Below are 57,671 nucleotides of genomic sequence, written 5' to 3'. Positions count from 1 at the left end.
TTGATCTGAAAGGAGGCATTGGCCGGGCAGATCTCGGTGACGCCCTTGATCTTGGATTCCCGCACGCCGTTGGTCATGGAGAGCGAATTGAAGAATGCCTCGAGCGACATTTCCTCCGAGCATTCCACGAAGAGGTGCTCGTCACCTCCGAACGTATAGCGCATGGGCATCAGGCAACCTCCTTGGATGCGCAAAAGGCCGAGAAGTCCGTCTCCAGCCACGGCTCGAGAAAGCGGGTGTGAACGTCGCCGGACGCGACCGACGGGTCGGCTGCCAACGCCTGGTGCAACGGGATCGTCGTCGGCAGGCCGCGAATGGTGAAATTGTCGAGCGCATCGGCGAGCCGCCCTATGCAGGCCTCGCGGGTCTCACCCCAGACGATCAGCTTGCCGAGCAGCGAGTCATAGAAGGGCGGCACCGTGTAGCCCTCATAGAGCATGGTGTCGAAGCGCACGCCCTCGCCTTCGGGGACATCGAGCTTCTCGATCGTTCCCGGCCCGGGCAGGAAGCCGCGCGCGGGATCTTCCGCATTGATGCGGCATTCGATGGCATGGCCGTGGACCATCACGTCCTCCTGCCGGATCGACAGTTTCGCGCCACCTGCAATGCGGATCATCTCCTGCACGAGGTCGATACCGGTGATCATTTCCGTGACCGGGTGCTCAACCTGGATGCGGGTATTCACTTCGATGAAGTAGAATTCGCCGCTCTCGTCATCGTAGAGATATTCGACCGTCCCGGCGCCACGGTAATTGACCCCCTTGGCAAGCCGTACAGCACTCGCGCAGAGTTCCTGCCGCGCCTTTTCCGGCAGCCGGAACGAAGGCGCCTCTTCCCACACCTTCTGGCGCCGGCGCTGCAGTGAGCATTCTCGCTCGAAGCAATGGATCGCGTTCTCACCATCACCAAGGATCTGCACCTCGACATGACGCGCGCGGGTAATGACCTTCTCGACATAGAGCCCACCATCGCCGAAAGCGGCCAGTGCCTCGGCGGAAGCCTGGGGGAAATGGCGTTCGAAATCTTCCATCGTGTCGGCGATGCGGATGCCACGGCCGCCGCCGCCGGCGGCGGCCTTGATCATGACGGGAAAGCCGATCTTCTCGACCACGTCCCGCGCGGCATCGATCGACTCGACGCGGCCGTTCGAACCCGGGACGGTCGGCACGCCCGCCGCGATGGCGACCTTGCGCGCCTCGACTTTATCGCCGAGCAGGCTGATCGCCTGCGCCGTGGGGCCGACGAAGATCAGGCCGGCATCCTCGACAGCCTGGGCAAAACCCGCATTCTCGGAGAGGAAGCCGTAGCCCGGATGGACCGCATCGACGCCGGTTTCCTGGGCCGCTTTCAGCACGGCCGCGATATTGAGATAGGATTTCGCCGCAGACGGTGGCCCGATCTCGATCGACTGGTCGGCCAGCTTCACCGCCAGCATGTCGCGGTCGGCCATCGAATGAACCTGTACGGTGCGGATGCCGAGCGCCTTCGCCGCGCGGATGATACGGACGGCAATCTCGCCCCGGTTGGCGATGAGGAGCGACTTTATGGTCATCCCTCGACCTCGGCGATCACCTGGCCGGCCATGATCGGCTCGTTGTCGTCAGCGATGAAGGCAATATTCTTGCCGTCGACACCGGCATGAATCTCGTGGAAGGTCTTCATCACCTCGATGAGGCCGATCACGTCAGCGGCGGAGACACTGTCGCCATCGGCCTTGAACGATGCGGCATCCGGTGATGGCTTGCGGTAGAATGTGCCGGGAAGAGGCGATTTGATTTCGAGCTTGCTCATCAAGGTCTCCGGTGCTTAGCGGACGATTTCGGAAATAGGTGAAATGCGGATGCCTTCGGCGATAAGCGCCTCGCGCATGTTGCGGACGATATCCAACGCACCCAGCGTATCGGAATGGAAGCAGATCGTCTCGAAGGGAACTTCGATGTCCTTGCCGGTGATGGCGGTTACTCTGCCCTCCTTGCAGGCCCGGACGACCTTGCGGGCGATCGCCACCGGATCGGGCCGGCCGGCGTCGCGGGTAAAGACGATCGAGCCGCTCTCGTCGTAGTCTCGATCGGCGTAGAACTCGCGGGCAACCGGGTGACCCGCTTCCTTAGCGGCTCGCTCGGTCGCCGACCCGGCCATGCAGAAGATGTAGGCGTTGGGCGCGACGGTGCGCATGTAATGAACGAAGAGCTGCGCGAGCTCGGGATTGACTGCCATTTCCATGTAGAGTGCACCATGCGGCTTCACATGCTGGAGCTTGGCGCCGTGGCGGCGGGCGAATTCGCGGAGCGCGCCGACCTGATAGACCATGTCGTTGACAAGCTCGCGCGCCGTGCCGTTGATCTTGCGCCGCCCGAAACCCTGCAGGTCCTGATACCCGGGATGAGCCCCGACGCCGACGCCGTGTTCGACCGCGAGACGCACCGTCTGATCCATCAGGTTGGGGTCACCGGCATGGAAGCCGGTGGCGATGTTGGCGGAACTGATAAGCCCCATCAGCGTAGCGTCTTCGGTGTCTCCGACCCGCCAGCGGCCGAAGGCCTCGCCCATGTCACAATTGATGTCGACGACCTCGAGTGTCACTATTCTTCCCTGATTTGCTTGCTTTTTGTGCAATGCACAAAGTGCCGTTCTTTTTGTCAAAAAGACTGTAGGAAAAATTCTTTCATTTGAAAAATTCTATTTTCAAAATAGTTATATCGTATTTTTCTATGGCGATGCGGAAACCGCGATCTCCAGAAAGGCATTTGTTTTCAATATATTTCTGTTAGATATGGCGCGATTAGCTTCGACGAAAGCAAGTTTAAACTTACTATTTCTGATTTTCAGATGGACTGCATCGATAAATCAGATGGGAGATGAGCATGTCATTGAGCTTGAGGCAGATCCGCTACTTCATAGCCACCGCCGAGGCGGGGCAAATCTCCCAGGCAGCGGTTAACCTGGCGATCTCGCAGTCGGCCGTGACAACTGCAATCAAGGATCTCGAGGACATAGTCGGCGCGCCGCTTTTCGAGCGGACACCGCATGGGGTGGAACTCACTCCGGCCGGGCGCCGCTTTCTGTCCCAAGCCTATGAAATCCTTCAGAAAGTTACAGAGGCTACGCAACTCTACCACGTTACCAGTGCGGTCAAGGGCACACTCAGCATTGCCACGACCTACACTGTCATGGGCTATTTCCTCCCCTTCCATATCGAGCGGCTGCGGCGGCAGTTTCCGGGCATCGGTTTCCAGCTGTTCGAGCTGCCGCGTGAAAGCGTCGAGGAAGGCATGCTGTCCAACCGCTATGACATCGCTGTCATGCTGACGTCGAACATCCTAAATCTGGAACTCACGACGGAGAAGCTGCTGAGTTCGCAACGGCGGCTCTGGGTGCCGGCACGCCACAAGCTGCTTTCCGCCGGCTCCATCGGATTCAGGGAAGTCGCGGAGGAGGACTATATTATGCTCACCCTGGACGAGGCATCGCATACGTCGATGAAATACTGGAGCCAGACGCCGTATCTGCCGAGGATCACCCTCCGGACCTCATCCGTCGAGGCGGTACGCTCGCTCGTCGCCAATGGCCAGGGCGTCGCGATCCTGTCTGATATGGTGCACCGGCCATGGTCGCTAGAGGGCCGGCGAATCGAGACGATTGTGCTGCATGATTCCGTGCCATCGATGGATGTCGGCCTCGCCTGGCGGCGGAACGTCGAATTCACGCCTGCGATGCAGGCGTTCAGATCTTATTTCCGCCGCGCATTTCACATCCCTGAATAGGCGCAGGTTTACGCGGCAGCCCGTGCCGCTGCCACCGAGGGCGAGGCGATCTCTATTCCGCTGGCCGTCAACGCTTCTCTTATTGCGATGAGGAGTTCCACGGAACCCGGCGTGTCGGAATGCACGCAGACGGACTCCAAGCCAACCACAATGTCATCACCGCCCACCGGGCGGACCTTGCCCTCGAGGCAGGCGCGGACCACCCGTTCAGCGGCCTTCTGCGGATTGTAGCCGTCCGGCTTACGCGTGAAAACGATCTTGCCGGTCGTGTCATACTCTCGGTCGGCGTAAAATTCACGGACGACAGGCTGACCGACTTGCGACGCGATCTTGTAGGTTTCCGATGCGCCCATGCAGTAGATGAAGGTGTCAGGGGCGACGCGGCGCATGGTGTTCACGAACAAGAGGGACGCGGCTTCATCGGCAGCGAGCGCCATATAGAGCGCACCATGCGGCTTCACATGCTGTAGCGGCTTGCCGTGTAGCCGGGCAAACTCCCGCAATGCGCCCATCTGGTAGACGATATCGTTCAGCATTTCCGTGGCGCTGGCATCGATCTTGCGGCGGCCAAAGCCCTGCAGATCCTGGAAACCAGGATGAGCGCCGATCGCGACATTGCGCTCTATCGCCCGCCTGACCGAAAGATCCATGAGGTTTGGGTCGCCGGCGTGGAAACCGGTGGCGATGTTTGCAGAGCTGATAAGCTTCATTAACTGCTCGTCGTCGGTCGAACCGAGTTGCCAACGGCCGAAGCCCTCACCCATGTCGCAGCTTATATCGATCGTTTTCCGGCTCATACCTGTGCTTCCCTTGTCGCGGCTGGAGAGCACAAGGATACGGACTGACGTCGCCGTTTGATAATCGAATTGCAGAATACTGAAATTCGGGATTTGCGATAATGAGCGGCTCCAATGTCCTCCGGCCGCCTCAATGCGGCTCGTCATATTCAATTCCGCCCAGGATACCGGAGCCCGAGCGGCACACGTCGATAAACACTCTTGCGTCGCGGCTCAAACCCGAACTCCGGTTCCAGGCCAAACCGATATCCATGCTCGGAATGGCGTCGGAGATCGACGCCGCTGCGAGCCGCACACCATCAAGCGACCACGGCCGATAGACCATGTCGGACAGGATGGTCACGCCGAAGCCCACGGCAACCACATTGCGGATGGCTTCCATCGAGGTCGTGCGGAACACGACATTCGGCTCCAAACCTGCCGCCTTGAAATAGGACATAGTGGTCTCTTCCGCATCGTCGACGGCAAGCATGATGTATGGTTCGGCCTGGATGTCGCGCAGCGAGATGCTCTTACGGTCGAGCAGCCTGTGATTTGCCGGCAGCCAAAGGCGTCTTTTGGACTGAACCAGCAACTCCGTCTCGATGTCTTTGCCGCGCTCGAGCGGGGAAAGCAGGCATACGGCCAAATCAACTTCCCCCGACAGGATTCGCCGCTCGATCTCCGGGCGGTCGAACTCGACGAGATTGACCTTGATTGCCGGAAAGATCCTGCGGAATCGCAAGAGCAGAGGCGTGACGAAATAGCCTGCGACGGTGTGGGTGCATGCAAGCGTTAACTCGCCGGCCATGTCGCGCTGCACCTGCTGGGGCGCCAGCATCGCATCGACCGCGGCTGCGAGCACGTTCTGGGCATGCTGGAGGAAAATCGCGCCTTCATAGGTGAGCGTCACACCCTTCGGGCTACGATTGAACAGCTTTACGCCTATGTCGGTTTCAAGCCTCTTGATGGCTTCCGTGACCGCGGGCTGCGACGTGAACAACGCCGCGGCCGCCTTCGACACTTGTCCTGTTTCGGCGACAGCAACGAAGAAGCGAAAGTGACGAAGGGAAACTCGCATCTATGAACTCTATCGGCCGCACGTTTACGACGCCTCACCAGACGGTCGCGTCAAAGGTTAGATTATGGCCCTCTCCCACACACCGGTCGAGACTAAAGTTTGTCTGCGCGTGCGCGGGCAAGCTGTCCTGAATGATATTCCAAATGAGGCGGTAGCAGCGATCGGACCGCGTGACATATAGGAAAAGCAAATAGCAACATGATGGGAAATCCGATTAGGAATGACGCCGCCAATCGAATAGCCTCTCCTCGAATGTCAATTCGACGAATGGCTCTCTGCGTAACTGTGCCACACCGTCTTGGGAGAAGAGATCCAAATGCCCTTCATTCGTGTTGATTGGTTTCCAGGCCGAACCCTGGAACAGAAGCGCGAGTTGGCTGAGGTGCTGACCCGGGAATTCGCACGTATTGCCAAATGCAAGCCCGAAACAATCAATTTCATTTTCACCGATGTTAATCGGGAAGACTGGGGTCGGAACGGAAGGTTGTTCTGCGATTCCTATGAATACGAAAACGACCCTGAGCTCGCGCGAAGCGAAGACGGGCTTCAACACGGTTGACAGCTAGGGGCGTGGAACGGCGCAATTCTGAGGGGTCTCGGTTTGCGGCTCTACGTATCCCTTCGCAAATACGGGCACGCCGTGCCTCCACCCCTCTCCCGCGAGGGAGAGGGGTATCACGTGGCCGTCGACCGAGCTGCGCGACCTTGTCTATCAGGCCACATTCTCGATAAGTCGAACTCAGGCAGCGAAGAGGAAATCCTGCTCCCCGAAATTCAGGTCGAACGTCTGGTCGTATACATCCACGCTGCCGAGCGGGAAATTATCGTTGGCCGAGAACACGGGTCCAAGATCCAGCGATCCGCTGTCGACGACAATATCGTAGCTGCCACTCAGCTTGAGAACGTCAAACTGGTAGCCGAAATTGAAGCCGAGGTCGGTATCGTTGTCCAGCGTCGCATTGGGCGCGAGCTCCAATGTATAGCCAATCTGCCCATCATGATTGGAGTCACGGGTGGAGGCATCGGTCAGCGTGATATCGCTGTTGAAGTCGAAGGCTTGGGACGACCCATCCTCGAATGTGATGACACCCGTCAGGCTGCTTACGGTGAGTGCGAAGTTCTGCAGGAAGTTCAAGCCGGCGGCCAGGTCAAGGTCGAGCAGATCGATGCTGCCGTCCGCGACCTCGATATCGAACCCGATGCTGAGCGGATTTGGTATCCCCAGAAGCGTGAAGACAAGATCGTCAACGTCCAGGCCAAGCTCCAGGAAGTTGTTGCTGGCGCCCGAAGACGTGATGACATTCGTCGCGGACACGCTGCTCGTCGTATCGACGTTCGGCCATTCGAAGCTCAGCGAAAAACCCGCCGGCAAAGGAACCTGCGCGCTGAGATCGGAACTGTCCAGATCGAGAATGTTCTGATCGACATCCCAGGGGCCGACCGTGGTGCTGAAGATGTCCCAGCTTCCGAGGTCGCCGAAATCGAGACCGGCGCTGGCGTTCATCAGGAAGCTGAAAATGAAGTCGAGGGCATAGCTGCCTTCCGGCCCCTCCGTCGCAAAGGACGCCGCTCCGAGCGTTGCATCAGCGGTAAGAAAGAGCACGTCCGTCGTCTTGTTGTAGCTTGTCTCCACTGTGATGTCGTAGGGCACGGAAGCGTCGATCTCGCCGCCTTCGAAGTTGAGCGTGGACTGGAAACCCGCCTTGAGATGGCCGTCCGTGGCACCGTAGACGAAGCCGCCGCCGGAGGTATTCCAGCTCGTGTCGATGCCGAGGAAGCGGTCGTCCGTGAAGGTGAACTGGTTGCCGGTGTTCCACATGCTCTGGTCGGTTGCCTGGAAAGCGGCATCGACATTCGTGACGGTATGTTCAAGGACGATCGGAACGCTCACGGAGGCGACTTCCTCGTCACCGTTTGACGTCTCCTGGGACACGGCTGTGATGCCGAGATCGAAGTTGACGTCCGTATCCGCCGGCAGCGTCAAGATGAATTGGTGAACGAGTTGGTCAGGCTGATCCCCGGGATTCACCAAGGCCTCGGAAACAATGACGCCGGCCGGCAGGCCGGATAGAACGATGCGATCGACGAACTCGGAAGAATCCAGGTCGGTCTGCGTGGCGGTGACGGTCAGCCTGATTTCGTTGACCGCGTCTCCGGCCGCGATCTCATAGCTCAGGAGCGGCGTGTCGGCGACCGCCGCGATCGCAACGTTCACATTGGCGAAATCGGTGCCGCCATGGTTGTCGGTGATGCAATAGGTGAAGCTGTCCGTGCCGTCATAATCCGTGTTTGGCGTGTAGAGGACCGCATCCCCAGCCAGGAGATCGGCATCGTCGCCATCCACGATCTGTACCGTGCCGCGCTGGTTGCCTTCGACATGGGTGATCGTCAGCGTGTTGCCATCCGCGTCCGTATCGTTGGCGAGCACCTGGAACAGCACCCCCTGCGGAACGTGGGACGGAGAGGTGAGGCCGCTTTGCCCGTCCTCGAAAATGCTGAAGGTATCGTCGCGCGCGTCCGGTGCGGCCGGCGCGATGAAGGTCAGCTTCTGGCCGCCGCTTGTCGTCCGTGCGCCGAACACCACGTTAGCTATGTCGTCGAGCGTAAGATTGTGGGCGCTGTTGTCGAGCGTAAACGTGACCGGGTCGATGACGTTCCCGTGTCCTTTTCCAATGCCAGGCAGGGCGAATTCGAGCCCCACATCAAATCCACTCTTCACAGCCCCGTGCATGTTCGCACCATGGCCAAGGTCGATGACCTTGTTCGCCTGCGCCTGAAAGCCGGTGATCAGATCGCCCCCGCCGCTGAAGTGGAGACCGGCGAGCTTGGCCTCGTCGGCCAGTTGGAAAAACAACCCGCGCAGGTCGGCCGGGCGTCCTTGGTCATCCGCGACATCGACGGTGAATGTCAGCGTACCATCTGGGTTCTCAACGACCAGGAGATCAATTCCCGCTTTTCCTGAAGATCCCGGTATGGTGAATGCAATGCTCCTTACGCAGTCCATGGCGCATCTCCTTAAGATTATCAAATCGGATGGATATATTTCATGAACCCCGGGCGGGACACGGCGGCGATTCTGTCGAATACCGGCAACGCTGAGGCAGATCGACTATAGAGAAGTATGCGGGCGTTACGCAAGTGAAATGTGGTGTAATGTTGGCAATTATCCGGCAATTTTTCGGCAATACCTAGATTCAGGTGGATTAAATACGCATACATATTAAATATTGCGTAAAATTTTCATTTTAATCATCGCTAATACTAGTATTGGCATCACAAGAGTATAAAGAATAAATTTTTCAATTTAGGCTAGAGCGTAATGTATGGAAATATCCAGATTGATTGCATTATTACCTTGTTCCAAAGCCTCCGATCTCTTGGCGCTCATGTTGTAGCAATCTCCAACTAAGTGGCGGACGCTGGCTCGGCAGTCTGCAATCTCGACTCTCTGGGCGGGTTCAGCGTGCGTGGCAGGATGCGCTGTCTCCAACTAATACCAGACCTTCCTAATGCAGGCTCACGGGTTTCCCTTTTTGGGCAAATCATGATTGACCATTGCAAACCGAAGCGTTTGCATTGGCCACGTCCGACTCTCCCGGTCGTGAGTATCTCCAACGAAGTCTCCATGCAGGAACTCCCTTTCGTCATCCATGGAATGCCGATCACAGATCACAGAGGCCAAGACAACGTGGGGGCAGAACACCGTTTACATTGCCGACATCCCGTGATGCCACAAGTCACAGGTTTATGGCACTTTGTCTTGCGGGCACGTAATGGGCCGGAACCTGATTTCGGGCAACGTGTAGCTTTGCGAGATGAGTCGAGCGACGCCCGCCTCAAGACCGTCGTGTCGGACGTCCGTTTGTGACAAGAGCGTCACTGCACCATAAAGCGTGAACTGAATGGCACACTCGCGACACCGACGGCCTTTGGGGAAAACCCGATCGCTCCAGGTAGAGCCGTCAAATCAGGAATTGCTGTCTTCAATGCTTCGCAAACCATCTTGCAGGTGCTTGTGGGTGAGAATGATGAAAGCACCACGGTCCTAATGTCCACGAACTGCCTCAGTGCCGTTACCGACTCAACCAGTTTTTCCACGCACTCCGCCTTCCATTTGTCGATCGACGCGCCCAAAGGCGGCCAATCGGCTTCTCGCTCCCAGACAAAGCCGGCGGGAAGGCCATCCTGGGCAAGCAACCGTTCGGCTCTAAACAGGCCGACATCGTAACTGATATTGGAATTCCCGTGGAAAATCTGGTGGTTGAGAATCAGGCGGCTGCGCAGCTTCCCACCAAGAAAAAAGAAGAGATAGTCGTTCAGGGATTTGGCCACCCCAAACATGCTTTCACCGCCCGCCGCGGCCGTGATGTCATTCTGGACAAAAACGGGAAGCCCGAGTTCGACTTCCAAGTATCGCTGGAGCGCCGCAGCCTCAAGTGCTTTGCCACCTTCAACGAACTTCAGTGCGTCCAAGTCGTCGGGAATAGCCAAGCCCACACCTGCGATACGGCTCCTGAGCATGATCGGCGTTGCGTCAAGAGCCTCGCGAACGGCGTTAGCCAGGACACTGGAAAGATCAGACCCCGCAGCAACAGGAAGTGGGAAAGACGCTCGGTGGCGAAGCGAACCGACGAAATCGATCAAAACGACGTCGATGAATTTCGAGCCCAGGCTAATGCCAACAGAACATGCACCCTCGGGGTTGAGGGAAAGCGGAATAGCCGGTGGGCCTACGCGGCCACGCTGGGCTTCTCCGCGCGCGATCAAGCCTTCTTGCTCCAATGATCTCACGATAACGGAGATCGTCTGTGCCGAGAGGCCAGTCTTTTCTCCAATCTCCATGCGTGAGGTTCCCTCGTTTTGAAGCAGGAGGGAAAGCACCAGCCGTTCATTGTGGCTGCGCACACTGAGCGAGTTCAGGCCGCTCGCGCGGTCCGCGATCCGAAGGGGATTCGGCGGGGCAAATCTCATATCAGGCAACGGGGGCCTCGATTCGTATGGTCGTCATCTGTCTCATCCGTGTTCCCGCGTCCAACCAATCGCCTCGACTTCCTGGGCGAGCGCAATCCCAAGCGACCTGTGCGCCTCGGCACCCAGATGGAAGCCATCCGCTGGATCGCAGCTCGCAACGGTGCCTGCGTCGAAAAAATGCACCTCAAGAGAATCCGCAATGATCTCGAATTCAAGTGCGAGCTTGTGCGATTTCTCTGAGGCACCGGCAAAGATCGAATGCCATTCCCGGATGTCGTCCAAAATGGGTGGCGGCGCGACGATCATGATCTCCGGCACCGCGCCGCGCGGTCCCGACGCAAGTTCCTTGATGTCGTAGACGAGGCAGCCGATCCCCATCGCGACCTCGGACGGAGGCTGATTAAATCTTGCCTTGAGATCATTGGTCCCAAGCATGATGATCACCAGATCGAGCGGCGCGTGGCTCTGCAAGCAGGGCTTCAGGTATCGTCGGCCATTCTTGTGCTCGCCCTCTATCGGGTCGTCGCGGACTGTCGTGCGGCCGCTCAGGCCTTCTTCGACGACGTACCATCCGCTCCCGAGCTGTTGTCGAAGCACGCCTGACCATCGTGCGTCAGGGCCAAAGCGGTCAAGTGGACCGCTGCCGGGCACTTGCCCGTATGTGTTTGAATCTCCAAAGCAAAGTACGGTTCGCATGCCTCCACCCATTCTTGCCCCCGCCGTGGGCATCGCGAGGTTTCTCCATTCTTTACACGCTGGAAATGGAGAACGCTATCGGAATACGCAGACACTCTGAATATTCATTCAACATGAATAACTGTTGACAAGGACGTAATGCATGTGTTGTTTTGAGCCTCGGAGGAAATCCAAAGCAGATTCTTGATTTTCTGGAGGTGGCGGCTGCGAGTGGCAGCTCGCAGCCGCCCGCGGGGGAGGCTTGTCCTCCGTCCGATCTGCTGACCGCAACGAGCAAAGGAGGATTCGCTCATGGTCTCTACTCTCAGGAAAACCGCGTTGGTATTTGCCCTAGCTGTGTCGACAGTTCTGTCGGCGACGTCGGCGTTTGCCGAGGACGTGAAGCTGATGGACGGTATCACGCCACGTGAAGGTGACACCGAAATCGTCGCCGCCGACAAATACAAGAAGGAAGCGCCTTGGGTGATTGGCATGAGTCACTTCGGTGTCAACGCCAACACCTGGACCGTGCAGATGGCGCATGACGCTGAAGCTGCCGCCAAGCTCGATAAGCGCATTTCGAAGTTCATTCTTCTCGATGCGAATATCGACCAGGCTAAGCAGGTTTCCGACATCGAAGACCTCATTGCGCAGAAGGTCGATGCAATCATCGTGACGCCTCTTACCGCGACGTCAGCGGATGCAGGTATCAAGAAGGCAGTGGCGGCCGGTATCCCGGTGATCGTCCATACCGGCCGAACCGAAACGCAGGACTTCACGCTCGACATTCAGGGCGGCGCCGAGCATTTCGGCAAGGTCATGGGTGACTGGCTCGTCAAGGAACTCGGCGGCAAAGGTAATATCTGGGTTCTTCGCGGCCTTCCAGGACATCCCGAAGACATCAACCGCTACAATGGCCTGTTGCAGGCGCTGAAGGGTACCGAAATCAAGATCATCGCCGAGGATGCAGGTTCCTGGCAATACGATAATGGCAAGAAGGTGTGCGAGACGTTTTATCTCAACAATCCGCAGGTCGACGGCATCTGGTCGTCCGGCGCGGACATGACCCGCGCCTGCGTCGACGTGTTCAAGCAATTTGGTGCGGCCATTCCGCCGATCAGCGGCGAGGGCAACAACGGCTTCTTCGGGCAGTGGATCAACGACGGTTTCAAGTCGATCTCGCCTGAATATGGTCCGGAACAGGGCGCGGCCGCTGTGAGGGCTGCCATCGCTCTGCTCGAGGGCAAGGAAATGCACAAGCGCTATGTCTACAATCCTCCGGGTTGGGACCTTGAGAAGGTGAAGAAGTACTATCGCGCGGACCTTTCGGCGAACGCATGGTTCCCCACCAGCCTCACCGAGGAAGACCTGCAGAAGTACTACGGCAACAAGTGATGGAACGGGCTGCGGCGTCCGCGCCGCAGCCCTTCAATGCCGGATACACAGGGAGGCGCGATAATGGACACATTGGTGACGATGCAGGGCATCTTCAAAAGCTATGGCAACAGTCGCGCCCTGGAGAACGTGTCGCTGGAACTCAAGCGCGGGTCCGTTCACGCGCTGATGGGTGAGAACGGCGCTGGCAAATCCAGCCTCATGAAAATTCTCGCCGGGGTCGTACATCCAGACGCTGGATCGATCACCAAGAACGGTGTCCCGCTCATTGTCCGCAATCCTCGCCAGGCTCTTGAAAATGGGATTTCCACCGTCTTCCAGGAACTGTCCGTCCTGCCGAACCTCACGATCGCGGAAAACATCTTCCTCGGCAAGGAACCCCTGACCAACACGCGCTCTATCGACCGTCGAAAGATGGAGGCGGAAGCTGCCGCCATACTTCGTTCGCTCGATCTTGATCTCGATCCCCGTACGTTGATCTCGGAACTTTCAATCGCGGAAAGACAGTTCGTCGAAATAGCCCGTGGCATCTCGGCGAACGCCGATATTGTTATTCTTGATGAGCCCACGGCCGCATTGAACGCAGCCGACGTCGAAAAGCTGAACAGGCATATCCAGCGGCTGAAATCGCAAGGCAAAGCCATCGTCTACATCTCGCACCGGATGGAGGAGGTGTTCCAGGTGTGCGACACCGTCACGGTCCTCAAGGATGGCCGCAACGTCGATACACGGCCTATGGCGGATGTCACGCCCAAGGGTCTTGTCGCGATGATGGTCGGCCGCCAGATCGAAGACCTGTATCCAGCGCGCGCCGCAGGGACAGGCGATGCCGTGTTGGCGATCGACGGGCTTCGTCTGACCCCGGACTCCAAGCCTATCTCGTTATCTCTGCGACGCGGCGAGATACTCGGTCTGGCCGGCCTCGAGGGGCAGGGCCAGCGAGAGATTCTCCGCAGCGTGATCGGCGAATTCACCCCTCATGAAGGCAGAATCGGCGTGAAGGGAACCCCCTTCAATCTCCCCCTGTCGCGCGCGGCCGGGGTCCGGCGGATGCAGGCGCTGGGCGTCGGTTATATTCCCGAAGATCGAAAAGACGAAGGGCTGCTTTTGTCCCTGCCGATCAAGCGAAACATCACCATCGGCCTGCATGCAGGCCTGAACATGCTTTCCTTCGCGCCCGGCTATCAAAAGATCGTCGAAGCTACGATGGGAAAGCTCAACGTGAAGGCGGCAAGTTCCTCCGCGTCAGTGTCGTCGCTCTCCGGGGGCAACCAGCAGAAGGTTCTGCTTGGGCGATATCTCGCCAAGGAAGCCGACATTCTCCTCATCGAAGAGCCGACCCGCGGCGTCGATATCGGAGCCAAGGTGGAAATCTACAAGCTTCTACGTGAATTCGCCAGCAACGGCGGCGCTGCGATCGTGCTGTCACGCGAGACCATCGAACTGATTGGTCTGTGCGACCGGATCATCGTTGTCCATGCCGGCACCGCCGCGAGTGAGATGGCTGCGCAAGACGCCACCGAACATAAGATTCTCGATGCAGCACTCGTTGCGTGACGCAGATACCAGCAGGCAAAAGATGACATACGGGTTTTGGAACATACTTATAGGGCGGAATTCAAGGCAGGGGCTTTGGTCCGTTCCGTTGCTCCTGGCCGTGCTCGGCTGCCTTTGGCTCTCATTCCAGACGAGGGACTTCTTCAGCGCAGGGAATCTTCTCAATCTTCTCTCCCAGTCTCTGCCGCTGATCATTGCGAGCATCGGCCAGATGATCGTCGTTCTGCTGGGGGGACTCGACCTCTCGGTCGGCTCCGTGATCAGCCTGACCACGGTCATTTTGGCGGCTGACGCTCCTTCGTACGTGGTTATCCCCGGCGTGTTCATAGTCGCTTTGGTGATTGGCTCTGCGAACGGGATCGCGGTGACGCGTCTTAACGTCAATCCGATCATTGCTACGCTGTCGATGCAAATGCTTGTCGAGGGCCTTGCCCGACTGATCCGCCCAGTGGCGGGCGGACAGATACCTTGGCTGGTGACGCATGCTGTCGATGGCGTCGTGTTCGGCATTCCGACCGCAATCGTCTGGATAGTGGTCGTAGTTCTTGTCGGATGGAAACTGCTTTACGGGTCCAGGCTCGGGTTCCACCTGTTCGCCGTGGGCGGCGGCGTGGCGGCTGGCCGCGAGGATGCCGCGCATACTTTCGGCATCGCCGACAAGCGCACCATTCTGACCGCCTATGTACTTTGTTCGGTGTTTGCGGCGCTGGCCGGCGTGTTCCTCGCTGGTCGGATCGTGTCGGGCGACCCGAACCTCGGCCCTCCCTTCGCATTGGACTCGATCACCGCGGTCGCGCTCGGTGGCACTCAGCTGGCGGGCGGCGTCGGCAGCCTCCACGGCACCGTGATTAGCGCTTTCGCCATGGCTCTGCTCGCCAATGGCATGAACCTGATGAACGTGTCGGCCTTCATGCAGACGGGCATCAAGGGAGCCATCCTGCTCCTGGTCGTCGCGATGCAAACCCGCAAGAAGATGGGGCTCTGAGATGGCGATTGCATCCAATATCGCACGTAGATTGACCCGAGTGCCCCCGGCCTATTTCGTCTTCCTGGCGTTGTTCCTCGTCATCTGGGCGACGCGTCCTCAGATGGTCAGTGTCAATGTCCTGAGTATCTTCATCCGGCAGGTTGCGCCCCTTGGCATCCTGGTTCTGGGTCAGTTGCTGGTCATGCGCGTCCGTTCGATCGATCTGTCCGGCGCGGGCGTCATTCTGCTCGTCAATTACGTCATTTCCTCGGGCATGTTCCGTGGTGCCCCGGTATGGGAGTTCGCGCTCATTTCAATCGCGATGGGCCTCGTGATCGGTTTGTTCAATGGGCTGATGGTCGGCAAGCGGAAGTCGTCCGCCGTCATCGTCACGCTGGCGGTCAACATCATCCTAATCGGCGTCGTTCAGTTCCTGGCAAGCGGAAAGCCGCCCGGAGATGTGCCAAAAATCTTCGCCGACCTCTATAACAGTCGATTGTTCACCATCCCGATGCCGATCGTGATCTGGGTCATTCTCGCGGCGATCATGGCGCTGTTCCTGTCACAGTCGGTCTATGGCCGATATGTCGATGCCGTCGGTGAAAACCCTCAGGCGGCGCACTTTTCCGGCGTCCCAACGGAGCGTGTCGTCATTGTCGCCCACACGATTGCTGGTTTGATGGCGGCATTGGCCGCACTGGTCCAGACAGCTTCCATAGCGGTCGGAAGCATCAGGTTTGGCCTCGACTTCCCACTCAACGCGGTGGCCGCAACCATTCTCGGAGGCGTCATCTTCGGCCGCGGCGAGGGAGGCGTACTTGGACCACTCTTCGGCGTGCTGTCGTTCGCACTGCTTTTCGTGGTGATGACGATCTTTGGCGTGCAAGAGCCGGGCAAACTCATGGCTCAGGGAGCAATCATCATGCTCGCCGCAATCTTTTATGGCCTTCGCACATCGAAGGCCTGAACCCAAACTTCAACAGATCAGGAGGACTTTCAGTGGCTGATAAGAAACGCATCATGTGTTTTGGGGACTCGCTCACGTGGGGGTGGATTCCCACCGAAGATGGTGCGCCTACCTTGCGCTATCCGTTCGAGCAGCGTTGGGCCGGAGCTATGCTCAGCAATCTTGGATCCGAATACGAGGTAGTTGAAGAAGGTCTGAGCGCGCGCACCACGGATCTCGACGACCCTGTCGACCCGCGGCTTAACGGGAGCGCCTATCTGCCGTCCGCGCTGGCAAGCCATCTTCCGCTCGACCTTATCATCATCATGCTCGGCACCAACGACACCAAGTCCTATTTCCGGCGGACGCCCTACGAGATCGCAAACGGCATGTCGAAGCTGGTCGGCCAGGTCATGACATCGGCGGGCGGCGTCGGAACGCCCTATCCCGCACCCAAGGTCCTGGTTATCGCGCCACCGCCCTTGGCTCCGATGCCGCACTTCTGGTTCCAGGGCATGTTCGCCGGTGGCCACGAGAAAACCAAGGAACTCGGCAAATACTACGAGTCCCTGACGTCGTTCCTGAAAATCGATTTTCTGAACGCGGGCGAATTCATAACGACCGATGGCGTGGACGGCATCCATTTCACAGCCGAGAACAATGTTGAACTCGGCAAGGCCATTGCGGCTAAGGTGAGGTTGATCTTCGATCTGGATGACATCAACGCTGCAGCTTGAGACTTGTTGGGACCTATGAAGTCAACGCCTTTTTTGGCGTTGGCTTGAATCGCTTCCTGACCGCTTTTGGCGAAATCCTGCCGTCATACTGATCGTGGAACAACAGCGTCGGAAGTTCGGTTCCCATCAAGACCTTAATCTGAAATGACGTGACCGCTGGTTCAGATCTCATTCAAAGACCATGACTGGCGCCCAACGTGGATATAATTTCCACGTTGGGCCGCCGCGATGAAGCCTATATTTGGCGGTCATTGGTGTATCGCCCGAACCAACTATCCCGTCTATCACCCGACGTGGAGTATTCCGCAAGAGCGCTAGTCGATGCCCCTCTCATAGACTGAGTGCTCAGGCCTCGCCCGTCGTTGGCCGAGGCAGCGTGGCGGGCAGAGGCAGCGGCTTCAGCGCCACCATCATGCGGCGACGGATCTGCCACCTCGTACGATGTTGCGTCCGTAGCTGCGTTGATGAAGGCCGAGTGCGTCGAGATGTCGATTGGTTCCCCCGCGTATTCGAGCGAACTGAAGGAGATTCGCCGACAAGCGCGACACCGAAAGCTTCGTCCGGTCGCTGTCCTGGCAGCCCGTGTTCGACCATCCACCACCATAAACGCCAGACATGTCTGCATGCGAATTTCAAGCTGTCGCGCCGGTCCCTGGTAAGGGTCCAATTACAGAACTAGCGTTTCCCCGATTTTCAGCGCCTTCAGGGACAGCTGACACCGTTCCGGACATAGTGCCGTACGGGCGTTGCCGGACGCAGAAGGGCGCGCGTCTCAATAAGCTCCCGGCCAAAAGCTGAAGCGAGAGGCTGAACTGCGGGTATGTGGTAGGCAATCGGAGGCATGTCCCCTTTCGATGCTACATGAAAAGCTCCCCATAGCTCAGGTAAGGTAGCACCTACCGAATATCCGCCCCGCAAGGCGCCGCAAAGGCCGTTGCAGCGGTACCTTGGCTCCAGAGGTTCCGCATTTGCGGTGGAGAGGACAAATCGAATGAACGATATCAAATTCACGTCGGGACTGTCGGCCGTGGCGGGGGCCCGGGTCGCATTTCGCGGCACGCCTTTCGTGGAGCGCACGGCTCCCCTGAACCAGCAAGCGCTCTGGATGCGCTGGGACAGGAACATGGTCGTCGACGCCTATACCGACATGGTCGAGGAACTGGCCGCCATCCGCACGCGGGTTGCCATGGGCGACATGTCGCCTTTGTCGAAATATGTCATTGCCGGCCCCGATGCCGAAATGCTGATGGACAAGCTCATCCCGCGCGACATCACCAAGTTGAAGGTCGGCCAGATCTATTATGCGCCGTGGTGCAATGAAAATGGCCATGTCGTGGGCGACGGCCTTGTCTTTCGCATGGATGAAACCACGTTCCGCGTGTCGGCCGATCCCGGTTTCACCTGGTGGAAGCAGCATGCCAGCGGTCTCGACGTTGAGGTAACCGACATCACCGAGGCCTACGGGATCCTGACTTTGCAGGGCCCGCGTTCACGCGAAGTCCTTCAGGCTGTCACCGAAGCGCCTTTCGAGGAGTTGCCTTTCTCTCGCCTCGCCATGGTCACCATTGCCGGCCGGCAGGTCGAAATCCTGCGCCAGGGTTTTACCGGCGAACATGGTTATGAGCTCTGGGTCAAGGCCGATGACGGTGTCGCCGTCTGGGACGCGGTGCAGGACGCTGGCATGCCCTACGGCATTCTCCCTGCCGGGGCGTGGGCGCTCGACATTGCGCGGCTCGAAGCCGGTCTGCTGATTGTCGGCTACGATTATACCAGCGCAGGACCCGATGATGGCGGCGCCGGCATCCAGGCGGACGGAAAATACCGCGCTTCGCCCTTCGATCTCGGCCTCGGCCGGTTGATCGATTTCCGCAAGAGCGATTTCGTCGGCAAGGCGGCACTCGAGCGCATGCAAAGCGCGGGCGATCACCGACAACTCGTCGGCCTCGACATCGATTGGTCCCAGGCGGCTGGCGGCGCCGGTCTCGAAGGTGGCTCGCCGGGCAATCTCCGCCGGGTACAATGGTATCCGGTGCCGGTGTTCCACGGCGCTGCAGAAGTCGGTCATGCCAGCAGCGTCGCCTGGTCGCCCTCGACAGGCAAGATGATTGGCTTCGGCCACCTCAGCGGCAACATTGCCAAGGTCGGAACGCAGTTGACTCTGCGCTGGAACAAGGACGGCACGACGATCGATGTCAATGCCCGTGTTGTCGCCCTGCCGTTCCTGTCGCTGAAGCGAGCCGAAAGCAGCTGATTTGACGCTGCTATGCGCGGCGACTCTGCGGTCGCCGCATCCTCCTGAATGACGCGCCGGGTGGTTTATCCGCCCGGCCACCGAAGCTTCCATACGTCGCTCACCAAGGCGGCGCACGCCTCCGGCTTGTCTATCGAACCCCAGGGAAGACCATGACGAAAACCAGCGAAACGCTCGCCGAAAGACCTGCATTGTCTACCGGGGCCGCCCAAGCCGAGACGTCTATCGAACTGGCTCCGGAGCAGGTGCGCAATTTCGCACCGCGTGCGGTGCACCTTCCCCTCGGGTCGCGCGTCTTCCTGACCCATCTGACCGGTAAGCCGGAAGCGATGCAGGTCGAAGCGGCCCTGCGCGTGAAAGAGATGGGTTATATTGCCGTTCCTCATTTTGGCGCGCGAAATTTCAAGACCGAGAAGGACTATGTCGATCTCGTCGCTGCCCATAGTCGCAACGGCATCACCGAAGCATTGTTTCTCGGCGGCAATCCACCCCTGTTTGCCGGACCGATGGGCGAAGCGGCACAATTGCTTGCGCATCCGGTGCTGAAAGACAGCACGTTCAGGACTGCCTTCGTCTCCGGCTACCCCGAGGGACATCCCGATATCGACGAGGCCAGCTTGAAGGACGCCCTGTGCCGCAAGATCGACATCTGCAAGGAAGCATCGCGCGACGTGCGCGTCGCCTCGCAATTCGCCTTCGACGGCAACATGATCGCCGCCTGGGCGCAGAGCCTGCATGATGCCTATCCGGGGCTTCCCGTTCATGTCGGTCTGGCTGGTGTCACCAGTCTCACGAAACTGATCAAATTTTCGATGATGTGCGGGGTAGGGCCGTCGATCGCAGCGCTCAGGCGGTCTGCGAGCGGCCTCTTCAACATCATAGCCGATCGCAACCCCGCTGAGGTTCTCGATGCGATGTGGGCGAGCTATCCCGCGCCCGTTGCGCCACTGCACCTGCATTTCTTCCCGTTTGGAGGATGGGAGAAGACGCTGTCCTGGTTTGCCGATTATCAGGAGGCTCGCGGGCTGCGGGCAATCGAAACATGAATTGCGCGACGTTTCTGCAAGCCTTTGTGCTGACGCTGTCTTGCGATGATCAGGCGGGCATCGTCGCCGCGGTGACGACTGAGCTTGCCAGCATCGGCACCAACATTGTCGAAAGCAACCAGCATTGGGATCAGGCGTCCAACCGCTTCTTCATGCGCATCGCATTTTCGATCTCGGCCCAGGCGTCAAAGGCCTCCATCGAACAATCTCTGAGCCCGGTGATGGAACGGTTCGGCATGCAAAGTGCGCTCGTCGACCGCGGACGAAAGCCGAAGATGGTGATCATGGTCTCGAAGTTCGACCATGTCCTGCTACATCTGCTTTACCAGATCCGCGTTGGATGGCTGGACGCCGAGGTCGTCGCGATCATCTCCAACCATGAGGACAGTCGGGAAACGGCCGAGTGGGCAGGGGTTGCCTATCACGTGCTGGCGGTGACGAAGGACAACAAGCAACAGCAGGAAGAGCGAATTCTGGCTGTCGTGGAAGACACCGGCGCTGATCTGGTGGTGCTCGGCCGCTATATGCAGGTCTTTTCGGACAACCTTGCCAGACGATTGTTCGGCAGGGTCATCAACATCCACCACTCGTTCTTGCCGAGTTTCAAGGGCGCGCGACCCTATCACCAGGCCTGGGAACAGGGGGTGAAGCTGATCGGCGCTACGGCCCACTATGTCACCGCCGATCTCGATGAAGGTCCGATCATCGAGCAGGAAACCGAGCGGGTGACACATGCGATGAGTGTCGACGACTTTGTCGCTACGGGCCGCGACATCGAAAGCCGTGTGCTTGCACGCGCCGTCAAGCGGCACATCGAAGGTCGCGTCATGCTCAACGGACGAAGAACAGTCGTGTTCGCATAGAGCTCGCAACAATGAACGCAGCGAAAAGCCATGCCTGCCCGGCCGCCGTCGGGCGCCGATGCGAGAGACGATCGCAGATCGCCGTGAAATCAACAGGAGGAACACGTGATGAAAAATGGAACAACGCATCTTTTTGTGCCCGGTCCGACGAATATCCCGGAGGCCGTCCGCCGCGCCATGAACGTGTCGATGCAGGACATGCGCGCCCCGGATTTCCCGGAACTCGTCCTGCCATTGTTCGCTGACCTGAAGCGCATCTTCAAGACCGAGACCGGCACCGTCTTCATCTTTCCCGGCTCCGGCACCGGCGCCTGGGAATCTGCTATTTCCAATACGCTCAATCGCGGCGACCGGGTGTTGATGTCGCGCTTCGGCCAGTTCTCGCATCTGTGGGTGGATATGGCCCAACGGCTCGGCCTTGAGGTCGAGTGCGTCGATGTTGAGTGGGGCGAGGGCGTGCCGGTCGAAGAATTTCAGCGCCGGTTGAGCGACGACAAGGGCCGCAAGATCAAGGCCGTGTTCGTCACCCATAACGAAACCGCGACGGGCGTGACCTCAGACGTTGCCGGCGTGCGCACTGCGCTCGACAGCACCGGCCACGACGCGTTGCTGTTCGTCGATGGCGTCAGCTCGATCGGATCGATCGATTTTCGCATGGACGAATGGGGTGTCGATCTCGCGGTCACCGGCTCGCAAAAAGGACTGATGCTTCCAGCAGGGCTCGGTATCCTGACCGCCAGCGAAAAGGCACTTGAGGCGCACAAACAGTCACGTATGGAGCGCTGTTATTTCAGCTTCGAGGATATGAAGGCACCCTCGGCGACCGGTTATTTCCCCTACACGCCGCCGACCCAATTGCTGCATGGCTTGAGGGCGTCGCTTGATCTGATCTTCGCCGAAGGCCTGGAAAACGTCATCGCCCGCCATCACCGCCTTGCCGAGGGCGTGCGCCGCGGCGTGCACGCCTGGGGCCTGAAACTCTGCGCCAGGGAAGAGAAGTGGTGGTCCGATACGGTGTCGGCGATCGTCGTTCCTGAAAACATCGATGCCCGGCATGTCATCGCCAACGGCTATGCCAGATACCGCACCTCTTTTGGTGCCGGTCTCAGCAAGGTTGCGGGCCGGGTCTTCCGCATCGGCCATCTCGGTGACCTCAACGAGGTCATGTGCCTGGCTGCGCTGGCATCGGCGGAAATGTCGCTTCGCGATGCCGGCTCGCGCATCGAGGCCGGCTCCGGCGTCGCCGCGGCTCAGGAATGGTATCGGTCCGAGATCGCCCGCAACGAACAATCGCTTCGCGACCGCGCGGCTTGAGGGGAAACCAATGACAAAGCCAAAGGTAATCGTGACGCGGCGCTGGCCGCGCGAGGTGGAGGCCCGTCTCGCCGGGATGTTCGATGTGACGCTCAACGAATCCGATCGTCCGTTCAGCCCGCAGCAACTTCGCGAGGCACTGCTCGAGGCGGATGCCGTGTTGCCCACCGTAACGGACAAGCTCGGCGCCGACATTCTGGAAGCCGGCCTGCGTGCAAAGATCCTCGGCAATTTCGGGGTCGGATTCAACCATATCGACATTCCCGCAGCGCGTTCGGCGGGGCTGGTGGTGACCAACACGCCGGCGGTGCTGACCGACGCAACGGCGGATCTGGCAATGACGCTGCTGCTGATGTGTGCACGGCGTGCGGGGGAGGGCGAACGGGAACTGCGCTCGGGCGCATGGAGTGGCTGGAGGCCGACCCATTTGTGCGGCACACAGGTCACCGGCAAGACGATCGGCATTATCGGAATGGGTCGCATCGGCCAGGCGATGGCGCGGCGCTGTCATTTCGGTTTCGGCATGGAGGTAGTGTTTTTCGACAGTTATCCGGTTGCCAATCCGGGCGCGCCGGCGCGCCAGCTGGCGACGGTCGAGGATGTTCTGGCAGCAGCCGACTTCGTGTCGCTACATTGCCCGGGCGGCGGAGAGAACCATAACCTGATCAACCGGCAACGCCTTGCCTGCATGAAGCCGACGGCCATTCTCGTCAACACCGCGCGCGGCGATGTGGTCGATGAAGAGGCACTCGTGGAGGCTCTGGACAAGGGCGTAATCGCCGGGGCGGGACTGGACGTGTTCAAGGGCGAGCCTGTCGTGCCGAGCACCCTGACGGGGCGTCAGGATGTCGTGCTGCTGCCGCATCTCGGAAGCGCCACCAGCGAGACGCGTATCGCCATGGGCATGCGGGTCATCGACAATCTGTCGGCATTCTTCGAGGGACGCAGCCCGCCGGACATGGTGAGCTGAGCAAGCGTCCAGCAGTCCAATCACAACGAAACGGGCGGACGCCAATTCGCGTTCGCCATTTTTGCCAGGAGACAACAGAATGTCCGGCTTCTTCCAACGAAACCTCGAACATCAGGATCCGGTGATCGCCAATGCGATCGCACGGGAAATGCAGCGCCAGCGCTCCGAGATCGAGTTGATAGCGTCAGAAAACATCGTCTCGCCCGCCGTGCTGGCCGCGCAAGGTTCGGTGATGACCAACAAATATGCCGAGGGCTATCCCGGTCATCGCTATTATGGCGGTTGCCAGTTTGTCGACGAAGCCGAAACCGCCGCGATCGACCGCGCCAGGCAATTGTTCGGCGCCGCTTACGTCAATGTCCAGCCGCATTCCGGTGCCCAGGCCAATGGCGCCGTCATGCTGGCCATGCTCAAGCCGGGCGACACGTTCATGGGCCTTTCGCTTGCCGCTGGTGGCCATCTTACCCACGGTGCCCGGCCGACTCTGTCCGGCAAGTGGTTCAGCGCGGTGCAGTATGGCGTGCGCCAGGACGATTGTCTTATCGATTATGAAGAGCTGGAGCTCAAGGCGCGCGAATCCCGGCCGAAGCTGATCATCGCGGGCGGCTCGGCCTATCCGCGTGTCATCGATTTCAAGCGCATTCGGGCAATCGCCGATTCCGTCGGCGCGGTGATGATGGTCGACATGGCGCACTTCGCCGGCCTGGTCGCCGGTGGCGCGCATCCCAATCCGGTTGGTATCGCCGATATCGTCACCACGACGACGCACAAGACGCTCCGCGGTCCGCGCGGCGGCATGATCCTCACCAACAACCCGGATATTGCCAAGAAGCTGAATTCGGCGGTGTTCCCCGGCTTGCAGGGTGGTCCCTTGATGCATGTCATCGCTGCCAAGGCGGTGGCGCTGGGCGAGGCTCTCGAGGACGGTTTCAAGGATTATGCACGGCAGATGGTCGCCAATGCGCGCGCGCTTGCCGCCACGCTCAGCCAGCGCGGTTTCGATATCGTTTCAGGCGGAACAGACACGCATCTGCTGCTGGTCGACCTGCGCAGCAAGGGCATTTCCGGCAAGGACGCCGAGGAAGCACTCGGGCGTGCGGGGCTGACCTGCAACAAGAACGGTATACCGTTCGATCCCGCGCCGCCTGCAGTGACATCGGGCATTCGGCTGGGTACGCCAGCTGCCACCACGAGAGGTTTCCGCGAGACCGAGTTTGCCCAGGTGGGAACTTTGATTGCCGACGTGCTCGATGCCGTGGGCAAGGAGAGCGCTGCCGAGCAGCAGTGCGCGGCCCACGCTAGCGTAAAGGCGCTTTGCGCGGCGTTCCCGATCTATTGATTGACTTGCCATGCCCGGTGCCGCTGGAAAGGCGGTGCCGGGTACTTGCATCGGGAGGTCGTTGCTCTGATGATTGTTTTGCGAAACGAGGGTTGACTAAGATATGAGATAGGCTCTGCGAGTTTCGCAGCCCGAGAACTGAAAGTGACATGATGCGCCTGCCCCCGATTGATCTAGGCCGCGAAAACACGTTTGGCGAATTGACCTACGAAAATGGCGGTGAATATGGCCCGATAAAGGGGGACTATCTCGCCTTTATGCTCGTCCATATCGGTTCGGTCTCCATACAGGCGGATTCGAAGATCACGACGTTGGAGGCAGGCCAATGTGCGATGTCGCTGACGCGCGAACACTACATATGTACGGCGCAACCTGGAATCCTGACGCATGTGAGCTGGTGCGACAGCCGCCTCGAGAACGCTGGCTGGCTGTATCAGGAACGCGAAAAAATTGCTGCAAGCATCGAAACGTCGCGACAGGTGGAAACCATCGTGCAACTGGGCGTCGACCTGGGTCTCGGGGACCAGGAAACCCGCAGCGGGCTTCGCGAGGCACTGACGAATGCCCTGCTCAACGCTTATATCTATGCAGCCGAGGTTGTCGAGGCGGAACGCCCGATCCCTCAAACCATCCTTCAGGCGCGTCGATTTCTCGACGAAAATTTTGCCGGCGACATTTCCATCGAGAAGGTGGCGCGGCAAGTGCGGGTCAGCCCGCAATACCTCGTCTCGGCGTTCAAGAAGCATCTGGGTGTCACGCCGGCCAGATATCTCTGGCGCTGTCGTCTCGACTATGGCGCCCATCTGTTGCAGCGATCCGGGTTGTCGATCAGCGAGATTGCCTACCAGGTGGGCTACAAGAATCCTTATCATTTTTCCCGCCAGGTAAAGCTTGCCTTCGACTGTTCGCCAACCGAACTGCGCGAGCACAAGCGCGACGGATAGGGCGAGCGAGACGCGCCGCCGATCCGTGACGTTTCTACCGAGCGCGTGCGCAGATGAACTGGCGGTATGCGTTCTCCAAGGACAGGCATGGTTCTTTCCCGCCTGTGCCGTGACAATCCGAGTGGTTCGAATGCAGGCAGATGTGAAACGGCGACGAGCCGGCATGTGTGGTCCCCGCATCCCGGGCAGATCGAAGATTGCACGCCGACCTCCCATGGGTGCCCTCAGGCAGGTCGCGAGCCAAGCATTGGCTGGATGGCACGATGGAAGACTTTTCCCGAATTGACAGCATAACCCTCGATGAATGGCATGTTGTCGGCTCCCTGCAGGAACTGCCCAGCGCGGGCCTGCATCCGACCATTCTGCTTGGCGAGAGGATATTGGTCGGGCGACACGAGAACAGGCTCGGTGTCTGGCGGCGCTGTTCCTGCGCCGGCGCGGGAAACGACGAGATCGTGCCTGGCGATGAACTGCGGATGATCGAGCGGTTCGGTTATATCTGGACGACGCTGGGAAACCCGACACGCGATCTTTTCGAGATAGTCGAATTCAACGAACCGGACCGGAATTCGGTGGTCCAGGGCGTGACACGGATCAGCGTTTCCGCTCCCCGCGCGGTGGAAAATTTCCTGGACATGGGGCATTTCCCGTTTGTTCACACGGGATTTCTGGGTGAAGAGCCTCACACCGAAGTCAAGCCCTACAAGGTCAACGTGTATTCCGAACCGCCGGAAATCCTGATCACCGAGTGCGAGTTTTACCAGCCGCAGGCCAATGCTGATTCAGACACTGGCGCCGATACCGAATATACCTATCGGATCCCGCATCCGTTCTGCGCTGTGCTCTACAAGACCGGTTCGACGATCGCCGAGCGGCGCGACGTTATCGCGCTGTTCGGCCAGCCGGTCGATGAAGATTGTGTGCTCGTGCACATCGTCATCTGCCTGGCGACTGAAATCAATGACCTGCCTGCGATGCGAAAGTTTCACCAAACCATTCTCGGTCAGGACAAGCCCATTCTGGAAAACCAGGTGCCCAAGCGCCTCCCGCTGGATTCGCGTTCGGAGGTGCCGATCCGCGCCGACGCGGCCTCGGCCGCCTATCGCCGCTGGCTGAAGGAACGGGGCCTGCGCTACGGCGTGGTGATCGGAAGTCACTCCCAGGCAATGTGATCTTTCAGTCCTGGACTGATTAACCAGAGATATCAGGAGGTGGAATATTAGCCATTGTTGCCGTGCATCGTTCATGAAAGCCTCGGCAACGGATTGGATACCTCGCTCAGCGACGACAAGAAATCTCAAAGGGGAAGTCGTGGGCGTGAAAATCCGGTTTGTCCGAACGTCGTCTGTACCGATGTGCAGAGCAGACGTCGCGGCAACCGGCCGTGAATTGAAACTGAGAGGAACTGACATGGTAACGACCTTTACGCGGCGTGCAACGCTGCTTGGAGCTGCAGGCACGATCTTCTTGTCCTCCTTCGCGCGGTCCATGGCCGCCGAGCGGCAAAAGCTGAAAATTGCAATTATCATGGAAAGCAACCTCGATGTCGGCTGGTCGAGCACGCTGATCGAATCGCTGGAGAAGGTCAAAACTCAGTTGGCCGGTACCGTTGATCTTTCCTGGGAGCACACCGACCCGATGTGGGGCGATGACGCCGAAAATGCGATGCGATTTTATGCCGAGAGCGGCGAGTACGATATCATCTGGGGGCATGGCCGCTATTCGGACCAAATCAAGAAGCTCAACGCCGAGTTCCCAGATATCCTGTTCGTGGTCGCGGGTTCAGGCAACCTGCCTGTCGGCAGCAACCAGTATTGGCTCTACAAACGCCAGTACGAGTCCTCCTACCTGCTCGGTATCCTGGCCGGCCGTACCACCAAGACGGGCGTCATCGGCCTGGTCGGCACGTTTGCGGCGGATGACGTCAACGACGAGATCAATGCGTTTTTCGACGGTGCGCGTTCGGTGCGGCCGGATATCAAGCATCGGCTGTCCTTTATCGGCTCATGGTCGGACAATGCGCTGGCGGCGGAACATGCCAATGTCCAGATCGCCGCGGGCGCCGACGTGGTGTTCATGCTGACCGACAATTTCAAGCCCTGCCAAGAGCACAAGATCATGTGCTTCGCCAATATCAGCGACCAGAGCAAGACCGCGCCGGATGTAATTGCTTCGAGCGCGACCATCGACTGGCAGCCCGATCTGCTCTGGCTCATCGGGGAATGGAAGAAGCACAAGGCGGGTGTACCCTTCAGCGGCAACGCGGAACCGAAATGGTTCTCGATGGCCCAAGGCGGCGTCGATATCGCTCCCTTCCATGAATTCGACGCGAAACTGCCGGACGCGGTCAAGACGGAGATCGCAACGATGCGGCAGAAGATCATCTCGGGAGAATTCGTCGTTCCCATGAACACGGCCGAGCCGAAGTAACACAGACTACAAAGGCGGCCGGTACGATCGAATGGAAAATCTTCTCAGCGTCCAAAATCTTACAAAACGATTTGGCCCCGTCATCGCCAATGACGGTGTCAACCTGGAGATACGAAAAGGCGAGATTCACTGTCTTTTCGGTGAAAACGGGGCTGGAAAGTCCACGCTGTCGTCCTGCCTGTACGGCTACTACCGCGCCGATAGCGGGGTGATCCGTTTCAAGGGCGAGGTCGCGGAGTTGAATTCCCCGGCCGATGCGCTTCGTCTCGGGATCGGCATGGTGCACCAGCATTTCGTGCTGGTCGCCAATTTCACGGTCCTCGAAAACATCATCGTCGGCAGTGCCGACGCTGGCATGTTTCTGACGAAATCCAATGCTCGCCGGAGGATCGGCGAGCTTTGCGATGCCTGCGGAATCAAGATCGATCTCGATCGTGAAATCTGGCAGCTTTCGGTCGGCGAACAGCAATGGGTCGAAATCCTCAAGGCACTCTATTTCGGCGCGGAACTGCTCATTCTGGACGAGCCGACGGCGGTGCTTACACCGCAGCAGTCGGACCAGTTGTTCCGCATCCTCGATGGCATGCGCAGCCGGGGCCTGTCGATCATCCTGATCAGCCACAAGCTGCGCGAGGTCATGCAGTCGGATCGGGTGACGATCCTGCGCAAGGGCAGGGCCATCGCTACGGTGGAAACATCGGACACCACCGCGGAAGCAATCACCTCTCTGATGGTTGGCCACAAGGTCAGCAAGCACGTGAGGGACAGATCGGTCGAGCCGAGCGGGGAGGTTCTCGCAGTCGATCGCCTCTGCGCGACCGGAGATTGGGGCGAAGACCTTCTAAGGGATGTCAGCTTCAATATCGGACGCCATGAAATTCTGGGGCTCGCCGGCGTTGCCGGCAACGGCCAGAAGGAATTGTTCGAGGCTCTGATGGGGGTTCGCACTCTGCGCTCGGGTACTTTTGCTCTCGAAGGGGAGGTGATTACCAAGCCGACGTCGCGCGAAATGCTGGACAGAGGCGTTGGCTTCGTGCCGGACGACCGGTTTCTCGAAGGGCTGATACCGGAATTCGGCACTGCCGAAAACCTGATCCTGGGGTGGCAGCGTGCGCGGGATTATCGTCGCGGTCCATTCCTCGACCGGCGCAAGATGGAAGACCTGGCTCGCCGGAAAATCGAGGAGTTCAAGGTGGTGACCGCGTCGGCCGAGTTGCCGGTGGAGCGGCTATCGGGCGGAAATGCCCAACGGGTTATCCTGGCGCGCGAGTTCCTTCATTCCAAAGGCCTGTTGCTCGCCAACCAGCCGACCCGCGGGCTCGACGTGGCGGCATCGGAATTCGTTTACGAAAAAATCCTCGAAAAGCGTTCAGCCGGCTTTGCTGTTTTGCTTGCCTCCGAGGAGCTGGACGACCTCTTGCGCCTGTGTGACCGTATCGCCGTTATCTTCAAGGGCCGGATCATGGGCATTGTGCGGCCCGAGGAAACGACGCTCCTCGAGCTTGGAATGATGATGGCGGGTGACGCCAAAGACCTGCAACGGACAGTTCAATGATTTCGATTCAAAGACGTACGGGCAGCAGTCCGGGATGGAATGTTGCCTGCTATTCGGCAGCACTGGCGGGGGCATTCCTGTCTTCCGCATTGTTGCTTGCGCTGTCGGGCGGCGATCCGGTGAAGGCCTTCTCGGCGTTGCTGGTAGGTGCCTTCGGCAGCCAGAATGCCCTGCTTGGCTCGCTCTCGAAGGCGACCCCGTTGCTGTTGGTCGGCCTTGGCACACTCATCGCCTTTCGCGCGAAGATCTGGAACATAGGCCAGGAAGGCCAGGTGATCGGCGGCGCAATGATGGCCTATTGGGCGAGCCTCATGGTTGCCCCGCTGCCTTATTGGATGGCGCTCAGCATCATCGCGCTGGCGGGATTGCTTGGCGGCGCCGCTCTCGGCCTGCTGGCCGGCTACCTGAAGACTCGATTTGCGACCAACGAGATCATCTCGACGGTCATGCTGAACTACATTGTCATCTACTTTCTCGCCTACCTGCTGGACGGTGGACCATGGATGGAAACCGGCGTCACGGTTGCCTACCATCAATCGCCACCGGTCAATCCGGCGCTGGAATGGCTTGTGCTATTGGGTCAGGGTACTGGCAAGTTGCATATCGGCTTTCTCTTCGCACTTGCTGCTTCCGTCGTCTGTGCCATGCTGATCGAGCGGACCTCGCTCGGCTATGAAATCCGGGCCTTTGGCTCGAACCCGACAGCCTTGCGCTTCCGTGGCACAAACATCCGTCGTTTGTTGCTGGTGGTGATGCTGATGTCGGGTGCACTCGCCGGACTAGCCGGCGCGGGAGAGCTCTTCGGCACATCCCATCGTTTGCGTGCCGAAACACTGCTGGGCATTGGCAGCTCGGGCATCGTCGTGGCCATGGTCGGTGGCTTGCGGCCGACCGGCGTCCTGCTCGCGGCGCTGTTTTTCGGTGCGCTCAAGGCCGGCGCCATCTACATGCGCCTGAAAAGCGGAACCCCGGCCGGACTGGTGTCGGCCATGGAAGGTCTGGTTCTGCTGTTTTTCCTTTGCGGCGCGGTGGCGACCAAATTCAAGATTGTAAGGAATCTCGCGCATGCTTGAACTTCTGCAAGGCCCGATGCTGATCAGTATTCTGGCCGCCATGGTCCGAATTGCAACTCCACTGCTGTTCTCGGCTATGGGAGAGCTTGTGACGCAGCGCGCCGGTATCTGGAACATCTCCGTTGAGGGCACCATGTTGCTCGGTGCGGTAGTGGCTTATGTCGTCGCCTCAACGACCGGATCGCCATGGCTTGCCTTGCTGGTCGCCATTCTTGCCTGCGCCCTGATCAGCCTGATCATGTCCTTCGTGACTATTGTTCTGAAGGCCGAGCAATTCGTCGCCGGTCTCGCGCTCAACCTTCTTGCCTCGGGCCTCACCCTGTTCTGGTTCCAGACCTATGTCATCGGCCGGGAGCCGCCGAAATTCGCCGGCTTCGAGCAGGTCGATATTCCGTTTCTCTCGGATATCCCGGTTCTGGGCCCGGTGCTGTTTTCCCAGCGTTTGTTGACATATGTCAGCTATCTCATGCCGTTCCTGGTCTGGTTCTTCCTCTACCGGACGAGATACGGACTGGAAATCAGATGCGTCGGCGAGAACCCCAAGGCACTTGACGTCAAAGGGCTTGGCGTCGGTCGTCGCCAGTGTCTGGCAATCATGTTCGGCAGCCTGATGTCCGGCTTCGGCGGCGCCTTCCTGATGCTCGGCTATTCCGACCGTTTCGTACCAGATCTCATTGCCGGGCGGGGATGGCTGGTGGTCGTCGCCATCATCGCAGGCAACTGGATGCCGTTCAGGATCGTGGGGGCGATCTTCATTTTCGCGCTGCTCGAGGCCACGGGCATCCATGCCCAGGTTGTTGGTGTCGCCATACCCCATCATGTCTTCCTGGTGTTGCCCTATGTCGCCTCGCTGATATTGCTTGCGGGCCTCAGATCGCGCACCCATCAACCGGTGGCGCTCGGGATACCCTACAGTCGCGAATGACGCGATGTGAATTGCCGGCATGTGATGCCGGCTCCTCCCGGACCGGCCGTGCCATCATGTACGGCCGGTTTCGGCGTCTGCGCCATCTCCAGAACGCGTCGTCGCCGTGTCTGCTCGCCCTGCGAGCGGGCGACGACAAATGAGGCCACGGTCAATCCTTCGCTGGGCCACAGATGTCGAGCTTAACTGCGGGCATCCGCGAGGCAATGAGAGACATTCTACTCTGGACGTGGGTGTGGGACCGTACCTGGAGGCTGAAACACGCCCACGACCCTGAAGCCGATCACGCATGTCGGCCGTTGTGACAGAGAGAACGCCATGATGGTACAACCTTGTAACGACCGCATTCTGCTCGATGACTGGCATGTCGTGGCTGATTGCTCGACGTTGGTTTCGGGCGTGCCCTTCGCAACGCGGCTGATGGGGGTTGACCTGATCATCACCCGCAACAGCGATAAAAGGGTGAGGATAGAGCGCACCGATACCGGCGAGAAGGTGTGCACCGAGAAGCGATATGGTTTTACTTGGGCCTGTCTCGGCAAGCCGGTACGAGACCCGTACTATGTCAGGGAATCGGACGAGGGGGACCGACATCTCGTCAGCGGCGGCTCGATCGCGGTCAAGGTGTCCGGGCTGCGCCTGGTCGAGAACTTTCTCGATATGGGGCATTTCCCATTCGTCCATACAGGGTGGCTGGGCGAGGAGCCGCACACCGAAGTGCTGCCCTACAATGTCGCGGTCACTGAGGAAGACGAAATCCTTGCCACCGAATGCAGGTTCTACCAGCCGATTGCATCGCCGACCGCGACCGAAGGGATGCTGGTCGACTACACCTACAAGGTTATCCGGCCCTATACGGTCGCGCTCTATAAAAGCAATCCTGTCGATCCGACGCGCAAGGATGTGATCGTGCTCTTCGTCCAGCCGGTCGACGAGGACAACTGCGTCGCGCACTCCTACCTCTGCTACCTGAAGGATGGCATGGAGGCGGCGACGGTGCGCAGCTTCATGCAGCTGATCTTCGCGCAGGACAAACCGATCCTCGAAAATCAGGTTCCCAGACGGTTGCCGCTCAATCCGCGCGCAGAGACGCCGATCCGCGCCGATGTCGTGTCGGTTCACTATCGCCGCTGGTTGCGCGAGCGTGGCGTCACATATGGCGCGATCGCGACGCTTGCTTTGCCCGGACCCGAAATCAACGGCCGCATTGAAGGATGAAAAAGATGCAACAGCAGAAGAGGTGTTCAGACCCGGTTGCCCTGAACCTCTGGCATCCGCTGGGTGCGGTGGCGGAAGTGCCGGCCGGTATCGTCGCCAACACGGTGTTGCTGGGGGAGGACGTCAGCTTTGCAGTCGGCGCAGACGGCGCGGTTTTCGCCTGGCGCTCACGCGCGGGCCTGCGGACCGGCGACCGGTTCGAGCCGTCGGCCGTCGACACTGCCCTGCCTGCCAAAAGCGCCTATGGCTATGTATGGACGTCCCTCGGGGTGCCCACCGAAGACCTTTTCCCGATCCCCGAATATGCCGAATCCGATCGGCGCAAGCTCAATGCCGCAACCTTTGGCGTCAATGTCTCCGCACCCCGGGCGATCGAGAACTTCCTCGACATGGGCCATTTTCCGTATGTGCACACCGACATTCTCGGGGTCGAGCCGCACACCGAGGTGAAGGAATACGATGTCGAGATCTCTGTCGGGCGCGACGAAATCCTGGCGACGCGTTGCCGCTTCTATCAGGCGATGGCCTCCGTCGCGTCGGGTGGCGGCGCGGATGTGGAGTATGTCTACCGCGTGCCGCATCCCTTCTGCTCGGTGCTCTACAAATCGAGCCCGCTCGACGAGACCCGCATGGATGTCATTGCCGTTTTCCTGCAGCCGCTCGATGAGGAGCGCATTCGTGCGCACATGATGCTGTGCGTGCTGGACGACACGAATGCCGACAAGATCATCAAGCGTTTCCAGCAGACGATTTTCGGTCAGGACAAGCCCATCCTGGAGAACCAGTTTCCCAAGCGCCTGCCGCTCGATCCACGCGCCGAAACGCCGATCCGCGCCGACAAATCCGCCATCGCCTACCGTCGTTGGCTCAGCCAGAAGGGCCTGACCTACGGGGTCATCCCCGCTGCGAATTGAGCACACGACCAACGACGAAACTTGACTTTGAATGGGAGAAACAGATGCTGAATGACACTCGGGGCGAATGGCATCCGATTGCTGCGACGACCGATCTTGCGTTGCGCCACGTATTCCATGGCCAGCTTTTCGGCAGGGAGTTTGCTGTCTGGCGCGCCGACGACGGCTTCGTCAACATTTGGGAAAATCGCTGTCTGCATCGCGGCGTGCGGTTGTCGATCGGGATCAATGACGGTCGCGAACTGAAATGTCAGTATCACGGCTGGCGCTATTCCAACCGCATCGCAGGCTGCACCTATATCCCTGCCCATCCCGCCGATGCACCGGCGCGCACGATCACCAACCGTACGTTCCCGGCCGTTGAGCGCTATGGCCTGGTATGGTCGTCGGAACAGGCGCTTGGCGAGGTTCCGGCTGTTGCCGGGCTGGACGAGGCGAGTGCGCTGGCCTTGCGCGCCATTCCGGTCAACGCGCCCGCCGCATTGGTCGTCGAGGCGCTTCAGGACTATCGCTTCCAGCCAAGTGCCCGCGTTGAGGGTCAGGGTGCCGACGTTTTGGTGGAAACCATGTCGGCTACGGCAGTCGCGTTGCGAGCCCGGTTCGATGGCGCCGAGACGCTGGGAGTGTTTTTCGTGCAGCCCGTCGATTCCAACCGTTCGGTGATCCGCGGCGTGCTGGATGGGGGCGTGGAAGGTGCCCACCGTACTGCCGCTCTGCGCCACCACAACGAACATCTGTCGGCGCTGCGTGTGGCTGTCGAACGCAAGGCGTCGGCCATGCCCGCGCCGGCACCGATCGAGCCCGTCTTCGAACCGGTATCGGAAGAACTGGCGACCCTGCCGGAGCTGAGTGCTCATGGCCGCAAGGCCGGCATTCGCGTCCAGGTCGCCAGAAAATGGCCGGCTGCCGACGGCATCATGGGTTTTGAACTCCGGCCGATCAAAGGCCTGCTGCCGACCTTCCAGCCTGGCGCACATATCGACGTGCACATGCCAAGCGGCGATATCAGGCAATATTCGATCATCAACGGTCCCGGCGAGACGGATTCCTTCACCATCGGCGTCAAGCTCGAGCGGGATTCGAAGGGCGGTTCCAAATGCATGCACGAGGTCGTGCGCGAAGGCGACGTCCTGGCGATTTCGGAACCGCGCAATAATTTCCCGCTGCGCCGCGATGCGCTGAAAACCATCTTCGTTGCAGGTGGCATCGGTATCACACCGTTGCTGGCGATGGCACAGGCGCTCAAGAATCAGAACCTGGCGCACGAGTTGCACTATTTCGCCCAGAACGAAGGCCAGATCGTCTTCCCCGAGCGGATGAAATTTCTCGGTGAGGCCGTCAAGCCGCATCTCGGCCTGTCGCCGGACCAGACCGTCCAGCAACTGCGCGCGCTGCTGACGCCCTATCGCCGCGACACCCATCTTTACATCTGCGGTCCCGGACCGATGCTGGAAGCCACGCGCGCCGTGGCGGCCGAAGCCGGTTGGCCCGAGGAGACCGTGCATTTCGAGTATTTCAAGAACACCAAACCGATCGATGACAGTTCGAGCTTCGAAGTGGCGCTGGCACGCTCTTGCCTGACGCTCAAGGTGCCAGCGGGAAAGACCATTCTGGAAGTAATGCGCGAAGCCGGAATCGATATGCCGTCCTCCTGCGAGCAGGGAGCCTGCGGCACCTGCCTTGCGACGGTGATCGAGGGCGAGCCCGATCACCAGGACGTCTATCTGAGTGCGTCGGAACGGGCAGCCGGAACCAAGATCATGACCTGCGTTTCCCGCAGCAAATCTGCCCGCCTCGTGCTCGATATCTAAGGAAGACATGATGATTACCCTCTACGATTATGAACTGTCGGGCAATTGCTACAAGCTCCGCCTGCTGATGGGCTTTCTGGGCATCGACCATAAGACGGTGCCCGTCGATTTCTATCCCGGCCGCGAGCACAAGTCTGACTGGTTCCTCAAGCTCAACCCGCTCGGCCAGCTGCCGGTGCTTGAGGACGATGGCCTTCTGCTGCGCGATGCCCAGGCAATTCTGGTCTATCTCGCAGCCAAATACGACAAATCCAACAACTGGTACCCGCTGGACAATCCGGCCCTGCTCGGCGAGATCAGCCAGTGGCTGGCCTTTGCAGACGGGATCACGGGCACGGCATCTGCGGCTCGTCTGCACGACGCGCTGTTTTACGATTTCGATATCGAGGCCGCGCGTGCCGGCGCTCACCGGCTGTTTCGCATTCTCGACGAACACCTGTGGTTCGGGGAGCAGGAGGGGCGCGACTGGATCTGTTCGGCGCCGCAGCCGACCTTGGCGGACATCGCCTGCTTCCCTTACATCATGCTGTCGGAGGAGGGCGGCATTCCGCGCCAGGACTATCCGGCGATCCGGCGCTGGTGCGATCGTTTCAAACGCATCAAGGGTTTTGGCGTCATGTCCGGCGTTTTTCCCGCAGGCCCCGCCCGGGTCGCTTGAACAAGCCGTTGCCCCAGGCAATCCCGAACTGAATTTGGAGAATAACTATGGATGTTCGCGCCGCCGTGGCCGTACAGGCCGGCAAACCACTTGAAATCATGACCGTGCAGCTCGAAGGCCCAAGGGCCGGCGAAGTGCTCGTCGAGGTCAAGGCAACGGGCATCTGCCACACCGACGACTTCACGCTTTCGGGCGCCGATCCCGAAGGCCTGTTCCCCGCCATTCTCGGCCATGAGGGCGCGGGCATCGTCGTCGATGTCGGCCCGGGCGTGACCTCGGTCAAGAAGGGCGACCATGTCATCCCGCTCTATACGCCGGAATGCCGCTCATGCCCGTCCTGCCTGAGCCGCAAGACCAATCTCTGCACCGCGATTCGGTCGACCCAGGGCCAGGGCGTCATGCCGGACGGCACGTCGCGCTTTTCGATCGGCAAGGACAAGATCCACCATTACATGGGTTGTTCGACCTTTGCACAGTTCACCGTGCTGCCGGAAATCGCCGTTGCCAAGGTGCGCGAGGACGCCCCTTTCGACAAGATCTGCTACATCGGCTGCGGCGTCACCACCGGCATCGGCGCGGTGATCAACACCGCCAAGGTGGAAATGGGCGCAACGGCGGTCGTTTTCGGCCTCGGCGGCATCGGCCTCAATGTTCTACAGGGCCTGCGCCTCGCTGGTGCCGACATGATCATCGGCGTCGACATCAACAATGACCGCAAGTCCTGGGGCGAACGCTTTGGAATGACTCACTTTGTCAATCCGAAGGAAGTCGAAGGCGACATCGTCGCCCACCTCGTCAACCTGACAAAACGCGGCGCCGACCAGATCGGCGGCGCCGATTACACATTCGACTGCACCGGCAACACCAAGGTCATGCGCCAGGCGCTGGAAGCCTCGCATCGCGGCTGGGGCAAGTCGGTCGTCATCGGCGTTGCCGGCGCCGGCCAGGAAATCTCCACCCGTCCGTTCCAGCTGGTCACCGGCCGCACCTGGATGGGCACCGCCTTCGGCGGCGCGCGCGGCCGCACCGACGTGCCGAAGATCGTCGACTGGTACATGGACGGCAAGATCCAGATCGATCCGATGATCACCCACACGATGCCGCTCGAAGACATCAACAAGGGTTTCGAATTGATGCATTCGGGCGAAAGCATCCGCGGCGTGGTGGTGTTTTAGCCGAGCGTTCGTCTTAAATTCCGCTGTGGCATGATTGTGCCACGCGAGATCGGCCGGACCGCTGCTTGTGGTTCGGCCGTTTGACTTTAAGACCATGCTTTGATGCCACACGAAAGAGGCCGACTACGAAGGGTCGGCCTCTTTCGGCGGCGTCTGACAGGGTCAGCCGATCAGATAGTGCTTTTCGTAAAAATGCTCCTCAAGATTGACGCCTTCGCCGGCCCGGTCGACAACGGCGAAGTCGGAGGTGGCGTCGAGAGGCGTGAGAATTCCGTGCCAGACGTTGCGGCCAATATTGACGCCCTGGCCGGGAGCAGTCCTGAAGGCGATCGGTTCGCCGGGGCCTTGCTCCGTTTGTTCAGCCACGACAACCAGAAACGGATTACCACTCAGTGGAATGAAGGCCTGGCTGCCGAACGGGTGCCGCTCGACCATCTTCAGTTCCAGCGGCAACGCATAATGCTCGGCGCGGAGCAGGCTGATCATCGGACGGGCCTTCTCGCCTGTCGTCTCGATCTTGGCGAGGTCGTGGTAGCGCATGCATTTTCCCCCATTGATGGGGAAGCTTGCGGCGCCCTCGGTTTCGAGGACTTCGCCAAAGGGGGCGAATGCTTCTCGGGTCAGTGGCTGGATGGCGATCGTCTTCATGAGGTACTTCCTTTTTTGATCTGGCCCGACGCCCTCAGTTTGGCAGCATCCTGGACAGGCGGAGAAGAGCGATCCTCTCCACCTGGCGGCAGGCGGTGTTGAACTCGATTTTGTGGTCATTGCCGATGCGCCTTTCGAAGGCAGCAAGGATATCGTCCTTGCTCAGGCCCCTGACCGCGATGATGAACGGAAAGCCGAAAATTTCGACGTAGCGGCTGTTGAGTTGGGTGAAGCGCGCGCGCTCCGCATCGGTCAGGGCATCAAGCCCGGCGGAGACCTGCTCGCTGGTCGAGTTTTCGGTCAGTCGTCTGGCCTGTGCGAGCTTGCCGGCAAGGTCGGGATGGGCGTTGAGCACGCGGAGACGCTCTGCTTCGGTCGCGCTACGGAAAACTGCGGTCAAGGCTGCATGCAAGCCGATTGCCGTGTCGTTGGCGGGGCCGAGTTCATCGGCGAACGCGCGGCGGGCGATCCACTCCGAGTGTTCGAAGATGCCGCCGAAGCGGGACACAAACGCTTCCTCGGAAAGTTGCGATGGGCGATCCTTATGTTCCCGAAAGGGATGAGCCCGGACCCAATGGTTGGCGATGTCGATCCGCCGAGCAAGCCAGACCTTGTCGTGGTTCTTCATATAGTCGATGAACCGACCAAGGGCCGCAATACGCCCCGGCCGTCCAGCAAGTCTGCAATGCAGGCCGATGTTCATCATTCTCGGTGCACCGGCGCGCCCCTCGGCATAGAGCACGTCGAACGTATCCTTGAGATAGCTGAAGAACTGGTCGCCGCTGTTGAAGCCCTGCGCGGTGGCAAAGCGCATATCGTTGGTGTCGAGCGTGTAGGGAATGACAAGCTGGTGCTTCCCATCGTGTTCGTGCCAGTAAGGCAGGTCGTCGGCATAGCTGTCGGAAACGTAGGCAAAGCCGCCGTACTCGGTGATCAGATCGACGGTGTTTTCCGAACAGCGACCGGTATACCAGCCGAGCGGACGCTCGCCGGTGACGATTTCATGTAGCCGGACCGCCTCGGCGATCTGCCGGCGCTCTTCGTCAGGCTCCATGTCCTTGTGCTCGACCCATTTCAGCCCGTGTGACGCGATCTCCCAGCCGGCCGCCTGCATGGCCGCGACCTGCGCCGGTGAGCGCTTCAGCGCGGTGGCCACGCCGTAGACTGTGACCGGCACCGCGCTCTCTGTCAGCAGCCGGTGCAACCGCCAGAAGCCGGCACGAGCGCCGTAGTCGTAAATCGATTCCATGTTCCAGTGCCGCTTGCCGGGCCAGGGTTGCGCGCCGACTATCTCGGATAGAAATGCCTCGGATGCGGCATCGCCATGCAGCACGCAGTTTTCGCCACCCTCTTCGTAATTGACGACGAATTGCACGGCGATATGCGCACCATCAGGCCAGGCGGCATCCGGCGGTGTGGCGCCGTAACCGTGCAGATCCCGGGGATATCTCATGCAGCCGTTCCTCCCAAACTTGCGATTGGTCGATTCCTAGCCAGAAAACGCGCAACTCATTCCCCTCGAAAAATTTGAAAGTCTCGAACGACCAGCCGGCTACTCAGGGGAAGTCAGGTCACGGATAGTGATTGATGGAATGCAGTCCCGGGAGGTGAAACCATGCAATCGCAAGCGGCAGGCGGAGGTCGGCTGACGACCCATGTGCTCGACATCGCGTGCGGCAAACCGGCCGCGTGCCTGCATATCGAGCTTTTCCAGATTATAGGCGAACTGGCGGAGCCACTCGGCTCGACCAGGACCAATGACGACGGTCGCTGCGATGCACCGTTGCTCAGTGGCGATCGGATGAAACCAGGTGTCTATGAGCTCAGGTTTCATGCCGGAGATTATCTCGGCCGCACCACCGGTGGCGTGCCGTTTCTCGACGTCATCCCCATCCGCTTCGGCATTGCCGACAAGGCGGCGCATTATCACGTGCCGCTGCTGCTTTCGCCCTACAGCTATTCGACTTATCGCGGGAGCTGAAGCATGGCCATCGACATTCGCAACACGATCCGCTTCCTGCTCAATCACCGACTTGTCGAACTGTCCGCTGTCTCGCCGGTCCAGACGCTTCTCGATTTCCTGCGTATCGACCGCAATTTGCGTGGAACCAAGGAAGGGTGCGCCGAAGGCGACTGTGGGGCCTGCACGGTCCTGGTCGGCCGCCTGTTCGACGGGCGGCTGAAACACGAATCGGTGAATGCCTGCATCCGCTTCGTCGGTTCGCTCGATGGCTGCCACGTTGTCACTGTGGATTCGCTCGCCGCGGCCAATGGCCCGCTGCATCCCGTGCAGCAGGCCATGGTCGACATGCACGGCTCGCAATGCGGCTTTTGCACGCCGGGCTTCGTCATGTCGCTCTATGGGCTGTGGATGGAAAACACCAGGCCTTCGATCGACGAGATCGAGAAGGCGCTGCAGGGCAATCTCTGTCGCTGTACCGGCTATGCCGCCATCGTCCGCGCCGCCCAGGCGGTCTCGGCTATCGGCGAGCTCGATCAGGACCCTTTGGTGATCGAGCGCGAAGAGATCAGCCGACAGTTGGAAGCATTGAAGGACGGAAGGCGCGTGATGATCGGCGAAGGCGCCGAGCGGATCATCCTTCCCGCATCCGTCGATGATCTGGCCGCGCTGTTTGAGGCGGAGCCGAAGGCGCGGATCGTCGCCGGCTCGACGGATGTCGGCCTTTGGGTGACGAAGTTCATGCGCGACATCACACCGGTCATGCACATCAGCCATCTCGACGAGCTGCGCCGCATCGCACTGGACGAGACCGGCATCACGCTCGGCGCCGGCGCCACCTACACCGAGGCCTATCCGGTCATATCGGAACATTTCCCGCAGCTGCGCGAGCTTTGGGACCGCATCGGTGGCCAGCAGGTGCGCAACATGGGCACGATCGGCGGCAACATCGCCAATGGCTCGCCGATCGGCGACACACCGCCGCCGCTGATCGCGCTCGGTGCTTCCGTCGTCCTGCGCAAAGGTGGTGGGCGTAGGGTCATGCCGCTCGAGCGCTATTTCCTCGAATATGGCCGGCAGGACCGGTTACCCGGCGAGTTCATCGAGGCGGTGCGCATTCCCTACCTTGACGAGGCGGCCCGCTTGGCGGTGTACAAGATCACCAAGCGGCGGGACGAGGACATTTCCGCAGTCTGCGGCGCTTTCCGTGTTGCGTTCGACGGGCAAGGCAAGGTGGCCAGCGCGATCATCGCATTCGGCGGCATGGCTGGCACGCCCAAACGAGCCACCAATGCCGAAGCTGTTCTGGTCGGAGCTCCCTGGAACGATGCGACTATCGAGGCTGCCGCGGCGGCACTGGGTGACGACTACTCGCCGCTCACCGACTGGCGGGCCTCGGCGGAGTATCGGCTTCTGGTGGCGCAAAACCTCTTACGCCGTTTCTATCTGGAAACGCAGGGCGACGAGCGGGTGCGGCTGGATGACAAGATCACGCTGGCGGTGTGAGGAGATGACACGATGAATGTGATGCAGCCCATCGAAAGCATCCGCGGCGGCGTTCATGAAAACGAACGCCACGAATCCGGCCACAAGCATGTGATGGGCACGGCCGAATATATCGACGACATTCCGGAGCCGGCCGGCACGCTTCATGCCTATCTAGGCCTGTCGCAACGTGCCCATGCCGAGATCCTGTCGATGGATTTCGAGGCGGTGAGATCGGCGCCCGGCGTCATCGGCCTGCTGACTGCAGCCGATATTCCCGGCGAAAACGATGTCAGCCCGGCGCACAAGCATGACGATCCGGTCTTTGCAACTAGCAAGGTCGAGTTCCATGGCCAGCCGATTTTCGCCGTCATCGCGACCACACGCGATGCGGCCCGGCGTGCAGCAGCAAATGTAAAGATCGAATACCAGGATCGTCCGCATGTGACCGATGTCCTGGAAGCGGCGGCGGCCAACTATCCGCTCGTGATCGATCCGCTGAAGCTGGAGCGGGGCGATATCGCCGCCGGTTTTGCACGGGCGAAGCATATTATCGAAGGCGAAATGCGCATCGGCGGGCAGGATCATTTCTATCTCGAAGGCCAGATCTCGCTTGCCATTCCCGGCGAAGATGACGAGATCACGATCTACTCCTCGACCCAGCATCCGAGCGAGACGCAGCATATGGTGGGCCAGGTGCTGGGCGTTCCATCCAATGCCGTGACGATCAATGTGCGGCGGATGGGCGGTGCTTTCGGCGGCAAGGAAACGCAGGCAAACCTGTTTGCCGCCGTCGCTGCGGTCGCTGCCAGGAAATATCGCTGCGCGGTCAAGATCCGCCCCGACCGTGACGACGACATGACGGCGACCGGCAAGCGACATGACTTCCATGTCGGCTACAAGGTCGGCTTCGACACCGACGGCAGGATCGAGGCGGTGGATGCGGTGTTTTCGGCGCGCTGCGGATTTTCGGCCGACCTCTCCGGCCCCGTTACCGACCGGGCACTGTTTCACGCCGACAACTGCTATTTCTATCCGCATGTCCGGCTACGGTCGCGGCCACTCAAGACCAATACGGTATCCAACACGGCGTTCCGTGGGTTTGGTGGGCCACAGGGCATGGTCGGCGGCGAACGGATGATCGAGGATATCGCCTATACCCTGGGCAAGGATCCGCTCGAAATCCGCAAGCTCAATTTCTATGGTGGCGAGGGGCGCAATCTGACGCCCTATCACCAGACCGTCGAGGACAACATCATCGGCCGCATCATCGAGGAGCTGGAGACCTCCTGCGATTACGCGGCGCGGCGCAAGGAGGTTCTCGCCTTCAATGGCAAAAGCCGGGTCATCAAGCGTGGCATCGCGCTGACGCCGGTGAAATTCGGGATCTCGTTTACCAAGACGGAATACAATCAGGCCGGAGCGCTGGTGCATGTCTATGCGGATGGCTCGATCCATCTGAACCACGGCGGCACAGAAATGGGGCAGGGGCTCTATACCAAGGTCGCGCAGGTGGTTGCCGACGAGTTCCAGGTCGATCTCGACAGGATCAAGGTGACAGCGACGACCACCGGCAAGGTGCCGAACACGTCGGCGACCGCTGCCTCCTCCGGCTCGGACCTCAATGGCATGGCGGCTGCCAATGCCGTGCAGCAGATCAAGGCGCGGCTGGTGGCGTTCGCCGCCGAGCGCTACGGCGTCAGCGAGTCGGAGATCGCCTTTGAGCCGAATACCATTCGCGTCGGCTCCCAGCGCTTTGGCTTCGCCGAATTCATCAGGATTGCGTATGGCGCTCGGATCCAGCTTTCGGCCACAGGTTTCTACAAGACGCCGAAGATCCACTGGAATCGCGCCGATGGCCGCGGTCGGCCGTTCTTCTACTATGCGTATGGGGCGTCCTGCTCCGAGGTCAGCGTCGATACATTGACCGGCGAATACAGGGTCGATCGCGCCGACATCCTCCACGATGTCGGCCGGTCACTCAATCCGGTGCTGGATATCGGCCAGATCGAAGGCGCCTTTGTGCAAGGGATGGGCTGGCTCACGACGGAAGAACTCTGGTGGGATGCCAAGGGCAAGCTCAGGACCCATGCGCCATCGACCTACAAGATCCCGCTTGCCTCCGACCGGCCGCGCATATTCAACGTCAAGCTGGCTGAATGGTCGGTCAATCCGGAAGAAACGATCCGCCGGTCCAAGGCGGTCGGCGAGCCGCCCTTCATGCTGCCGATCTCGGTGCTGGAGGCGATCTCGATGGCGGCGGCAAGCGTTGCGGATTATCGGATACCGCCACGCATCGATACGCCGGCGACACCAGAGCGGGTGCTGATGGCTGTCGAACGGCTGCGGGCTGCCGGCAGGGGTAGATGCGATGGCGGCGCTGCGTGAGGATATCAGGAGCTTCCTGCGTCGAAATCCGCAATGCATGCTGGTCAAGGTGACGGATGCCGCGGGTTCGACGCCGCGCGACACCGATGCCTGGATGCTGGTGGCGGCAGATTGCATCTTCGGCACGATCGGCGGCGGCCAGCTCGAATACATGGCCATCGATCAGGCTCGACGCGCGCTCCGGCAATCGACACCGGCGGGCAAGATGAGCGTCCCCCTCGGGCCTGAAATCGGCCAATGTTGCGGCGGCCGTGTCGGTCTGTCGTTCGCCGCCATGGACTCCGCACTGGCAACACGCCTGATCGCAAGCAGCGACGGGGAACTGGCCGTGCGTCCTCATGTCTATGTCTTCGGCGCGGGCCATGTCGGCCGTGCGCTGGTCATGGCCCTGTCGCTGGTGCCGTCGCGGATCACACTGGTGGATACGCGGGAAGAAGAGCTTTCGGCGTCAAACGTGCCTGGCATCGAAACCTGTCTGACGGCGATGCCTGAAGCGGTGGTGCGTACCGCGCCGGCTGGCAGCTCGTTCGTCATCCTCACACATGACCACGCTCTCGACTTCCTGATCACGGCTGAAGCGCTGGGCCGTACCGATGCCGCTTACGTCGGCATGATCGGCTCGGGGACCAAGCGCGCGACCTTCAAGAATTGGCTTTCGCGAGAGGTCGGTCACTCCGACCGCTTCGCCGGCCTGACCTGTCCAATCGGCGGCACAGCCTTAAAAGACAAGCGCCCGGCGGTGATTGCCGCATTGGCGGCCGCCGAAATCACGGTGGCGGCGTTGAGCTATCAGGCGCAGCAGGTCGATGGCGCCCACGGCCGACGCTGGGAGGCGACGAGAGCGTCGTAGCGTCATTCCAGCATCTCGCCGATCATCCGCTGGCAGCGCTCTGCCATGAAGTCGATCATCAGGCGGACTTTGGGATCCTGAAGGCGCTTGTGCGGATAGATGGCGGCCAGTTGCACGCTTGCCGGCGGCGTATCTTTCAAGATCTCCACCAGAGTGCCGTCGTTCAGATGGGTTTTCACCTCGAACAGCGGCTTGTTGATGATGCCCCGGCCTTCGAGCGCCCAATCGGTCAGCACGTCGCCATCATCGGAATCATAGGGGCCGCCGATCTCGAACTTGCGGATGCCATCCGGCGTCCGCAGGTTCCAGTAGTATTCCTTGGAGCCGGGATAGCGCAGCAGCAGACAATCGTGCTGGTCATCGATCAGCGCGTGCGGGGTCTGGGGTGTGCCACGCTTCTCCAGATAGGCGGGGGCTGCGCAGACGACCCGCTGGCACGTCAGAATGCCGCGCATGCGCAGGTTGGAATCCTCCAGCACGCCGAGCTTGAAGGCGACATCGACACCTTCGCTGAGGATGTCGACATTGTGGTCGGAGAGACGAACGCGCACCTCGATGTCGGGATACCTGTCATGAAACTCCGGAATGCCCGAAGCGATCAGCCGTCGCCCGATGCCAAGCGGCGCGGTGATCCGCAGCGATCCCCTGGGATTGTGCGAGAGATCGGCCACCGCCCCTTCCGCCTCGTCCACCGCCTCGATGATCTTGATCGCACCCTGATAGAAGACAAGGCCGTGTTCGGTCGGCGAAAGCTTGCGCGTGGTGCGGTTGAAGAGGCGAACCCCGAGATGCCTTTCGAGCTCCTTGATGCGATTGCTGGCAACGGCGGGCGTCACGCGCTGGTCGCGACCGGCGGAAGAGAGTGTCCCAAGTTCGACGACCCGGACGAAGACACGCACATTATCGAGATAAGACATGAAATTCTCTTACCATATCGGAAACCTACCGCAGCCCGATCGATCTTATAGATTTTTTTGAAAGTGTTGAGGATTAACCGGCATTTCGGAGAAGATCGCCGGATGGCATTAGTCTCCCGGAAGGGGGAGCCACCATGTATGAGTATGCCATTGTCTGGGACTGGCTGACGTTTGCCGTCCGTTGGCTCCACGTCATCACGGGCATCGCCTGGATCGGTTCGTCGTTCTATTTCGTCGCCCTTGACCTCGGTCTGCGCAAGCGACCGGACCTGCCTGACGGAGCCTATGGCGAAGAATGGCAGGTGCACGGCGGTGGCTTCTATCACATCCAGAAGTATCTGGTGGCGCCGGCCAACATGCCTGAGCACCTCATTTGGTTCAAATGGGAATCCTACGTCACCTGGCTTTCCGGCTTCGGCATGCTCTGCATGGTTTATTATGCCGGCGCCGACCTTTATCTGATCGACCCCGCGGTGCTCGATGTTTCCAAGACGACGGCAATTGCCATCTCGCTCGCTTCCATCGGCTTCGGCTGGATCTTTTATGACCTGATCTGCAAGTCGCCGCTGGGGCGCGACAATACGCGGCTGATGGTGCTGCTCTACGTCATCCTGGTCGGCATGGCCTGGGGGTACACACAGCTGTTTACCGGTCGGGCGGCGTTCGTGCATCTCGGCGCCTTCACCGCGACGATCATGTCGGCCAACGTCTTCTTCATCATCATCCCCAACCAGAAGATCGTAGTGGCCGATCTCATTGCGGGCCGCACGCCGGATGCCAAATATGGCAGGATCGCCAAGCAGCGGTCGACGCACAACAACTACCTGACACTACCCGTGCTGTTCCTGATGCTGTCGAACCACTATCCACTGGCATTCGGGACCGAGTTCAACTGGATCATCGCCTCGCTGGTCTTCCTGATGGGCGTGACTATCCGGCACTATTTCAACACGCGTCATGCCAATGCCGGCAACCCGACCTGGACATGGCTGGCCACCGCGCTGCTATTCATCGTCATCATGTGGCTCTCGACCGTGCCCAGGGTGCTGACCGGTGAACCGGAGCGGCTAACCGAAGCACAGCGGCATTTCATCACCGCGCAAGCATTTCCCAAAGTGCGCGACACGGTGCTCGGGCGTTGTTCGATGTGCCATGCGAGGGAACCGGGTTGGGATGGCATCGTGGTCGCGCCCAAGGGCGTGATGCTGGAGAGCGACGCCGAGATCGTCGCCCATGCTCGGGAGATTTATCTACAAGCGGGCCGCTCGCATGCCATGCCGCCGGCCAATGTCACCGCCATTTCGGATGAGGAACGCCGGCTGCTGGTCTCCTGGTATGAAACGGCCGTCAAGGGAGGAAACGCCGAATGAACGAGTTGCTGATCCGCGGACGCGTGCTCACTTTCATCGAGGAGCCACAAGGCATCGATGACACCGCTTCCTATCGCTATTTCGAGGACGGCGCCGTTCTCGTCCGGTCCGGCAAGGTGGCCGCGATCGGCGACTATCCCGATGTCCGCAAACGTGTGGACGCCGACGTGGCAGTTGCCGACCATCGGCCTCACCTTGTGCTTCCCGGCCTCATCGACACCCATCTGCACTTCCCCCAGACACAGGCGATCGCCTCCTATGGCGCGCAACTGCTCGAATGGCTGAACACCTATATCTTCGTCGAGGAGCAGAAATTCGCCGAACCGGAGCATGCCGCCTTCATCGCGGGGCGGTTCATGGACGAGCTGCTGTCGAACGGCACGACGACGGCTGTCGCCTATTGCTCAGTTCATCCGGAAAGCGTCGATGCCTATTTCACCGCCGCCGAACTGCGTGGCATGCTAATGGTCGGCGGCAAGGTGATGATGGACCGCAATGCACCGGAAGCGCTGCGGGACACGCCTCTGCAGGGGTATGACGAGACGAAGCGACTGATCGGCAAATGGCACGGACGGGGCAGGGCGCATTACGCCATCAGCCCGCGCTTTGCAATTACTTCGACACCGGAGCAGATGGAGATGAGCCGGGCGTTGGTGCGCGAGCATCCCGATTGCTACGTCCAGACCCATCTTTCCGAAAACAGGGACGAGATCGCCTTTGCGACATCGCTCTATCCGGACGCCAAGGACTACACCGACATCTATGCGCGCTATGACCTGCTGGACCGCAAGACACTGCTGGGCCATTGCATCCATCTGAGCGACCGCGAAATTTCCGCTCTGGCCGAAACCGGCGCCGTCGCTGTCTTCTGCCCGACATCCAACCTCTTCCTCGGCTCCGGGCTGTTCGACCGCGATCGTTTCGATCGGCTCGGTGCACGTTGGTCGGTGGCCACCGATGTCGGGGCTGGCACGAGTTTTTCGATGCTGGAGACGATGGACGAGGCCTACAAGGTGCTGCACCTGCAGGGCCAGCGGCTATCGCCGCTCAACAGCTTCTACCGCATGACACTCGGTAATGCGCGGGCGCTTGATCTCGACGATCGCATCGGCTCTCTGCACGCCGGTGCCGACGCCGATATCGTCGTTCTCGACAGCCGTGGCAAATCGGCGATGGAACTTCGGATGCGAACGGCGAGGTCGCTGGCCGAAGAGCTGTTCATCCTGCAAACCATGGGTGACGACCGTTGCGTTGCCGAGGTCTATGTTGCCGGCAAGGCGATGAAGGGACGGTTCGGCAGGGCGGCCACAGCTGACGGCGACGCGGCCGGAACGCAGCGGGCAACGGCCTGACGCTGGCCTTCCTTCTCTTCAGGGGGAGGGAGATCCGGCTTTTTGATGACAAAAGGGTAGAGATATGCCGGCAATTGCGAATCCGAAAGCTTTTCTCGAAACGCATGTTTCATGCGGCTGTCGCTGCCGCCGATCCAGCCAAGGTTCTGGCTGCCATTCTGCCCGATAAGCCCCGTGGCCGCACCGTCGTGATCGGCGCCGGCAAGGGGGCCGCCCAGATGGCACAGGTCTTCGAGCGGCTATGGGACGGGCCGCTCTCGGGCGTCGTTGTGACGCGTTACGGTTATGCCACGGCCTGCGAACGCATCGCTGTCCTGGAAGCATCCCATCCGCTTCCCGACCGGGCTGATGGCTGCGCGGCGTCTGCTCGATGAAGTTGCCGGGCTCGGTGAGGACGATCTTGTCGTCGTCCCTTCGCATGGAACCATTCGAGACAAATGTTGTAGCCCGGGTTCGTGCAATGATTATCCATCCAATGCGTCGCGAATGGCATGCACTGCGGCGAGTGCTGTGCGCGTGCGTTGCGTATTCAGGAATTCTGGCCAGCTCGATAGTATAACGACAGCGAAGTCAGAACTCGGATCGATGTAGATCAATTGGCCAAAGACGCCTCTCGCCATGTACGCCCGACGATGCGGATCCTCGATCCAAAACTGATTGGAGTATGATCCTTGCGGCAGCGTCTCTCTATAGATGTCTCCAAATAGTCCTTTGTTTCCAATGCGGGTTTGCTCGATCCAGGAGGCGGGCACCACGCGGCGCCCATTGATCTCGCCGTGTCCGAGATGCATGAGTGCAAAGCGCCCGTAGTCGCGCAAGGTGGCATTGAAGCCACCGTCTCCCAGCGCATAGCCAGCGCGGTCGACGGTAAAATAGGCATCCTCCTCGGCGCCAATTGGCCCCCAAAGTTCATGGCTGACCAGGTCGGCAAGTGACATCCCGCTGGCACGCTGCAACACGAAGGCCAAGACATCGGTTTCGATCGAACGATAGCGGAACGAGGCGCCATGTTCACATTCGGCCTGCTTGAGAGTCAGAATCAGCTCCCATACCGTTCCAGGCCAGGCCGGTTGGCGACCTTTTTTCCAGCCGCTGGCAACATCCAGCTGGGCCATGTGGGAATCGAGCGCAATGTAGGTCTCATCGAATAGCACGCCGCTCGTCATGTCCAACACGTGCTGCACCGTTGCTCCGCGATAGGCGGTGGTCTCCAGCTCTGGGAGATACTGGGTAATTGGAGCGTCCGGATCGATCTGACCGCGCTCGATAAGGATCCCGGCTATTGTGCCAACTATGGACTTTGCCACCGATTGCGACAAATGCGGGGTCCTGGTGGCCATTCCATTCAGGTATCGCTCGGCAACGACCTTGCCGCGATGCAAAACGAGGAAGCCGTCTGTGTAGTTCGCCTGCAAGAAGCCAGCGATCGTGTCAGTGTGACCGTCGATTTCATATGCGATGCTGTCGACGTCCTGAAGCGCTGTCGGTAGCGGGGTCACTGGACCCGGACCGCGCCAGACCCGGGTCGTGGGCAGGATGTCGCGCACATTCTGAAAGGACCAGCGGTTCCAGGGCGCGCGATCCCAATCTTCCCGTGGAATGAGGGGGGCGCCCGGAGTATTCGGATCACGGAATGCAAAATCACCGTCAAATTTCATATTATCTTGCCTTCATTATATTGAGCCGCCTCAATCCTTGCGCCGCAAATAGCTTCCACCGACGAACTCGCCGAAGAGGGTCCCAAGTTCGCTCATCGTTGCAAAATTGCGCTTGGCCTTTGGCCCGAGCTTTATGGCGACCGAGTCGATCATCAGGTTGAGGATGACGCCGAGGCTGGCTGTTGAATCCCAGAATGTCTTCACATGCGTGTGGCCCTCGAAGACGAGTGGCGTGTAGGTGAAGCCCCAATGACTGTACTTGTCGGTAACGATCACTAGCGGCATTTCCAAAGCCTTGAGCTTTTCCGCCAGCTTTACGCCGCGCGTCGCGTAGGCTGCGGTATCCACCAACACGACAAGGCTCTGCTTGGTGTCAGCTGCGATAATCTCGCCAAAAGTCCCGGTTGCGTTCTCCACGAAGATGACGTTCGGCCGCGCCCAAAGCAATCGGCTGGCGAAATCCATTGCCAAGCCTTTGGAGGCCTGGAAACCCACAACGTAGATGGTTCGGGTCTTGGCGATTGCCGTGGCTGCCTCGTCCCAGAGATCGGTGGCGGCGAGAGCATAAGTCTTCACGATCGCATCCAGCTCCAGCCGCAGGCTGTCCTGCAGTTCCTGCTGACGGCTGTTGCGCACCTGGAAGCGCGCCATGTAGTCGTCTATTTCTCCGTCCTTCTCTGCAACGGAATCGCGCATCCGGCCTTTGAGATCGCGCAGGCTTTCGAAGCCAAGTCCGCGCACAAATCGCGTGACGGTCATCTCGCTGACGCCGACGGCGCGCGCTATGCTGCTTCCGGTCTCGAAGGGCAGAATCTGGATGTTGTCGAGCATGTATGCGCAAAGGCTCTGTTCGGATGGGGATAATTCGGTCATGCGAGCGCGCAGCAGCGCCTCGATATCGATTTTGTCTCCGCTCTGCTCCTGGCCGTCAGCCGGCTTTTCACCATTCGTCATTGCCACGTCGATTGCTCCTGGAACTTACCTGCATGCACGGCGGGCACTCCCTGTCCCCAGATGCCCTGACCATGCCCCAGAATGTCCTCAAGTTGCCCGGCAACTGCAAGCAGCAAATCCTCGCGGCCGTACCTGGCGACGAACTGGCCGCCGATGGGCAAGCCGGTTCCTGACCGACTGATCGGTAGCGAAATGGCCGGTTGTCCGGTGGCATTGAAAAGCGCCGTGAATGTCTCTTTCGGTTCGAGATCCGCAAAGACATCATCTGCATCCATGCCCGGTCGGGCCGGATCATAGGCGCCAATCGGCTCGGGAAGGATCGCGCTCGTCGGGGTGAGCAGCAGGTCATAGTTGTCGAGGAACCGGCCCAGCTGCCGCGTCACCTGATCATAGACCGCGAGAGCATTGACCAGATCGGCGCCGGTCACAGTGAGGCCGTATCGATAAAGGGCGAGCACGCTCGCTCCCACGGCGTCCGCGTTGATTTCCCGCCTCATATGCGCAGCCATCGCCGGCAAACCGGCGGCACAGTCGGCGGCCCAGATCATCTTTTGAGCCGAAAGAAATTCCGCATAGTCGAATTGCGGCACGGCTTCTTCGACATGGTGGCCGAGGGATTCCAGCCTGGAGCCGATCGTTCCGACCGCGGCAGTAATTTCCGGCGCAACGCGGCTCCCTGACCAGGACTCCGTGCAGAGCGCGATGCGTAGGCCTTTTGGTGAGCGTTTCACCGCGTCACTATAGGTTTCCGCCTGCTGAACGATCTCATATCCATCGCCAGCATCGGGGCCATGACACAGATCTAAAAGAAGGGCAGTGTCGCGCACCGATCGCGTCAACATGAATGCCGATGCAAGGCCGAGCAGCGGCGCATTGGCGCGCGGCGAGCCTGTCACGCGTCCACGTGAAGGCTTCAGGCCGATGAGACCGCAAAATGCGGCCGGGTTGCGGATCGATCCGCCGCCATCGCTACCCTGCGCGAAGGGCACGATACCAGCAGCAACTGCCGCCGCGGCGCCGCCACTCGAGCCGGCAACGCCGCGCGCGGGATCCCACGGATTGCTTGTCGCGCCGTAGAGCAGCGTTTCCGTCGTGGCAGGCACGCCGAACTCCGAACTCGCAGTGCGGCCGACATTGACAATTCCGCCGTCCCGCAGGCGCTGCCAATACACGGCATCGTGGGCGGCACGGTTTCCCTTTGCGAGCTGACTGCCGAATTCGGCAGGTCGGCCGGCCTCAATGGGGAAATCCTTCGTCAAAGTGGGAATGCCGTAAAAGGGCCCCGCACGGGGTGTCTCAGGAAGGCTGTCGATGGCATCGTCGTAGAGCTCAACCACGGCGTTTATTGTCGGGTTGACCGCTGAAACCGCCTTCTGGACACAGACACCAAGCTCTCTAGGCGTCACGTCGCCTTTTGCCAACAATTGAGCGAGGCCAATTCCGTCATACGTAACATATTCATCAAGGCGCATGGCCTATTCCTTGCTGTGCATGGCTATTGGAAAAAATGTGCGTTACCGAACCCACGAGTTCGCGCGTGTAGGGATCTTGCGGCCGGCTTAGAACCTGCTCGGTCGACCCGTTCTCGACGATCCGGCCGCCTTTGAAGACGTAGACCCGCTGGCAGATGCTGTTGACGACAGCAAGGTCATGGGAAATGTAGAGAAGCGTCAGCTTCTGCTCGCGCTGCAGGCGGCCCAGGAGTTCAAGAATCTGGGCCTGGGTGGTGACATCAAGTGCGGATGTGATCTCGTCGGCGATCAGCAAACGTGGTTGCAAGGCTAGCGCTCTCGCCAGACCGACACGCTGGCATTGGCCACCTGACAACTGGCGCGGCTTGCGCTCTCGCAATGCGCTCGGCAGCTCAACCATATCAAGCAGTTCATTTGCGCGAACAAGCGCCGCACGACGATCTGCAAGACCATGCCTCCACAGTGGTTCGGCGACCGCTTCGCAAACGGTCATCCGTGGATTGAGCGAGTCGTAAGGGTTCTGAAAAACCATCTGAACCTGCTGCCTGAAGCGGACCAGATCCCTGCCTTTCAGGGCGTGAACGTCCTGTCCTTCGACACGGATGACGCCAGCACTCGGTCTGTTCTGGAGCACGATCGCCCGAGCCAGCGTGCTTTTTCCTGATCCGCTCTCTCCGACGATCCCGATCGTTTCGCCAGCGGCAATCTGTAGATCAATCCCATCGAGAGCCAGAAACGAAGATGCTCCCTTTGCCGCAACGCCTGCGAAAATGCCGCGTGCGGCAGAGAAGGATACCGAGAGCTTTTCGACACAAAGCAACGGCGCGGCGGCCTCCGAGATGCTGGTTGCTTCAACAGAACCTCTCCCACGCCCAGGCTGGGAAGCGATCAGAAGCCGGGTATAGGCGTGCTTAGGCCGATTGATGATCTCCTCAGTCGGGCCTTGCTCGACAATCTCGCCATGACGCATCACCACGACGCGCGAGCAGATTTCCGAAACTGCGGCGAGATCATGGGAAATCAGGATAATCGCCAACCCGCGCTTCTGGCTCAGGTCCTTCAAAAGTTGGAGTATGCGTGCCTGAACCGTGACATCGAGCGCCGTGGTCGGTTCGTCGGCAATAAGCAATTTCGGGCCGCAGCCGATTGCCGCCGCGATCATCGCCCGCTGCTTCATTCCACCGGAGAATTCGTGCGGATAGGAGCGGGCACGCGTTTCGGGATCGCGGATGCCGACATCCTCGAGCAGCCTGATTGCCCGGCACATGCCTTCCCGTTTGGAAAGCCCCAGATGCCGAACCATGGGCGCGGCGATCTGCTTTCCTATGCGGCGCAACGGGTCGAGATGGGAAGCGGGATTCTGGAAGATCATTCCCAACTCGCGCCCTCGAATGGCGCAGAACTCATCCTCAGCGAGGCCGAGGAGCTCGCGGCCCTGGAATTTCACCCGTCCCTCCGCCTTGGCAAGTCCGGGCAGGAGACCCATCAGGGCGCGGCAGGTCATGGACTTTCCTGAACCGCTTTCCCCGACGATACCGAGAATTTCCCCGGCCCGCACTTCGAACGACACCCCCTTCACGGCGGCAACCGATCCGAAGGCGACCATGAGGTCTTCTACCTTAAGGAGGGGCGGCACATTGTTGGACATGTTCATTGGGCAACCTCACGGCGCTGCATCTGCCCCAGGCCATCTCCGAGAAAGGCAAAGCCCAGTCCAAGCGAAATGGCGGCAAGACCGGGAAACAGGCAGATCCACCAGGCTTGCTGCACGAAGGCTTGCCCATCGGCGATGATCACCCCCCATTCGGCGAGTGGCGGCTGGGCGCCCATGCCGAGAAATCCGAAGCTCGCACCGGCGAGCATCACGAGCACCGCGTCGCTGACAGCGTAGGCAATGATCGGTCCGAAGGCGTTCGGAAGCACGTGACGAAAGAGGATAGCTCGCTTTGGATAGCCGAGGCACTCCGTGGCCCGTATGTATTCGCTCTCGCGAACGGTTAGCACTTCCGCCCGGACCAGACGCGCATAGCTGACCCATCCGACAAGCGTGAGGGCAATGACGAAATTTACGAGGCCGGGTCCCAGGACGCCGACGATCGCGAGAACAAGAACGAAGAACGGGAAGGCCACGGTCAAATCGTAGAGCCGCATGAAAAGGCTATCGATCACACCACCGAAATAGCCGCTCAGCAGTCCGACGAAAGTACCGATAAGAAGCGGCGGCAGCACCCCGATCACGCAGAGGAAGAGATCGACGCGCGCCGCATATATGACCCTTGAAAAGACATCGCGCCCGACCTGATCGGTGCCGAACCAATGCGCGCTATCAGGCGCTGCCAGCATGCTGCTGATGTCGATGGCATCGGGATCGTAGGGGGCGATGAGCGGCGCCGCCAACGCAACAAGGAGCCATCCACCGAGTATCGCGATCGCGATCATCATCATCGGGCTCAGATGGATGGCGTGTCGGGATGCTGGGGGTGAAGCTGAAACGTATGACATGGTGGCTTTCCTCACAGTCGGATGCGCGGATCGATGAACGCCGACATCAGGTCGACTGCCAACGTGACCAGAACCGTCGAGCAGGCAAAGACAAGGGTTAGACCCTGGACGACGTAATAGTCCCGCCCGAGAAGCGCCCCAACCATCAGCGAGCCGAGGCCGGGGACCGCGTAGACGGTCTCGACGATGATCGCCCCACCGATCATGAAGGCGATCATGACCCCAAGCAGGTTCAATGTCGGCAGAACGGAGTTCGGCAGGATCGTATGCCAGAATATTTCTCGTTCGTTTGCGCCTTGTGCGCGAGCGGCCGTGACGAAATCGGCGGTCGCCTTCTCGATCAGGGCGGCACGAAGACTCTGAATCAGCACCGGAACAAGCCAGATCGCGGTAGAAAGTGCGGGCAGGAACAGGTGATGCAGATGCTCGGTGAATCCTTCGCCGTAACCCGAGACAGGAAACCAGCCGAGGCCCACACCGAAGAACCGCGACATCATGATGCCGAGCCAGAATACCGGAATGGTCAGCCCGACGATGCCGATGATGCGGACCATCTGGTCAACAGTGCCTCCGGGTTTGCGGGCGCTGGCGATGGCGAGTGCCACCGTCGGAGGGACGGCAAGTACCACCACGTATCCGGTGAGAAACAATGTCGGCCACATGAACTGCGATATCAGTTCACTGACCGGCCGCTGGAAGCGCAATGACTGGCCGATATCGCCGCTGAGGAGGTTGAGAAAATAGGTCGCATATTGTCGCCAGAGCGACTGATCCAGCCCGTATTCAGCGCGGATGGCTGCGATCGTCTCGGCACTCGCCCGATCACCAGCAAGCAAGCGTGCTGGATCGCCAGGGGCGAGATGCAAAAGCAGGAATGTTACGGCGCTGATCCCGATCAACACGCCGAATAGCTGCAGCAGCCGCCGCATCACAAGTAGCAGTAGGTTCAAACTCATTCTCCAACGAGGGGGAACGGCAGTGTGCTTTCTGGATCAGCACACCGCCTTTCTGTTTCCGCTTACTTGGCGACCGTCGTGTCTTCGAGCGTCCACTGCAGTGTCGGGGTGAGTTTGATCCCTTCAAGGCGTTTGGAGTAGGCGACCGCGTTTGGAGCATAATAGAGCGGAATCTGCGCAACCTCTTCGGTCGTAATCCTCTGGATTTCCTTGTAGATTTCCGCGCGCTTCACTGGGTTGGCTTCCTTCGTTCCCTGCTCGACCAATTCATCCACCTTAGGATTGGAGTAGAACGTGTTGTAGGAATTCGAGCCGCACGAGCCGCAAACCGCCCAGCGAACGGCGAGATCCGGATCAGGCGTTTCGTTGTACCACCAGTTGGCCGCCGCATCGTAGTCGCCCTTGCCGGTCGCATCCCACCACGCACCGGAATCTACATTCACGATCACCGGCTTCAGGCCAATTGCCTGCCACTGTGCCTGAAGGAGGAGAGCCATTTGTTGTTCTGTAGCGCCCGAGGTCGCAAGGATCTTGACTTCGCGACCTTCCATGCCGGACTCGGCCAGCAACTGTTTTGCCTTCGCGATATCGACGGGAATGCCCGGATGGTCCTTGTCATGGAAATCGATGCTGCCCGGCAGGGTCGTGTTGGCGGGTTGGGCATAGCCCCGTGTAATTGCCTTCGCCATGGCTTTGTTGTCGATTGCATAGGCCGCAGCCTGCCTAGCCTTCATGTTGGAGAAGGGCTCGCGCTTGTTGTTCAGCAGGGTCATGTAGATCGTGGTAGACGGCTCGAGCCGCATATCGACGCTGTCAGTCGCCTTTAGATCGTCGATCTGTGCCCACTGCACCGAGCGCATCACGTCAGCCTCGCCGGCTTTCAGCATGGCGACGCGGGTTTCCGGCGAGGCCACTTCGCGAAGCTCGACGGTTGCGTCCGATTTCGGATAACCCTTGCGCCAATAGTGCGCATTGGGCTGCAGCACCAGCTTCTCGTTGGGCTTCCATTCCTTTACCGAATAGGGACCAGACGTGAGCGGAGCGGTCGCGAATGCCTTCTCTGCTCCCTGCTTCTCGACGTCGGCCTTGGACACGATACCCATGTTCCAGATTTCGAGATTGCCGAGGAATGGCGCAAATGCGGACTTCAACGTGATCACGACCGTCCTCGGATCGGCTTCAGACACGGACTCGACCGCGCCCAAAGGTGCCGGATAAGCCGACTTCTTGTCAGTGCGGATGCGCTCGAGACTGAATGTCACGTCGCCGGCCGTAATCGGCGAACCGTCGGAAAATTGCGCGTTACGCAAATGGAAGGTGTAGGTACGGCCATCGGCAGAAACATCCCAACTCTCTGCCAACCCTGGCTCCAACGCCCCGGTGGTAGGGTTCCGCTGCAAGAGGCGGGCATAGAGCTGGCCATAAGTCTCGATGTTTCCTGCTCCGGCCGAACGCATCGGATCGAGCGTGGTCGTCGGAAAAGGCGAAACGATCCGAATAACCTCGGCAGCGGTCGCCGGCAGCACCGCGAACGCGGCAACACCAACTGCTAGACTCGTCGCAATCAACCTCAAAATTTTCATGGTCGCGTTCCTCCCGGCGCTTTGTGGCATCAACTTTTTGATACCTCCGAAATCAAGCTATGTTATTTTTTCAACATACGTCAACACAAAAGATGAAAAGATAACAGTCAGGGATTTCTCGCGCCGGTTTGCAAACGGGCTCACGCGATGCAACTGGCGTGTAAGCGCGGTGCGGGCGTTGTACGCATTGCAAGTCGCACTTCATCCTTGAACCCACCCAT

The 57,671-nt window shown here is 59.8% G+C and carries 49 protein-coding genes and 1 pseudogene (1 of these 50 running past the window's edge); 31 read left to right on the top strand and 19 right to left on the bottom strand.

From position 1 onward, the window contains the following. The 4 genes in view from ACSQ26_RS28890 to ACSQ26_RS28875 are tightly spaced (at most 15 nt apart) and all read right to left on the bottom strand, a layout consistent with a single transcriptional unit that may run on beyond the window. Positions 1-170, bottom strand: partial view of a 5-oxoprolinase subunit B family protein gene (locus ACSQ26_RS28890; protein WP_436015639.1) — the 5' end (the start) only. It extends 706 nt beyond the left edge of the window; the window shows 170 of its 876 coding nt (coding positions 1-170); it begins with the start codon at positions 168-170; its stop codon lies beyond the left edge, outside the window. After that, entirely contained in the window at positions 170-1,552 is a 1,383-nt protein-coding gene (locus ACSQ26_RS28885) for an acetyl-CoA carboxylase biotin carboxylase subunit (protein WP_436015637.1), read from the bottom strand. The genes ACSQ26_RS28890 and ACSQ26_RS28885 overlap by 1 nt, the downstream gene beginning before the upstream one ends. Beyond that, on the bottom strand, positions 1,549-1,791 hold the full coding sequence (locus ACSQ26_RS28880) for an acetyl-CoA carboxylase (protein WP_436015635.1): 243 nt from the start codon (positions 1,789-1,791) through the stop codon (positions 1,549-1,551). Before ACSQ26_RS28880 ends, ACSQ26_RS28885 begins: the two co-directional genes overlap by 4 nt. 15 nt (positions 1,792-1,806) lie before the next feature. Next, the gene (locus tag ACSQ26_RS28875) at positions 1,807-2,583 is read right to left on the bottom strand and encodes a 5-oxoprolinase subunit PxpA (RefSeq protein WP_436015633.1); all 777 of its coding nucleotides are present in this window, start codon (positions 2,581-2,583) and stop codon (positions 1,807-1,809) included. A 281-nt stretch (positions 2,584-2,864) separates the two neighbouring features. Here ACSQ26_RS28875 and ACSQ26_RS28870 point away from each other — a divergent pair, with 281 nt between their 5' ends. After that, on the top strand, positions 2,865-3,764 hold the full coding sequence (locus ACSQ26_RS28870) for a LysR family transcriptional regulator (RefSeq protein WP_436015631.1): 900 nt from the start codon (positions 2,865-2,867) through the stop codon (positions 3,762-3,764). Between the two features lie 8 nt (positions 3,765-3,772). Here ACSQ26_RS28870 and ACSQ26_RS28865 read toward each other — a convergent pair whose 3' ends face one another. Then, positions 3,773-4,561, bottom strand: coding sequence for a 5-oxoprolinase subunit PxpA (locus tag ACSQ26_RS28865; RefSeq protein WP_436015629.1), 789 nt, complete (start codon positions 4,559-4,561; stop codon positions 3,773-3,775). A 130-nt stretch (positions 4,562-4,691) separates the two neighbouring features. Continuing rightward, positions 4,692-5,621, bottom strand: a complete 930-nt coding sequence (locus ACSQ26_RS28860; protein WP_436015627.1) for a LysR family transcriptional regulator — start codon at positions 5,619-5,621, stop codon at positions 4,692-4,694. A gap of 316 nt (positions 5,622-5,937) precedes the next feature. Here ACSQ26_RS28860 and ACSQ26_RS28855 point away from each other — a divergent pair, with 316 nt between their 5' ends. Beyond that, the gene (locus ACSQ26_RS28855; RefSeq protein ID WP_436015625.1) at positions 5,938-6,180 is read left to right on the top strand and encodes a tautomerase family protein; all 243 of its coding nucleotides are present in this window, start codon (positions 5,938-5,940) and stop codon (positions 6,178-6,180) included. Positions 6,181-6,360: 180 nt separating this feature from the next. Here ACSQ26_RS28855 and ACSQ26_RS28850 read toward each other — a convergent pair whose 3' ends face one another. From ACSQ26_RS28850 to ACSQ26_RS28840, 3 genes are all read right to left on the bottom strand, one after another. Beyond that, the gene (locus ACSQ26_RS28850) at positions 6,361-8,625 is read right to left on the bottom strand and encodes an Ig-like domain-containing protein (RefSeq protein WP_436015623.1); all 2,265 of its coding nucleotides are present in this window, start codon (positions 8,623-8,625) and stop codon (positions 6,361-6,363) included. 872 nt (positions 8,626-9,497) lie between these two features. After that, positions 9,498-10,592, bottom strand: a complete 1,095-nt coding sequence (locus ACSQ26_RS28845; RefSeq protein ID WP_436015764.1) for an ROK family transcriptional regulator — start codon at positions 10,590-10,592, stop codon at positions 9,498-9,500. 42 nt (positions 10,593-10,634) lie between these two features. After that, on the bottom strand, positions 10,635-11,288 hold the full coding sequence (locus ACSQ26_RS28840; protein ID WP_436015621.1) for an SGNH/GDSL hydrolase family protein: 654 nt from the start codon (positions 11,286-11,288) through the stop codon (positions 10,635-10,637). Between the two features lie 291 nt (positions 11,289-11,579). On the opposite strand from ACSQ26_RS28840, the gene ACSQ26_RS28835 reads away from it, so the two are divergent. The 22 genes from ACSQ26_RS28835 to ACSQ26_RS28730 all read left to right on the top strand — a co-directional run bounded on the left by ACSQ26_RS28835 (position 11,580) and on the right by ACSQ26_RS28730 (position 37,355). Then, positions 11,580-12,662 carry a substrate-binding domain-containing protein gene (locus ACSQ26_RS28835; RefSeq protein ID WP_436015619.1) on the top strand — a complete coding sequence of 361 codons (1,083 nt, stop codon included), beginning with the start codon at positions 11,580-11,582 and terminating at the stop codon, positions 12,660-12,662. Positions 12,663-12,725: 63 nt separating this feature from the next. Beyond that, entirely contained in the window at positions 12,726-14,219 is a 1,494-nt protein-coding gene (locus ACSQ26_RS28830; RefSeq protein ID WP_436015617.1) for a sugar ABC transporter ATP-binding protein, read from the top strand. 88 nt (positions 14,220-14,307) lie between these two features. Next, the gene (locus ACSQ26_RS28825) at positions 14,308-15,204 is read left to right on the top strand and encodes an ABC transporter permease (protein ID WP_436015615.1); all 897 of its coding nucleotides are present in this window, start codon (positions 14,308-14,310) and stop codon (positions 15,202-15,204) included. Between the two features lies 1 nt (position 15,205). Next, positions 15,206-16,153 carry an ABC transporter permease gene (locus ACSQ26_RS28820; RefSeq protein WP_436015613.1) on the top strand — a complete coding sequence of 316 codons (948 nt, stop codon included), beginning with the start codon at positions 15,206-15,208 and terminating at the stop codon, positions 16,151-16,153. 32 nt (positions 16,154-16,185) lie between these two features. Further along, on the top strand, positions 16,186-16,869 hold the full coding sequence (locus tag ACSQ26_RS28815) for an SGNH/GDSL hydrolase family protein (protein WP_436015611.1): 684 nt from the start codon (positions 16,186-16,188) through the stop codon (positions 16,867-16,869). A gap of 991 nt (positions 16,870-17,860) precedes the next feature. Then, entirely contained in the window at positions 17,861-19,120 is a 1,260-nt protein-coding gene (locus ACSQ26_RS28810; protein ID WP_436015609.1) for an aminomethyltransferase family protein, read from the top strand. Positions 19,121-19,272: 152 nt separating this feature from the next. Next, positions 19,273-20,166: a methylenetetrahydrofolate reductase gene (locus tag ACSQ26_RS28805; RefSeq protein WP_436015607.1), complete on the top strand. Its 894-nt coding sequence runs from the start codon at positions 19,273-19,275 to the stop codon at positions 20,164-20,166. Beyond that, positions 20,163-21,029 carry a formyltetrahydrofolate deformylase gene (purU, locus tag ACSQ26_RS28800; RefSeq protein ID WP_436015605.1) on the top strand — a complete coding sequence of 289 codons (867 nt, stop codon included), beginning with the start codon at positions 20,163-20,165 and terminating at the stop codon, positions 21,027-21,029. Before ACSQ26_RS28805 ends, purU begins: the two co-directional genes overlap by 4 nt. 108 nt (positions 21,030-21,137) lie before the next feature. Beyond that, positions 21,138-22,343 carry an aminotransferase class V-fold PLP-dependent enzyme gene (locus ACSQ26_RS28795; protein WP_436015603.1) on the top strand — a complete coding sequence of 402 codons (1,206 nt, stop codon included), beginning with the start codon at positions 21,138-21,140 and terminating at the stop codon, positions 22,341-22,343. Positions 22,344-22,353: 10 nt separating this feature from the next. Beyond that, positions 22,354-23,313, top strand: a complete 960-nt coding sequence (locus ACSQ26_RS28790) for a 2-hydroxyacid dehydrogenase (RefSeq protein ID WP_436015601.1) — start codon at positions 22,354-22,356, stop codon at positions 23,311-23,313. A 79-nt stretch (positions 23,314-23,392) separates the two neighbouring features. Next, on the top strand, positions 23,393-24,652 hold the full coding sequence (gene glyA, locus ACSQ26_RS28785) for a serine hydroxymethyltransferase (RefSeq protein ID WP_436015599.1): 1,260 nt from the start codon (positions 23,393-23,395) through the stop codon (positions 24,650-24,652). A gap of 149 nt (positions 24,653-24,801) precedes the next feature. After that, positions 24,802-25,596 carry a helix-turn-helix transcriptional regulator gene (locus ACSQ26_RS28780; RefSeq protein ID WP_436015597.1) on the top strand — a complete coding sequence of 265 codons (795 nt, stop codon included), beginning with the start codon at positions 24,802-24,804 and terminating at the stop codon, positions 25,594-25,596. Positions 25,597-25,859: 263 nt separating this feature from the next. After that, positions 25,860-26,768 (top strand): aromatic ring-hydroxylating dioxygenase subunit alpha, encoded by a 909-nt coding sequence (locus ACSQ26_RS28775; protein ID WP_436015595.1) that lies wholly within the window; start codon positions 25,860-25,862, stop codon positions 26,766-26,768. Between the two features lie 238 nt (positions 26,769-27,006). Continuing rightward, entirely contained in the window at positions 27,007-28,026 is a 1,020-nt protein-coding gene (locus ACSQ26_RS28770) for a BMP family lipoprotein (RefSeq protein WP_436015593.1), read from the top strand. A 31-nt stretch (positions 28,027-28,057) separates the two neighbouring features. Next, positions 28,058-29,581: an ABC transporter ATP-binding protein gene (locus ACSQ26_RS28765; protein ID WP_436015591.1), complete on the top strand. Its 1,524-nt coding sequence runs from the start codon at positions 28,058-28,060 to the stop codon at positions 29,579-29,581. Then, positions 29,578-30,654, top strand: a complete 1,077-nt coding sequence (locus ACSQ26_RS28760; RefSeq protein WP_436015589.1) for an ABC transporter permease — start codon at positions 29,578-29,580, stop codon at positions 30,652-30,654. Before ACSQ26_RS28765 ends, ACSQ26_RS28760 begins: the two co-directional genes overlap by 4 nt. After that, on the top strand, positions 30,647-31,579 hold the full coding sequence (locus tag ACSQ26_RS28755; RefSeq protein WP_436015587.1) for an ABC transporter permease: 933 nt from the start codon (positions 30,647-30,649) through the stop codon (positions 31,577-31,579). Before ACSQ26_RS28760 ends, ACSQ26_RS28755 begins: the two co-directional genes overlap by 8 nt. A 321-nt stretch (positions 31,580-31,900) precedes the next feature. Further along, positions 31,901-32,797 carry an aromatic ring-hydroxylating dioxygenase subunit alpha gene (locus ACSQ26_RS28750; protein WP_436015762.1) on the top strand — a complete coding sequence of 299 codons (897 nt, stop codon included), beginning with the start codon at positions 31,901-31,903 and terminating at the stop codon, positions 32,795-32,797. Positions 32,798-32,802: 5 nt separating this feature from the next. Further along, positions 32,803-33,711: an aromatic ring-hydroxylating dioxygenase subunit alpha gene (locus ACSQ26_RS28745; RefSeq protein WP_436015585.1), complete on the top strand. Its 909-nt coding sequence runs from the start codon at positions 32,803-32,805 to the stop codon at positions 33,709-33,711. 44 nt (positions 33,712-33,755) lie between these two features. Beyond that, the gene (locus ACSQ26_RS28740; protein ID WP_436015583.1) at positions 33,756-35,522 is read left to right on the top strand and encodes a 2Fe-2S iron-sulfur cluster-binding protein; all 1,767 of its coding nucleotides are present in this window, start codon (positions 33,756-33,758) and stop codon (positions 35,520-35,522) included. A 10-nt stretch (positions 35,523-35,532) separates the two neighbouring features. After that, positions 35,533-36,180 (top strand): glutathione S-transferase family protein, encoded by a 648-nt coding sequence (locus tag ACSQ26_RS28735; RefSeq protein ID WP_436015581.1) that lies wholly within the window; start codon positions 35,533-35,535, stop codon positions 36,178-36,180. 47 nt (positions 36,181-36,227) lie between these two features. Continuing rightward, positions 36,228-37,355 carry an S-(hydroxymethyl)glutathione dehydrogenase/class III alcohol dehydrogenase gene (locus ACSQ26_RS28730; RefSeq protein ID WP_436015579.1) on the top strand — a complete coding sequence of 376 codons (1,128 nt, stop codon included), beginning with the start codon at positions 36,228-36,230 and terminating at the stop codon, positions 37,353-37,355. 162 nt (positions 37,356-37,517) lie between these two features. Here the strand turns inward: ACSQ26_RS28730 and ACSQ26_RS28725 are convergent, their stop codons facing one another. After that, positions 37,518-38,003 (bottom strand): ureidoglycolate lyase, encoded by a 486-nt coding sequence (locus ACSQ26_RS28725; RefSeq protein WP_436015577.1) that lies wholly within the window; start codon positions 38,001-38,003, stop codon positions 37,518-37,520. A 34-nt stretch (positions 38,004-38,037) separates the two neighbouring features. After that, positions 38,038-39,456 carry an allantoinase PuuE gene (gene puuE, locus ACSQ26_RS28720; protein WP_436015575.1) on the bottom strand — a complete coding sequence of 473 codons (1,419 nt, stop codon included), beginning with the start codon at positions 39,454-39,456 and terminating at the stop codon, positions 38,038-38,040. A gap of 162 nt (positions 39,457-39,618) precedes the next feature. Between puuE and uraH the strand changes: the two genes are divergently transcribed. From uraH to xdhC, 4 genes are read left to right on the top strand one after another with little or no spacing between them, the layout of a single operon-like run. After that, entirely contained in the window at positions 39,619-39,984 is a 366-nt protein-coding gene (uraH, locus tag ACSQ26_RS28715; protein WP_436015573.1) for a hydroxyisourate hydrolase, read from the top strand. A gap of 3 nt (positions 39,985-39,987) precedes the next feature. Continuing rightward, complete coding sequence (xdhA, locus tag ACSQ26_RS28710; RefSeq protein WP_436015571.1) at positions 39,988-41,469, top strand: xanthine dehydrogenase small subunit; 1,482 nt, start codon at positions 39,988-39,990, stop codon at positions 41,467-41,469. Positions 41,470-41,481: 12 nt separating this feature from the next. Beyond that, positions 41,482-43,836: a xanthine dehydrogenase molybdopterin binding subunit gene (xdhB, locus tag ACSQ26_RS28705; protein WP_436015569.1), complete on the top strand. Its 2,355-nt coding sequence runs from the start codon at positions 41,482-41,484 to the stop codon at positions 43,834-43,836. Further along, a complete protein-coding gene (gene xdhC, locus ACSQ26_RS28700) occupies positions 43,820-44,686 on the top strand; it encodes a xanthine dehydrogenase accessory protein XdhC (RefSeq protein WP_436015567.1) in 867 nt (288 codons plus the stop codon). Before xdhB ends, xdhC begins: the two co-directional genes overlap by 17 nt. A 2-nt stretch (positions 44,687-44,688) precedes the next feature. Here xdhC and ACSQ26_RS28695 read toward each other — a convergent pair whose 3' ends face one another. Beyond that, positions 44,689-45,603 carry a LysR family transcriptional regulator gene (locus tag ACSQ26_RS28695; protein WP_436015565.1) on the bottom strand — a complete coding sequence of 305 codons (915 nt, stop codon included), beginning with the start codon at positions 45,601-45,603 and terminating at the stop codon, positions 44,689-44,691. Positions 45,604-45,737: 134 nt separating this feature from the next. Between ACSQ26_RS28695 and ACSQ26_RS28690 the strand changes: the two genes are divergently transcribed. The 3 genes and pseudogenes from ACSQ26_RS28690 to ACSQ26_RS28680 all read left to right on the top strand — a co-directional run. Then, positions 45,738-46,973, top strand: a complete 1,236-nt coding sequence (locus tag ACSQ26_RS28690) for a urate hydroxylase PuuD (RefSeq protein WP_436015563.1) — start codon at positions 45,738-45,740, stop codon at positions 46,971-46,973. Then, complete coding sequence (gene guaD / locus ACSQ26_RS28685; RefSeq protein WP_436015561.1) at positions 46,970-48,325, top strand: guanine deaminase; 1,356 nt, start codon at positions 46,970-46,972, stop codon at positions 48,323-48,325. Before ACSQ26_RS28690 ends, guaD begins: the two co-directional genes overlap by 4 nt. Before the next feature lie 64 nt (positions 48,326-48,389). Then, positions 48,390-48,733, top strand: a pseudogene (locus ACSQ26_RS28680) (DUF4147 domain-containing protein); the annotation flags it as partial. Between the two features lie 56 nt (positions 48,734-48,789). Here the strand turns inward: ACSQ26_RS28680 and ACSQ26_RS28675 are convergent. From ACSQ26_RS28675 to ACSQ26_RS28645, 7 genes are all read right to left on the bottom strand, one after another. After that, positions 48,790-49,983: a serine hydrolase domain-containing protein gene (locus ACSQ26_RS28675; RefSeq protein WP_436015559.1), complete on the bottom strand. Its 1,194-nt coding sequence runs from the start codon at positions 49,981-49,983 to the stop codon at positions 48,790-48,792. Between the two features lie 30 nt (positions 49,984-50,013). Then, positions 50,014-50,937 (bottom strand): MurR/RpiR family transcriptional regulator, encoded by a 924-nt coding sequence (locus ACSQ26_RS28670; protein WP_436015760.1) that lies wholly within the window; start codon positions 50,935-50,937, stop codon positions 50,014-50,016. After that, complete coding sequence (locus tag ACSQ26_RS28665) at positions 50,934-52,409, bottom strand: amidase (RefSeq protein WP_436015557.1); 1,476 nt, start codon at positions 52,407-52,409, stop codon at positions 50,934-50,936. Before ACSQ26_RS28665 ends, ACSQ26_RS28670 begins: the two co-directional genes overlap by 4 nt. Further along, a complete protein-coding gene (locus ACSQ26_RS28660; RefSeq protein ID WP_436015555.1) occupies positions 52,399-54,057 on the bottom strand; it encodes a dipeptide ABC transporter ATP-binding protein in 1,659 nt (552 codons plus the stop codon). Before ACSQ26_RS28660 ends, ACSQ26_RS28665 begins: the two co-directional genes overlap by 11 nt. Before the next feature lie 2 nt (positions 54,058-54,059). Beyond that, entirely contained in the window at positions 54,060-54,854 is a 795-nt protein-coding gene (locus ACSQ26_RS28655; protein WP_436015758.1) for an ABC transporter permease, read from the bottom strand. A gap of 68 nt (positions 54,855-54,922) precedes the next feature. Beyond that, positions 54,923-55,867 (bottom strand): ABC transporter permease, encoded by a 945-nt coding sequence (locus tag ACSQ26_RS28650; protein ID WP_436015553.1) that lies wholly within the window; start codon positions 55,865-55,867, stop codon positions 54,923-54,925. 62 nt (positions 55,868-55,929) lie between these two features. Then, positions 55,930-57,480 carry an ABC transporter substrate-binding protein gene (locus ACSQ26_RS28645; protein ID WP_436015551.1) on the bottom strand — a complete coding sequence of 517 codons (1,551 nt, stop codon included), beginning with the start codon at positions 57,478-57,480 and terminating at the stop codon, positions 55,930-55,932. Positions 57,481-57,671: the final 191 nt, after the last annotated feature.

Origin of the sequence: Rhizobium sp. LjRoot254 (genome assembly GCF_964254105.1) — a bacterium.
In the GTDB taxonomy this organism is placed as follows: Bacteria; Pseudomonadota; Alphaproteobacteria; order Rhizobiales; family Rhizobiaceae; genus Rhizobium_E.
The sequence above is the reverse complement of the archived record's forward strand: the minus strand, read 5'-3'. Positions and strand labels throughout refer to the sequence as shown.

Coding starts and splice junctions, on each gene's coding strand:
- ACSQ26_RS28835 (WP_436015619.1), top strand. CDS start 11,580: ATGGTCTCTACTCTCAGGAAAACCGCGTTGGTATTTGCCCTAGCTGTG.
- ACSQ26_RS28730 (WP_436015579.1), top strand. CDS start 36,228: ATGGATGTTCGCGCCGCCGTGGCCGTACAGGCCGGCAAACCACTTGAA.
- ACSQ26_RS28790 (WP_436015601.1), top strand. CDS start 22,354: ATGACAAAGCCAAAGGTAATCGTGACGCGGCGCTGGCCGCGCGAGGTG.
- ACSQ26_RS28750 (WP_436015762.1), top strand. CDS start 31,901: ATGGTACAACCTTGTAACGACCGCATTCTGCTCGATGACTGGCATGTC.
- ACSQ26_RS28865 (WP_436015629.1), bottom strand. CDS start 4,561: ATGAGCCGGAAAACGATCGATATAAGCTGCGACATGGGTGAGGGCTTC.
- ACSQ26_RS28655 (WP_436015758.1), bottom strand. CDS start 54,854: ATGATGATGATCGCGATCGCGATACTCGGTGGATGGCTCCTTGTTGCG.
- ACSQ26_RS28665 (WP_436015557.1), bottom strand. CDS start 52,409: ATGCGCCTTGATGAATATGTTACGTATGACGGAATTGGCCTCGCTCAA.
- ACSQ26_RS28880 (WP_436015635.1), bottom strand. CDS start 1,791: ATGAGCAAGCTCGAAATCAAATCGCCTCTTCCCGGCACATTCTACCGC.
- ACSQ26_RS28645 (WP_436015551.1), bottom strand. CDS start 57,480: ATGCCACAAAGCGCCGGGAGGAACGCGACCATGAAAATTTTGAGGTTG.
- ACSQ26_RS28840 (WP_436015621.1), bottom strand. CDS start 11,288: ATGCGAACCGTACTTTGCTTTGGAGATTCAAACACATACGGGCAAGTG.
- puuE (WP_436015575.1), bottom strand. CDS start 39,456: ATGAGATATCCCCGGGATCTGCACGGTTACGGCGCCACACCGCCGGAT.
- ACSQ26_RS28810 (WP_436015609.1), top strand. CDS start 17,861: ATGAACGATATCAAATTCACGTCGGGACTGTCGGCCGTGGCGGGGGCC.
- ACSQ26_RS28660 (WP_436015555.1), bottom strand. CDS start 54,057: ATGTCCAACAATGTGCCGCCCCTCCTTAAGGTAGAAGACCTCATGGTC.
- ACSQ26_RS28690 (WP_436015563.1), top strand. CDS start 45,738: ATGTATGAGTATGCCATTGTCTGGGACTGGCTGACGTTTGCCGTCCGT.
- ACSQ26_RS28765 (WP_436015591.1), top strand. CDS start 28,058: ATGGAAAATCTTCTCAGCGTCCAAAATCTTACAAAACGATTTGGCCCC.
- ACSQ26_RS28695 (WP_436015565.1), bottom strand. CDS start 45,603: ATGTCTTATCTCGATAATGTGCGTGTCTTCGTCCGGGTCGTCGAACTT.
- ACSQ26_RS28760 (WP_436015589.1), top strand. CDS start 29,578: ATGATTTCGATTCAAAGACGTACGGGCAGCAGTCCGGGATGGAATGTT.
- ACSQ26_RS28845 (WP_436015764.1), bottom strand. CDS start 10,592: ATGAGATTTGCCCCGCCGAATCCCCTTCGGATCGCGGACCGCGCGAGC.
- ACSQ26_RS28650 (WP_436015553.1), bottom strand. CDS start 55,867: ATGAGTTTGAACCTACTGCTACTTGTGATGCGGCGGCTGCTGCAGCTA.
- xdhB (WP_436015569.1), top strand. CDS start 41,482: ATGAATGTGATGCAGCCCATCGAAAGCATCCGCGGCGGCGTTCATGAA.
- xdhC (WP_436015567.1), top strand. CDS start 43,820: ATGGCGGCGCTGCGTGAGGATATCAGGAGCTTCCTGCGTCGAAATCCG.
- ACSQ26_RS28745 (WP_436015585.1), top strand. CDS start 32,803: ATGCAACAGCAGAAGAGGTGTTCAGACCCGGTTGCCCTGAACCTCTGG.
- uraH (WP_436015573.1), top strand. CDS start 39,619: ATGCAATCGCAAGCGGCAGGCGGAGGTCGGCTGACGACCCATGTGCTC.
- ACSQ26_RS28870 (WP_436015631.1), top strand. CDS start 2,865: ATGTCATTGAGCTTGAGGCAGATCCGCTACTTCATAGCCACCGCCGAG.
- ACSQ26_RS28795 (WP_436015603.1), top strand. CDS start 21,138: ATGAAAAATGGAACAACGCATCTTTTTGTGCCCGGTCCGACGAATATC.
- purU (WP_436015605.1), top strand. CDS start 20,163: ATGAATTGCGCGACGTTTCTGCAAGCCTTTGTGCTGACGCTGTCTTGC.
- ACSQ26_RS28755 (WP_436015587.1), top strand. CDS start 30,647: ATGCTTGAACTTCTGCAAGGCCCGATGCTGATCAGTATTCTGGCCGCC.
- ACSQ26_RS28740 (WP_436015583.1), top strand. CDS start 33,756: ATGCTGAATGACACTCGGGGCGAATGGCATCCGATTGCTGCGACGACC.
- ACSQ26_RS28675 (WP_436015559.1), bottom strand. CDS start 49,983: ATGAAATTTGACGGTGATTTTGCATTCCGTGATCCGAATACTCCGGGC.
- ACSQ26_RS28735 (WP_436015581.1), top strand. CDS start 35,533: ATGATTACCCTCTACGATTATGAACTGTCGGGCAATTGCTACAAGCTC.
- guaD (WP_436015561.1), top strand. CDS start 46,970: ATGAACGAGTTGCTGATCCGCGGACGCGTGCTCACTTTCATCGAGGAG.
- ACSQ26_RS28885 (WP_436015637.1), bottom strand. CDS start 1,552: ATGACCATAAAGTCGCTCCTCATCGCCAACCGGGGCGAGATTGCCGTC.
- ACSQ26_RS28855 (WP_436015625.1), top strand. CDS start 5,938: ATGCCCTTCATTCGTGTTGATTGGTTTCCAGGCCGAACCCTGGAACAG.
- ACSQ26_RS28860 (WP_436015627.1), bottom strand. CDS start 5,621: ATGCGAGTTTCCCTTCGTCACTTTCGCTTCTTCGTTGCTGTCGCCGAA.
- ACSQ26_RS28850 (WP_436015623.1), bottom strand. CDS start 8,625: ATGGACTGCGTAAGGAGCATTGCATTCACCATACCGGGATCTTCAGGA.
- xdhA (WP_436015571.1), top strand. CDS start 39,988: ATGGCCATCGACATTCGCAACACGATCCGCTTCCTGCTCAATCACCGA.
- ACSQ26_RS28805 (WP_436015607.1), top strand. CDS start 19,273: ATGACGAAAACCAGCGAAACGCTCGCCGAAAGACCTGCATTGTCTACC.
- ACSQ26_RS28780 (WP_436015597.1), top strand. CDS start 24,802: ATGATGCGCCTGCCCCCGATTGATCTAGGCCGCGAAAACACGTTTGGC.
- ACSQ26_RS28725 (WP_436015577.1), bottom strand. CDS start 38,003: ATGAAGACGATCGCCATCCAGCCACTGACCCGAGAAGCATTCGCCCCC.
- glyA (WP_436015599.1), top strand. CDS start 23,393: ATGTCCGGCTTCTTCCAACGAAACCTCGAACATCAGGATCCGGTGATC.
- ACSQ26_RS28670 (WP_436015760.1), bottom strand. CDS start 50,937: ATGACGAATGGTGAAAAGCCGGCTGACGGCCAGGAGCAGAGCGGAGAC.
- ACSQ26_RS28775 (WP_436015595.1), top strand. CDS start 25,860: ATGGAAGACTTTTCCCGAATTGACAGCATAACCCTCGATGAATGGCAT.
- ACSQ26_RS28830 (WP_436015617.1), top strand. CDS start 12,726: ATGGACACATTGGTGACGATGCAGGGCATCTTCAAAAGCTATGGCAAC.
- ACSQ26_RS28770 (WP_436015593.1), top strand. CDS start 27,007: ATGGTAACGACCTTTACGCGGCGTGCAACGCTGCTTGGAGCTGCAGGC.
- ACSQ26_RS28820 (WP_436015613.1), top strand. CDS start 15,206: ATGGCGATTGCATCCAATATCGCACGTAGATTGACCCGAGTGCCCCCG.